General features: G+C 54.7%; 55 protein-coding genes and 3 pseudogenes. 40 read left to right on the forward strand and 18 right to left on the reverse strand.

Annotated elements, in window-relative coordinates; genetic code table 11:
* Positions 1–252 precede the first annotated feature (252 nt).
* From QF045_RS12490 to QF045_RS12500, 3 genes are read right to left on the reverse strand one after another with little or no spacing between them, the layout of a single operon-like run.
* Complete coding sequence (locus QF045_RS12490; protein WP_306492446.1) at positions 253–1,434, reverse strand: acetyl-CoA C-acetyltransferase; 1,182 nt, start codon at positions 1,432–1,434, stop codon at positions 253–255.
* A gap of 11 nt (positions 1,435–1,445) precedes the next feature.
* On the reverse strand, positions 1,446–2,105 hold the full coding sequence (locus tag QF045_RS12495; RefSeq protein WP_003211625.1) for a CoA transferase subunit B: 660 nt from the start codon (positions 2,103–2,105) through the stop codon (positions 1,446–1,448).
* A gap of 33 nt (positions 2,106–2,138) precedes the next feature.
* Entirely contained in the window at positions 2,139–2,837 is a 699-nt protein-coding gene (locus tag QF045_RS12500) for a CoA transferase subunit A (RefSeq protein WP_124362130.1), read from the reverse strand.
* Positions 2,838–3,026: 189 nt separating this feature from the next.
* On the opposite strand from QF045_RS12500, the gene QF045_RS12505 reads away from it, so the two are divergent.
* On the forward strand, positions 3,027–3,929 hold the full coding sequence (locus QF045_RS12505; protein ID WP_306492447.1) for a LysR family transcriptional regulator: 903 nt from the start codon (positions 3,027–3,029) through the stop codon (positions 3,927–3,929).
* 63 nt (positions 3,930–3,992) lie between these two features.
* Here QF045_RS12505 and QF045_RS12510 read toward each other — a convergent pair whose 3' ends face one another.
* The 6 genes from QF045_RS12510 to QF045_RS12535 form a co-directional block, all read right to left on the reverse strand.
* On the reverse strand, positions 3,993–4,322 hold the full coding sequence (locus tag QF045_RS12510; RefSeq protein WP_057725643.1) for a hypothetical protein: 330 nt from the start codon (positions 4,320–4,322) through the stop codon (positions 3,993–3,995).
* 529 nt (positions 4,323–4,851) lie between these two features.
* Complete coding sequence (locus QF045_RS12515; protein ID WP_306492448.1) at positions 4,852–5,694, reverse strand: NAD-dependent protein deacetylase; 843 nt, start codon at positions 5,692–5,694, stop codon at positions 4,852–4,854.
* An 8-nt stretch (positions 5,695–5,702) separates the two neighbouring features.
* On the reverse strand, positions 5,703–6,143 hold the full coding sequence (locus QF045_RS12520) for a CBS domain-containing protein (RefSeq protein ID WP_306492449.1): 441 nt from the start codon (positions 6,141–6,143) through the stop codon (positions 5,703–5,705).
* 134 nt (positions 6,144–6,277) lie between these two features.
* The gene (locus QF045_RS12525) at positions 6,278–8,230 is read right to left on the reverse strand and encodes a DNA topoisomerase III (RefSeq protein WP_306492450.1); all 1,953 of its coding nucleotides are present in this window, start codon (positions 8,228–8,230) and stop codon (positions 6,278–6,280) included.
* A gap of 225 nt (positions 8,231–8,455) precedes the next feature.
* Complete coding sequence (locus QF045_RS12530) at positions 8,456–10,078, reverse strand: MFS transporter (protein WP_306492451.1); 1,623 nt, start codon at positions 10,076–10,078, stop codon at positions 8,456–8,458.
* Between the two features lie 65 nt (positions 10,079–10,143).
* A complete protein-coding gene (locus QF045_RS12535) occupies positions 10,144–11,790 on the reverse strand; it encodes a GMC family oxidoreductase (RefSeq protein WP_306492452.1) in 1,647 nt (548 codons plus the stop codon).
* Between the two features lie 130 nt (positions 11,791–11,920).
* Here QF045_RS12535 and QF045_RS12540 point away from each other — a divergent pair, with 130 nt between their 5' ends.
* The gene (locus tag QF045_RS12540) at positions 11,921–12,814 is read left to right on the forward strand and encodes a LysR family transcriptional regulator (RefSeq protein WP_306492453.1); all 894 of its coding nucleotides are present in this window, start codon (positions 11,921–11,923) and stop codon (positions 12,812–12,814) included.
* 218 nt (positions 12,815–13,032) lie between these two features.
* On the opposite strand, the gene QF045_RS12545 is transcribed toward QF045_RS12540, so the two are convergent.
* The 3 genes from QF045_RS12545 to QF045_RS12555 all read right to left on the reverse strand — a co-directional run bounded on the left by QF045_RS12545 (position 13,033) and on the right by QF045_RS12555 (position 16,992).
* A complete protein-coding gene (locus tag QF045_RS12545) occupies positions 13,033–14,895 on the reverse strand; it encodes a DUF3857 domain-containing transglutaminase family protein (protein ID WP_306492454.1) in 1,863 nt (620 codons plus the stop codon).
* Between the two features lie 181 nt (positions 14,896–15,076).
* A complete protein-coding gene (locus QF045_RS12550; RefSeq protein WP_306492455.1) occupies positions 15,077–16,423 on the reverse strand; it encodes a glutamine synthetase family protein in 1,347 nt (448 codons plus the stop codon).
* 11 nt (positions 16,424–16,434) lie between these two features.
* Positions 16,435–16,992 carry a helix-turn-helix domain-containing protein gene (locus QF045_RS12555; protein WP_306492456.1) on the reverse strand — a complete coding sequence of 186 codons (558 nt, stop codon included), beginning with the start codon at positions 16,990–16,992 and terminating at the stop codon, positions 16,435–16,437.
* Between the two features lie 184 nt (positions 16,993–17,176).
* Here QF045_RS12555 and QF045_RS12560 point away from each other — a divergent pair, with 184 nt between their 5' ends.
* Together QF045_RS12560 and QF045_RS12565 are read left to right on the forward strand one after the other, a co-directional pair.
* Positions 17,177–17,485, forward strand: coding sequence for an RcnB family protein (locus QF045_RS12560; protein WP_306492457.1), 309 nt, complete (start codon positions 17,177–17,179; stop codon positions 17,483–17,485).
* Positions 17,486–17,573: 88 nt separating this feature from the next.
* On the forward strand, positions 17,574–18,767 hold the full coding sequence (locus tag QF045_RS12565; protein ID WP_306492458.1) for an MFS transporter: 1,194 nt from the start codon (positions 17,574–17,576) through the stop codon (positions 18,765–18,767).
* On the opposite strand, the gene QF045_RS12570 is transcribed toward QF045_RS12565, so the two are convergent.
* Positions 18,730–19,002, reverse strand: coding sequence for a DUF1652 domain-containing protein (locus QF045_RS12570; protein ID WP_306492459.1), 273 nt, complete (start codon positions 19,000–19,002; stop codon positions 18,730–18,732). The two genes, QF045_RS12565 and QF045_RS12570, sit on opposite strands and share 38 nt — an antisense overlap.
* A 102-nt stretch (positions 19,003–19,104) precedes the next feature.
* Positions 19,105–20,601 (reverse strand): helix-turn-helix transcriptional regulator, encoded by a 1,497-nt coding sequence (locus QF045_RS12575; protein ID WP_306492460.1) that lies wholly within the window; start codon positions 20,599–20,601, stop codon positions 19,105–19,107.
* A 197-nt stretch (positions 20,602–20,798) separates the two neighbouring features.
* Between QF045_RS12575 and QF045_RS12580 the strand changes: the two genes are divergently transcribed.
* From QF045_RS12580 to QF045_RS12695, 24 genes and pseudogenes are all read left to right on the forward strand, one after another.
* On the forward strand, positions 20,799–21,767 hold the full coding sequence (locus QF045_RS12580; protein ID WP_306492461.1) for a hypothetical protein: 969 nt from the start codon (positions 20,799–20,801) through the stop codon (positions 21,765–21,767).
* 78 nt (positions 21,768–21,845) lie between these two features.
* Complete coding sequence (locus QF045_RS12585; protein WP_306492462.1) at positions 21,846–22,466, forward strand: hypothetical protein; 621 nt, start codon at positions 21,846–21,848, stop codon at positions 22,464–22,466.
* A 201-nt stretch (positions 22,467–22,667) separates the two neighbouring features.
* Positions 22,668–22,859 (forward strand): annotated as a pseudogene (locus tag QF045_RS12590) (FKBP-type peptidyl-prolyl cis-trans isomerase); the annotation flags it as partial.
* Between the two features lie 61 nt (positions 22,860–22,920).
* Positions 22,921–24,516, forward strand: coding sequence for a recombinase family protein (locus QF045_RS12595; RefSeq protein WP_306492463.1), 1,596 nt, complete (start codon positions 22,921–22,923; stop codon positions 24,514–24,516).
* Positions 24,517–24,537: 21 nt separating this feature from the next.
* On the forward strand, positions 24,538–25,035 hold the full coding sequence (locus QF045_RS12600; RefSeq protein WP_306492464.1) for a hypothetical protein: 498 nt from the start codon (positions 24,538–24,540) through the stop codon (positions 25,033–25,035).
* Between the two features lie 390 nt (positions 25,036–25,425).
* Positions 25,426–26,355 carry a hypothetical protein gene (locus QF045_RS12605; RefSeq protein WP_306492465.1) on the forward strand — a complete coding sequence of 310 codons (930 nt, stop codon included), beginning with the start codon at positions 25,426–25,428 and terminating at the stop codon, positions 26,353–26,355.
* Between the two features lie 42 nt (positions 26,356–26,397).
* Entirely contained in the window at positions 26,398–27,225 is an 828-nt protein-coding gene (locus QF045_RS12610) for a hypothetical protein (protein ID WP_306492466.1), read from the forward strand.
* Between the two features lie 11 nt (positions 27,226–27,236).
* Positions 27,237–27,632, forward strand: coding sequence for a hypothetical protein (locus tag QF045_RS12615; protein WP_306492467.1), 396 nt, complete (start codon positions 27,237–27,239; stop codon positions 27,630–27,632).
* A 13-nt stretch (positions 27,633–27,645) separates the two neighbouring features.
* Positions 27,646–28,083: a hypothetical protein gene (locus QF045_RS12620; protein ID WP_306492468.1), complete on the forward strand. Its 438-nt coding sequence runs from the start codon at positions 27,646–27,648 to the stop codon at positions 28,081–28,083.
* A 34-nt stretch (positions 28,084–28,117) separates the two neighbouring features.
* Complete coding sequence (locus QF045_RS12625; protein WP_306492469.1) at positions 28,118–28,567, forward strand: hypothetical protein; 450 nt, start codon at positions 28,118–28,120, stop codon at positions 28,565–28,567.
* A 178-nt stretch (positions 28,568–28,745) separates the two neighbouring features.
* Positions 28,746–29,540 (forward strand): phage baseplate protein, encoded by a 795-nt coding sequence (locus QF045_RS12630; RefSeq protein ID WP_306492470.1) that lies wholly within the window; start codon positions 28,746–28,748, stop codon positions 29,538–29,540.
* Positions 29,541–29,964: 424 nt separating this feature from the next.
* Positions 29,965–31,272: a hypothetical protein gene (locus QF045_RS12635; protein WP_306492471.1), complete on the forward strand. Its 1,308-nt coding sequence runs from the start codon at positions 29,965–29,967 to the stop codon at positions 31,270–31,272.
* Between the two features lie 1,443 nt (positions 31,273–32,715).
* The gene (locus QF045_RS12640) at positions 32,716–33,021 is read left to right on the forward strand and encodes a hypothetical protein (protein WP_306492472.1); all 306 of its coding nucleotides are present in this window, start codon (positions 32,716–32,718) and stop codon (positions 33,019–33,021) included.
* A gap of 97 nt (positions 33,022–33,118) precedes the next feature.
* A complete protein-coding gene (locus QF045_RS12645) occupies positions 33,119–33,322 on the forward strand; it encodes a hypothetical protein (RefSeq protein WP_306492473.1) in 204 nt (67 codons plus the stop codon).
* Positions 33,322–33,591 carry a hypothetical protein gene (locus QF045_RS12650; protein ID WP_306492474.1) on the forward strand — a complete coding sequence of 90 codons (270 nt, stop codon included), beginning with the start codon at positions 33,322–33,324 and terminating at the stop codon, positions 33,589–33,591. Before QF045_RS12645 ends, QF045_RS12650 begins: the two co-directional genes overlap by 1 nt.
* A gap of 26 nt (positions 33,592–33,617) precedes the next feature.
* Complete coding sequence (locus QF045_RS12655; protein WP_306492475.1) at positions 33,618–34,148, forward strand: hypothetical protein; 531 nt, start codon at positions 33,618–33,620, stop codon at positions 34,146–34,148.
* Positions 34,148–34,453 (forward strand): hypothetical protein, encoded by a 306-nt coding sequence (locus QF045_RS12660; RefSeq protein WP_306492476.1) that lies wholly within the window; start codon positions 34,148–34,150, stop codon positions 34,451–34,453. The genes QF045_RS12655 and QF045_RS12660 overlap by 1 nt, the downstream gene beginning before the upstream one ends.
* 130 nt (positions 34,454–34,583) lie before the next feature.
* Complete coding sequence (locus QF045_RS12665) at positions 34,584–34,958, forward strand: hypothetical protein (RefSeq protein ID WP_306492477.1); 375 nt, start codon at positions 34,584–34,586, stop codon at positions 34,956–34,958.
* Between the two features lie 21 nt (positions 34,959–34,979).
* A complete protein-coding gene (locus QF045_RS12670) occupies positions 34,980–35,318 on the forward strand; it encodes a hypothetical protein (protein WP_306492478.1) in 339 nt (112 codons plus the stop codon).
* An 82-nt stretch (positions 35,319–35,400) separates the two neighbouring features.
* The gene (locus tag QF045_RS12675) at positions 35,401–35,817 is read left to right on the forward strand and encodes a hypothetical protein (protein ID WP_306492479.1); all 417 of its coding nucleotides are present in this window, start codon (positions 35,401–35,403) and stop codon (positions 35,815–35,817) included.
* Positions 35,818–35,820: 3 nt separating this feature from the next.
* Positions 35,821–38,133, forward strand: a complete 2,313-nt coding sequence (locus QF045_RS12680; RefSeq protein ID WP_306492480.1) for a hypothetical protein — start codon at positions 35,821–35,823, stop codon at positions 38,131–38,133.
* Positions 38,134–38,233: 100 nt separating this feature from the next.
* Complete coding sequence (locus QF045_RS12685) at positions 38,234–38,512, forward strand: hypothetical protein (RefSeq protein WP_306492481.1); 279 nt, start codon at positions 38,234–38,236, stop codon at positions 38,510–38,512.
* 23 nt (positions 38,513–38,535) lie between these two features.
* Positions 38,536–38,766, forward strand: a complete 231-nt coding sequence (locus QF045_RS12690) for a hypothetical protein (protein WP_306492482.1) — start codon at positions 38,536–38,538, stop codon at positions 38,764–38,766.
* The gene (locus tag QF045_RS12695; RefSeq protein ID WP_306492483.1) at positions 38,766–39,521 is read left to right on the forward strand and encodes a Gp138 family membrane-puncturing spike protein; all 756 of its coding nucleotides are present in this window, start codon (positions 38,766–38,768) and stop codon (positions 39,519–39,521) included. Before QF045_RS12690 ends, QF045_RS12695 begins: the two co-directional genes overlap by 1 nt.
* Positions 39,522–39,558: 37 nt before the next feature.
* Here QF045_RS12695 and QF045_RS12700 read toward each other — a convergent pair whose 3' ends face one another.
* Positions 39,559–39,873, reverse strand: coding sequence for a hypothetical protein (locus QF045_RS12700; protein ID WP_306492484.1), 315 nt, complete (start codon positions 39,871–39,873; stop codon positions 39,559–39,561).
* A gap of 175 nt (positions 39,874–40,048) precedes the next feature.
* Complete coding sequence (locus QF045_RS12705; RefSeq protein WP_306492485.1) at positions 40,049–40,975, reverse strand: FRG domain-containing protein; 927 nt, start codon at positions 40,973–40,975, stop codon at positions 40,049–40,051.
* Positions 40,976–42,384: 1,409 nt separating this feature from the next.
* Here QF045_RS12705 and QF045_RS12710 point away from each other — a divergent pair.
* The gene (locus QF045_RS12710) at positions 42,385–43,089 is read left to right on the forward strand and encodes a recombinase family protein (RefSeq protein ID WP_306492486.1); all 705 of its coding nucleotides are present in this window, start codon (positions 42,385–42,387) and stop codon (positions 43,087–43,089) included.
* A 30-nt stretch (positions 43,090–43,119) separates the two neighbouring features.
* On the opposite strand, the gene QF045_RS12715 is transcribed toward QF045_RS12710, so the two are convergent.
* The gene (locus QF045_RS12715; protein ID WP_306492487.1) at positions 43,120–43,326 is read right to left on the reverse strand and encodes a hypothetical protein; all 207 of its coding nucleotides are present in this window, start codon (positions 43,324–43,326) and stop codon (positions 43,120–43,122) included.
* A gap of 11 nt (positions 43,327–43,337) precedes the next feature.
* Between QF045_RS12715 and QF045_RS12720 the strand changes: the two genes are divergently transcribed.
* The 11 genes and pseudogenes from QF045_RS12720 (at position 43,338) to QF045_RS12770 (ending at position 56,166) form a co-directional block, all read left to right on the forward strand.
* Positions 43,338–43,553 carry a hypothetical protein gene (locus tag QF045_RS12720; RefSeq protein WP_306492488.1) on the forward strand — a complete coding sequence of 72 codons (216 nt, stop codon included), beginning with the start codon at positions 43,338–43,340 and terminating at the stop codon, positions 43,551–43,553.
* Between the two features lies 1 nt (position 43,554).
* Entirely contained in the window at positions 43,555–44,412 is an 858-nt protein-coding gene (locus tag QF045_RS12725) for a hypothetical protein (protein ID WP_306492489.1), read from the forward strand.
* 53 nt (positions 44,413–44,465) lie between these two features.
* Complete coding sequence (locus tag QF045_RS12730; RefSeq protein WP_306492490.1) at positions 44,466–45,212, forward strand: hypothetical protein; 747 nt, start codon at positions 44,466–44,468, stop codon at positions 45,210–45,212.
* An 87-nt stretch (positions 45,213–45,299) separates the two neighbouring features.
* Positions 45,300–45,695, forward strand: a complete 396-nt coding sequence (locus QF045_RS12735; protein ID WP_306492491.1) for a hypothetical protein — start codon at positions 45,300–45,302, stop codon at positions 45,693–45,695.
* A gap of 173 nt (positions 45,696–45,868) precedes the next feature.
* Positions 45,869–46,078, forward strand: a complete 210-nt coding sequence (locus QF045_RS12740) for a hypothetical protein (RefSeq protein ID WP_306492492.1) — start codon at positions 45,869–45,871, stop codon at positions 46,076–46,078.
* 702 nt (positions 46,079–46,780) lie between these two features.
* A pseudogene (locus QF045_RS12745) lies at positions 46,781–46,939 on the forward strand (FKBP-type peptidyl-prolyl cis-trans isomerase); the annotation flags it as partial.
* Positions 46,940–47,410: 471 nt separating this feature from the next.
* Positions 47,411–50,117, forward strand: a pseudogene (gene mgtA, locus QF045_RS12750) (magnesium-translocating P-type ATPase).
* A 242-nt stretch (positions 50,118–50,359) separates the two neighbouring features.
* Positions 50,360–51,076 (forward strand): MgtC/SapB family protein, encoded by a 717-nt coding sequence (locus QF045_RS12755; protein ID WP_306492493.1) that lies wholly within the window; start codon positions 50,360–50,362, stop codon positions 51,074–51,076.
* Between the two features lie 286 nt (positions 51,077–51,362).
* Positions 51,363–51,989: a response regulator transcription factor gene (locus QF045_RS12760; RefSeq protein WP_104502444.1), complete on the forward strand. Its 627-nt coding sequence runs from the start codon at positions 51,363–51,365 to the stop codon at positions 51,987–51,989.
* Between the two features lie 6 nt (positions 51,990–51,995).
* Complete coding sequence (locus tag QF045_RS12765) at positions 51,996–55,619, forward strand: transporter substrate-binding domain-containing protein (RefSeq protein ID WP_306492494.1); 3,624 nt, start codon at positions 51,996–51,998, stop codon at positions 55,617–55,619.
* Positions 55,620–55,743: 124 nt separating this feature from the next.
* Entirely contained in the window at positions 55,744–56,166 is a 423-nt protein-coding gene (locus tag QF045_RS12770) for a chemotaxis protein CheY (protein WP_306492495.1), read from the forward strand.
* On the opposite strand, the gene QF045_RS12775 is transcribed toward QF045_RS12770, so the two are convergent.
* A complete protein-coding gene (locus QF045_RS12775; RefSeq protein ID WP_306492496.1) occupies positions 56,163–57,254 on the reverse strand; it encodes a 3-deoxy-7-phosphoheptulonate synthase in 1,092 nt (363 codons plus the stop codon). The two genes, QF045_RS12770 and QF045_RS12775, sit on opposite strands and share 4 nt — an antisense overlap.
* Between the last annotated feature and the right edge of the window lie 417 nt (positions 57,255–57,671).

The raw sequence follows: 57,671 nt of genomic DNA on the forward strand, positions 1-57,671 counted from the left end.
CGCGAAAAACTCAGGGCTCCCGCGTTTATTCAGAATGAACGCGTTGCCTGGACGTTTTTCGCGAGCAAGCTCGCTCCTACAGTGGGCCACATTCGACCGGTTTACCTCCAAAACAATGTCGGATTACGGCCAGCGGGCCTTAACGGACACCTATGCCAGCTCGCACTTTTTGACCGAGTACTTACCGGGGGATCGATAAAAGAAAAGGCCCGATTTTCGTGGAACCGGGCCTTTTCCATGTTGCTCTTTGAATCAGCTGCGTTCGAGGGCCAGCGCCACGCCCTGGCCGCCACCGATGCACAGCGTTGCCAAACCCTTCTTGGCGTCGCGCTTGATCATTTCATGCAGTAGGGTCACCAACACACGGCAGCCTGAAGCACCAATCGGGTGGCCGATGGCGATGGCGCCGCCGTTGACGTTGACCTTGTCAGCGTCCCATTCCAGCTCTTTGCCCACCGCCAGGGATTGCGCGGCGAAGGCTTCGTTGGCTTCGATCAGGTCCAGATCGGCCAATTGCCAGCCGGCCTTGTCGAGGCAGCGGCGAGTGGCCGACACAGGACCAATGCCCATGATTGCCGGGTCGACCCCAGCGTTGGCGTAGCTGGCGATACGCGCCAGTACCGGCAGGCCGAGGGCCTTGGCTTTGGCGGCGCTCATCAGCAGCACCGCGGCGGCGCCGTCGTTGAGGCTGGAGGCGTTGCCTGCGGTGACGCTGCCGTCTTTTTTGAAGGCGGGCTTGAGCTTGGCCAGGGATTCGGCGGTGGTACCGGCACGCGGCTGTTCGTCTACCGTAAAGGCCACCGGGTCGCCTTTGCGCTGGGGAATCAGGATGGGTGTTATTTCATCGGCAAAACGCCCGGCTTCGATGGCGGCGGCGGCTTTCTGCTGGGAGGCGGCGGCAAAGGCATCCTGCGCCTCGCGGCTGATGCCGTACTTGTCCACCAGGTTCTCGGCGGTGATGCCCATGTGGTAGTCGTTGAAGGCATCCCACAGGCCATCGGTGATCATGCTGTCGATCATCTTGGCGTGGCCCATGCGCAAGCCAGTGCGCGCAGCAGGCAGCACGTACGGCGCGAGGCTCATGTTCTCCATGCCGCCGGCGATGATAACGTCGGCGTCGCCGCAACGGATCGCCTGCGCGCCCAGGTGCAGGGCCTTGAGGCCGGAGCCGCAGACCTTGTTCAGGGTCAGGCTCGGCACGGCATGGGGCAGGCCGGCGAGAATCGAGGCCTGGCGCGCAGGGTTCTGGCCGCTGCCGGCGGTGAGCACCTGGCCGAGGATCACTTCATCCACTTCGGCCGGGTTCAGGCCGGTCTGCTCCAGCAGGCGACGAATCACCGCAGCGCCCAGTTCAGGGGCCGGGATAGCCGCCAGCGAACCCTGAAAGCTGCCCACGGCGGTGCGGGTGGCAGCAACAATCACGACGTCTTGCATGGAATCTGTCCTCACTGGAAATGCATTTCTGGAACGTGGTCCGGAACGATCAGTTTACCGGCGGTCTTGCTCACAATCTCTTCAACGCTGACGCCAGGTGCGCGTTCCTTGAGGACAAAAGCGCCATTTTCGATTTCCAGGTAGGCCAGGTCCGTGAGCACACGCTTGATACAGTTGGCGCCGGTCAGCGGCAGGCTGCACTGGCTGAGCAGCTTCGACTCACCGTCCTTGGACGCATGGGTCATGATCACGATGATGTTTTCCGCTCCGGCCACCAGGTCCATCGCGCCGCCCATGCCCTTGACCAGCTTGCCGGGGATCATCCACGAGGCGATGTTGCCTTGTACGTCCACTTCGAACGCGCCGAGTACGGTGAGGTCCACGTGGCCGCCGCGAATCATCGCGAAGGACTCGGCGGAGGAAAAAATCGAGGCGCCGATGCGTGCGGTGACGGTTTGCTTGCCGGCGTTGATCATGTCGGCATCAATGGTTTCTTCCGTCGGAAACGGTCCCATGCCGAGCAAGCCGTTTTCCGATTGCAGCATCACTTCCATGCCTTCGGGAATGTAGTTGGCCACCAGGGTCGGAATGCCGATGCCGAGGTTGACGTAGAAACCGTCCTGCATTTCGCGGGCGACGCGTTGAGCCATTTGTTCGCGGGTAAGAGCCATTTTATGAGTCCTTATTGTTCGGGCTGGGGCGGATTATTTGCGGACGGTGCGCTGTTCGATGCGCTTCTCGAAGGTGCCGCAGATGATCCGGTCGACGTAGATGCCAGGGGTGTGGATCTGCGCGGGGTCCAGCTCGCCCGGTTCGACGATTTCCTCGACTTCGACCACGGTGATCTTGCCGGCGGTGGCGGCCAGCGGGTTGAAGTTCTGAGCGGTATGACGGTAGATGACGTTGCCGAAGTGGTCGGCTTTCCAGCCTTTGACGATGGCGAAGTCACCGGTGATGGACTCTTCCATCAGGTAGGGACGGCCTTTGAATTCGCGGGTTTCCTTGCCTTCGGCGACAGGGGTGCCGACGCCTGTGGCAGTGAAGAAGGCCGGAATGCCGGCACCGCCTGCGCGCATTTTTTCCGCCAGGGTGCCTTGGGGCGTGAGCACCACTTCGATTTCGCCGCTGAGCAGTTGCTTCTCGAACAGGGCGTTTTCACCGACGTAGGAGGCGATCACTTTGCTGATCTGCTTTTCTTCCAGCAGGATGCCCAGGCCGAAACCGTCGACGCCGCAGTTGTTGGAGACTACGGTGAGGTCGCGGGTGCCTTTGCGCTTGATCTCGGCGATGAGGTTTTCCGGGATGCCGCAGAGGCCAAAACCACCGGAGAGCACGGTCATGCCATCTTCCAGGCCTGCCAGCGCCTCTTCATAGGACGCCACGCGCTTATCGAAACCTGCCATATGCACCTCTTTTATTGTGAGTGGGCCAGCCAATGGACCGAGTGTTGCGCTGACGGATTGATTTGTTAAGTTGTTTTTTTAGGTTGATTGGTTTGAAAAACAGCATAATCAACCGCAAGCGCCGAGCTACAAGCGTCATTGACGGCCGCTTTTACTTGCAGCGTTCAACTTGCCGCTTGGAGCTTTCCTATGACCGTTAAACAGATACGTGCCTTTCTGGCCGTGGCCCAGAGCCTGAGTTTCGCCGCTGCGTGTGAGCGTCTGCACCTTTCCCAGTCGGCACTGAGCCTGACGATCAAGGGCCTTGAAGAAGGCTTGGGAGGGCGCCTGTTCAGTCGCAACACACGCAACGTGGCCCTCACGCCCGAAGGTGAATCGCTGTTGCCGCTGGCGCGCCGGTTGATTGCCGATTGGGACAATGCCGAGGATGAACTGCGTCAACGTTTCACCCTGCAGCGCGGACGCGTAACGGTAGCGGCGATGCCGTCATTTGCCGGTAACCTGTTGCCGCCGATTCTGAAGATCTTCCGCGCGCGCTATCCCCAGGTGAACGTGACGGTGCATGACCTGATCAACGAGCAGGTGCTGGAGATGGTGCGCGACCGCCAAGTGGAATTGGGCGTTGCGTTCGAACCTTCCGACGGTTCGTCATTGGCCTTCACGCCGCTGTACCTGGACCGGTTTATCGCAGTGGTGCCGGCAGATTCGGCCTTGGCACAACGGGCTGAAATCGACTGGAAAAGCCTGTTGGAACAGCCCTTCATTACCCTGCAGCGTCCATCGACGGTACGGGTAATGCTCGAAGAACACTTGGGCACCTTGCAGATGAAATTGCCGGTGGCGTTGGAAAGCCATCAATTGGCGACGGTGGGCAAGATGGTTGCCAGCGGCTTGGGCGTCAGCGCCGTGCCCGCGCTGTGTGCACGGCAGATGGAGGAGGCGGGCGCCCATTGCATCACCTTGACTGGCCCTGTGATCGAGCGGCCGATTGGCGTACTGACTAAACCAGGCCATGAACTATCGGCGGCGGCGCAGGTGTTGTTCGATATTTTCCGGGATGAAGCAGGAAAGGGGCGGTTTCCGACGTTCTGAGGTGCGCAAAACAAAAGTGGGAGCTGGTACGCCAGCTCCCACATTAGTTTAAATATTTTTTAGTCAGTAGTAACGGTCGATCACTTTAACTTGCGAGCTGTCTTTGAACGACGCCCAGGCATTGTTAAGTGTGTCGAACACCTGCTCGATAAAGTTGCGATCGGCTGCCGCTTTCTTACCGACATAACCCTGGCCGCGACGGTACATCTTCAGGCGCGCTGCCAGTTCACGATGGTTGCGGTCGAACTCGGCTTCTTCGGTGTGGGGCGCCAGGCAGTCAAGTTGAACTTCGCCCGATTTGCCAATCCACAGGATATGGTCGTCGAGTGTGTCTTTCTGCGCTGCGAACATCTCAGCCAATTCATCGATAGTTGGTTGGTTGTTCAGATTCATGTGTAAGCCCCTTGACCAGTTGGCGATCTATCAGTTGGTTCGTTAAAACTTGCTTAGTTGTCTCCGGTTACGAAAACCGGGCGTCAGTAACGGTCTGCCGAATACGGGCAGGGTCTTGAACCTGATGCATGTAGTCTTGCTGATGAACGGCTACGCAACGCTTTCGTAACGAAGACAAGCAGCGATTTAGCTCCTTGTACCGATCCCCTTCAGGACCTGTCAGCTTCATCAATCTGCCTTGTGGGCAGTGCACATCCGGAAAAACAGCTCGGCGGTCAGACGAGCCTGTTCAAAACGCGTGTTACCAACACTCCCGATCCGGGAGACGTCTCGATAATGCAAGGACAAAAAGGTTACGTCAACGATTATGTAGTGATTATTTTATGGCACTACATAAATCGCTGTGGGGGCGGGGAGATGCGCGAGAAACGTGACTTGAGCGTCATTTTTTGGGGCGGCGGGTCGCAGACTAACAGGTGTTTCCTGGATGCTCGTTGCGCCTGTGAGTTTTTCGCGAGCAAGCTCGCTCCTACAGTCGTCCGGCCAGCAAAGGTAATAATAGCTCGCAGGACGCTTTGATTTTTACCTGCAACAGCTCATCCCCGCGGGTCTTGCCCAGGTTGATGGCGATCACCGGCTTGCCCTGTTCCACCATCGCCTTACACAGGCGAAACGCCGAATACGCCATCAGCGATGACCCCACCACCAGCAAGCCCTCGGCGTGTTGTACGGCCGCCATCGCCCTGACCGCAGTGGCGGGCGCCACGTTCTCACCGAAGAACACGACGTCCGGCTTTAAACGCTCGCCATGGCAATGTGGGCAGTGGGGGACCTGGAAGTGTTCTTCGAAGGTGGGGTCGAGCAAGGTGTCGCCGTCCGGTGCCTGCACGGCATGGACCTGCGCCAGGTAGGGATTGTCGATGTCCATTTGCCGCTGGATCACATCGCGCGAGCTGCGCAACTGGCAATCCAGGCACAGCACCCGGTGCAGGCTGCCATGTAACTCGATCACATCATGGCTCCCGGCTTGATCGTGCAGGGTGTCGACGTTTTGGGTGATCAGCCCGCTGATGCACCCTTGCGACTGCAGCGTCGCCAACGCCAGGTGCGCCTTGTTCGGTTGCGCAACACGTACCCTCGGCCATCCGAGCATGGCTCGCGCCCAGTAACGACGCCGCGCCTGTGCGGTAGCGAGGAACTCCTGATACATCATCGGCGCCTTGCCACGCCTTACGCCTTCGCTGTCGCGGTAATCGGGAATGCCCGACGAAGTGCTGATGCCGGCGCCGGTCAGTACCACAAAGCGCCGTTCAGCCATTGCCCGATGCAAGGTGTCGAGGTGATCCTCGTGATGTTCCAGCGTGTCGAGCATGGGGTCTCCTATTCGCCTCGGATGTACTGCTCCAGCTGTTGGATCAAGGCGGCTTGTTCAGCAATGGCTTCCTTGACCAGGTCGCCGATGGACAGCAGGCCGAGCAGCTTGCCGTCTTCCACCACCGGGAGGTGGCGCAGGTGACTGTCGGTCATGATGTTCATGCACGCTTCAACCGTCTTGTGGGTATCGACGGTGATGACCGGGGAACTCATCACCTCATCGACCCGGGTAGTCACCGACGATAAACCTTTGAGGATGAGTTTGCGTGCGTAATCGCGCTCGCTGATGATGCCTACCACGGTGCCGTCCTTGACTACCGGCAAGGCCCCGACGTTTTTCTCGGACATCCGCACCAGTGCTTCGAACACGGTATGGTCCCACTGGATGGTGTGGACGTCCTGATTCTTCTGATCCTTGGCTTTGAGTAATTCTGCGACGGTTTTCATGGCGGCCACTCCGGTGTTGTTGTTAGGTAGTCAGCGATTGCCCCTACAGAATCCTAGACGGCCTACGTTGCAGCAAGGTCCAAAGCGGCGTTAAACCCGTCGAAAAGCGTCATTCACCGGTTTTTTTTGCTGTTTTACCCGGCACTTGCCGGTTTTTTCGCCCGTTTGGGGCTGGCCGTGGTCTTGCGTGGCGCGCTATTGCGTTTGTTTTTCCAGGCCGCTGCGCCTTTTTTCGCTGCGGGGCTGGCCGGGCCGGTGATGGTCATGCGCATGCCGTTGCAGCGAGCCACCTGCTTGCTCATCCAGGCGGCTTGTTTGGCGACGAACTCTTCCAGGCTCATTTCGCCGCTTTGTACCATGTCCAGCGCCTGCTCCCAGATAGCGGTGGTACCGGGATCGGCGATGGCCCGAGGCACTGCGTCAATCAGGCTGAACGCCGCCGGGGTGGCCGACAGCGCCTTGCCGTTTTTCACCAGGTAGCCTCGGTCCAGCAGGCCCTGGATAATCCCGGCGCGAGTGGCTTCGGTGCCTATGCCCGTGGTGTCCTTGAGCTTCTGCTTGAGCAATGGATCCTCCACCAGCTTGGCGACGTTTTTCATCGCTTTGATCAGGTCGCCTTCGGTAAAGGGCTTGGGCGGTTGGGTCCACAGGTCCTTGAGGTTGACCTTGGCCACGGCGCAGTCCTGGCCCTGCACCAGCATCGGCAAGGCCTGAGGTGCGGGCGCTTCCCTGCCTTTGGCGGGTGCGAGGGCTTCGGGCAGTGCGCGTTTCCAGCCCGGTTCGATGACGACTTTGCCCACCGCGCGCAGCGCCTGGCGGGCACAGTCGAAATCCGCCTGGGTCCGGTCGTATTCATGGTTGGGCAAAAATTGCGCAAGGTAGCGCGCGCGTATCAGCGTGTAGACCGCGCGAGGCTTGCCGGTGAGTTGGGCGACGTCCTTGCCGGCTCCGGTGGGAATAATACCGTGGTGGGCGCTGACCTTGGCGTCGTTCCAGGCGCGTGAGCGACGAGCAGGGTCGATGTAGTTCATCAGCTCGCCCACGGCTGCATCCGCGCGGCCGAGTGCGGCGAGAATCTTCGGCGCTTCGCTGTGCTGGCTCAACGGCAGATAGCCGCAATCGCTGCGCGGGTAGGTGATGACCTTGTGGGTTTCGTAGAGGGATTGGGCAATATCCAGGGTTTCCTGGGCGCCGAGGCCGAGCTTCTTGGAGCAGATTTCCTGCAGGGTGCCGAGGTCGAAGGGCAGGGGGGCGACCTCACGCATGCGCTCGGTGCGCAGCTTCACCAGGCGCGCGCTGGCTGCGTGGGCCATGGCATCGGCGGCGTCCCGGGCCAGTTGCGGATTCAGGCAGCGGCCCTGGTCATCGCAGGCATCGGCGGCGGCGCGCCATTGGGCGGTGAAGGTCATGCGCTCGTGGAGCAGGTCTACATCGATGGCCCAATACGCCACGGGTACGAAATCGGCGATGCTGCGGTCACGGTCGACCACCAGCCGCAAGGTGGGGGTTTGCACGCGGCCTACCGGCAATACGCCCTGATAGCCGGATTGGCGCCCGAGCAAGGTGAACAGGCGGCTCATGTTCATGCCGATCAGCCAGTCGGCGCGGGAGCGGCCCAGGGCCGAGTGATACAGGCTGAAGGTCTGCGCACCGGGCTTGAGCGCGGCCAGGGCCTTGCGGATGGAGGCATCGTCCAGCGCCGACAACCATAACCGCTGGATCGGCCCGCGATAACGGCAATGTTCTACCAGTTCGCGGGCGATCATCTCGCCCTCACGGTCGGCGTCGGTCGCGATCACCAGTTCCCTGGCTTCCCCCAGCAGGCGCTTGACCGCCTTGAACTGGCTGGCGGTCTTGGGTTTGACCTGCATCTTCCATTTTTCCGGGACGATCGGCAGGTCGGCGAGCACCCAGCGTTTGTATTTGGCGTCATACGCGTCAGGCGGGGCGGTTTCCAGCAGGTGGCCGATGCACCAGGTGACTGTGACTCCGTTGCCCAGCCAGCATCCATCGCCCCGGCGATTGGCGCCGAGCACGGCCGCGATGTCCTTGGCCTGGGAGGGTTTTTCACAGAGGTACAGCTGCATGGTCGTCACATCAGATCAGGTTGATGCCTGGAAGGATGCTTAGTCAGAGAGATTTGAGCAACCATTATCTGTATGGATGTACAGCAATTTGTGTGGGCACTGCAAAGCAAATGTGGGAGGGGGCTTGCTCCCGATAGCGGTGGGCCAGTCAGCGTTGCGTTGACTGAGCGACTGCTATCGGGAGCAAGCCCCCTCCCACAGGGGATTTGCGGTGTTTAAACGAAATCAGTTGTTGTCGATGTCTACATGCCGGGTTTCTTTGAGGCAGAACAAGCCGACCACCAGGCTGACGCCGGTCACCACCACCGGGTACCACAAGCCGTAGAAGATATCGCCGGTGTACACCACCAAGGCAAACGACACGGTCGGCAGGAACCCGCCAAACCAGCCGTTACCGATGTGGTAGGGCAGCGACATCGAGGTGTAGCGGATACGGGTCGGGAACAGCTCCACCATCAGCGCCGCCAAGGGGCCGTAGCACATGGCGGCGATCAGGATCAGTGCGACGATCAGCACCACCACCATCACCTTGTTGACCTGCGCCATGTCCGCCGAACTCGGATAACCGGCCAGGGCCACCGCGCCGCGCAGTGCCGCTTCATCAAAGCCATCGATACGCACGTCACCGACGCTGACTTGCACCGGCGCGCCGGCCGGGGCTGCAACGCTGCTGTACGGCAGGCCCTGTTTGACCAGGAAGGTCTTGACCTTGTCGCACGGGCTGTCAAAGCGCGCCTTGCCCACCGGGTCGAACTGGAAGGTGCAGGTGGCCGGGTCGGCCTGCACGGTAATCGGTGCCTGCTGGCTGGCCTGGTCCATCGCCGGGTTGGTGTAGTGCGCCAGGCTCTTGAAAATCGGGAAATACAGGAAGGTCGCCAGCAGCAGGCCCAGCATCAGCACCGGCTTGCGCCCAACCTTGTCCGACAGCCAACCAAACAGGATGAAGAACGGCGCGCCGATCACCACGCTGATAATCAGCAGCATGTTGGCCAGGGCCGGGTCCATCTTCAGGAACTGGGTGAGGAAGAACAGCACATAAAACTGCGCCGCATAAAAGGTCACCGCCTGCCCGCCGTTGATGCTGAACAGCGCGATCAGGACAACTTTGAGGTTTTCCCATTTACCGAACGACTCGCGGATCGGTGCCTTGCTGGCCTTGCCTTCCTCTTTCATTTTCAGGAATGCCGGCGATTCGTGCAGGCTCATGCGAATCCAGGTGGAGATACCCAGCAACACGATGGAAAACAGGAACGGAATGCGCCAGCCCCACACCTCGAACTGGTCGCCGGTGAAGTAACGGCAGGCCAGCACCACCAGCAACGACAGCAACAGGCCGAGGGTGGCGGTGGATTGAATCCAGCTGGTGTGCAAGCCACGTTTGTCAGCGGGGGCATGCTCGGCAACATAGGTGGCGGCGCCGCCGTATTCGCCGCCGAGGGCCAGGCCCTGCAGCATGCGCAGCAGGATCAGGATGATCGGCGCAGCGATGCCGATGCTGGCATAGGTCGGCAACAGACCCACGCAAAAGGTGGCCACGCCCATCAGAATGATGGTGACGAGGAAAGTGTACTTACGCCCGATCATGTCGCCCAGGCGGCCGAATACCAACGCGCCGAAGGGCCGCACCACAAAGCCTGCGGCGAACGCCATCAGCGCGAAGATGAAGGCCGTGGTGTCGTTGACCCCGGCGAAGAACTGCTTGCTGATCACCGCCGCGAGGGCGCCGTAGAGGAAAAAGTCATACCACTCGAACACCGTCCCGAGGGACGAGGCGAAAATGACTTTCTTCGAGTCGTTGCTGGTGCTCGCATCCATCGCCGAGCCCAGGGGTTGAGCATGTTCTGACATCGGGTAGCCCTCACAGTGATTATTTATTGTTGTTCCACTGTCGGCGCCAGGTGCGGCGCCGCTATTCAGATTGCGTGAACCATTTCTCTCTCCGGGGCGAGGCTCCTTGTGTTCGGTGAAAGGATCAGTTGCGCGGCTTTCTCGGCGATCATCAGCGTCGGCGAGCAAGTGTTGCCCGAGGTGATGCTTGGCATGATCGAGGCATCGGCAATGCGCAGGCCCGGTACGCCGTGCACGCGCAGCTGTGCGTCGACCACCGCGTCCTTGTCTGCGCCCATGCGGCAGGTGCCCACCGGATGGAAGATGGTCGTGCCGATGCGCGCCGCAGCCTCGTGAAGCTGTTCTTCGGTTTGCAGGGCGTCACCGGGCAAATATTCAACCGGCTTGAACTGGCTCAGGGCGGGGGCGGCCACGATCCGTCGCGTCAGGCGGATGGCGTCGGCGGCCACGCGCAGGTCCTGCGGGTGGCTGAGGTAGTTGGGCTGGATCAGCGGCGCATCCGCCGGGTTGGCCGAGCGGATATCGATGCGCCCGCGGCTCTGCGGTCGCAGGTCGCAGACCGACGCGGTAAAGGCCGGGAACGCATGCAGCGGTTCGCCAAAACGCTCCAGGGACAGTGGCTGCACATGGTATTCAAGGTTGGCCGAGGTCTGCTCCGGCCCGGAGCGGGCAAACGCGCCAAGCTGGCTGGGCGCCATCGACAACGGCCCGCTGCGGTCGTACAGGTAGCGCAGGCCCATGCCCATCTTGCCCCAGACGGTGCCGGCGATCTGGTTCAGGGTGCGGGCGTTTTCCAACTTGTAGATCAGGCGCAGTTGCAGGTGGTCTTGCAGGTTGCCACCGACGCCCGGCAGTTCATGGACCACATCGATGCCCAGGGGCTTGAGCACATGGGCGGGGCCGATACCCGAGCGTTGCAGAATGCCCGGCGAGCCAACGGCACCGGCGCACAACACGATTTCCTTGCGCGCTTTCCAGCTCAGTTGCTGGCCGTGCTGACGTCCGACGACCTGAGACGCGCGGCCGTTTTCCAGCACCACGCGGTCGACCTCTACCTCAGTCAGTACGGTCAGGTTGGGCCGCTGGCGCACCGGTTTGAGAAACGCCTTGGCCGCATTCCAGCGCACCCCGGCCTTCTGGTTGACCTGGAAATAACCGCAGCCTTCGTTATCGCCCTGGTTGAAGTCGCTGGTGTTAGCGATGCCGCTTTGTTTGGCTGCCTCGCGAAACGCGTCCAGGATCGGCCACGACAGACGCTGCTGCTCGACGCGCCATTCGCCGCCGTCGCTGTGGAACGGCGACGTGCCGGCGAAATGGTTTTCGCTGTGCTTGAACAGCGGTAAGACGTCATCCCAGGCCCATCCGGGGTTACCCTGCGCCGCCCAGCCGTCATAGTCGCGGGCCTGGCCGCGCATGTAGATCATGCCGTTGATGGAGGAGCAACCCCCCAGTACCTTGCCGCGCGGGTAACTCAGGGCGCGGCCTTGCAGGCCTGCCTGGGCTTCGGTCTTGAAGCACCAGTCGGTGCGCGGGTTGCCGATGCAGAACAGGTAGCCGACGGGAATATGAATCCAGGGGTAGTTATCGCGACCACCGGCCTCCAGCAGCAGGACGCGATGGGCCGGGTTGGCGGACAGACGATTGGCCAGCAAGCAGCCAGCGGGGCCGGCGCCGACGATTACATAATCGTATTCAGCAGTTGCAATGGGCATCTGTGGGTCTCGCTTGTTTTTCTTATTGGCTCCATCCTAGTTGTTAGTTTTCGTCTTAAAAATGTTAGTTTTTGCCCAGCTGCTGTGCGTTTTTAAACAGCATGGCCCATGGGTTGGCGATGGAGGCGGTATGTTCGACTGGAATGACCTGCGGTTTTTTCTCGAGTTGCAGCGCAGCGGCCGCTTGCTCACCGCCGCGCAACGTCTGAAAACCACGCATGCCACCGTGGCCCGGCATATCGAAGCCATCGAAAAAAGCCTCGGTACTGCGCTGTTTGTGCAGCATGCCCAGGGCTATGAGTTGACGCCGTCTGGTGAAGCCCTGCTCAAGCATGCCGAAGCCATGGAAAACGTGGCGCTGCTGGCGGAAGACGAACTCACCCATTCTGCGGCGCCCCTGGGCAAGATTCGTCTCGGTGTGGCGGAGGGCCTGGGGGTGATGTTCCTTGCCGGTCGCATGGGTGGGCTGTTTGAGCGCTATCCGGGGTTGGAAGTGGAACTGGTCGCGGTGCCGCGCTTTGTCAGCATCCTTAATCGCGAAGCGGAAATCAGCATTCACCTGGAACGCCCCAGCGTCGATCAACTGGTCACCCGCAAACTCACCGATTACCGCCTGGCGCTGTATGCCAGCCGCGCTTACCTTGAGCGCCATCCACCGATTGAAAAACGCGAAGACCTCGCGGCCCATTCATGGATCGATTACGTCGACGACTTGCTGTTCAGCCAGGAATTGAAGTTCCTCAGCAGTTTCTGCCGCAACCCCAAAGTGGTGTTCCACAGCACCAGCGTGATTGCCCAGCACCAGGCTGCGCGGTCGGGTTTGGGCATCGCGGTATTGCCGTGTTTCATGGCGGCGGGCGATGCGGACTTGGTGCCGTTGTTGCCGGCGGAGAGCATCCAGCGTAGCTACTGGATCAGTTCGCGTCGGGAGTTGCACAAGTCGGTGCGGTTGCGGGTGTTGTGGGATTACCTGGTGGAGATGTGCGCGCGGGAGCAGAAACTATTGCTCGGTGAAGCTGACTGACCAAACCGAATCGAAAAGGTGGGAAGGGCTTGCCATTCAGTTGAGCGAAATTGGCCACTTGTAGGAGCGTGCTCGCGAAAAACGTCCAGGCAACGCGTTCATTCTGAATAAGCGCAGGGGCCCTGAGTTCTTCGCGAGCAAGCTCGCTCCTACAAAAAGCCTGACCGGTATCAGGGCTTGCCCCTCCCACATCTGAAGCCCGTTGTGTCAGGCAGCGCTTAGAGTTTCACCACCTGATGCACCTGCTCGGCACAGGCGCGGGCTTCGTCAATCATCTGGCCGAATGCATCGCTGACCACTTCATCATGGGTCAACCAACGCTTTTTCTGGGTCAGGCGAAAGCGATAACGCAAGGTGCCATCCTCCCGTTTTTTACCGTCCAGGTCCAGGTCGTACCAAGGCGAGCGCAGCTGGCAACCGGGGATGGCTTTTTCCATCTGCCCGCCAGTGAGGGTGTAGCGGTATTCATAGATTTCGGGGTTGTCCAGATACAGGTCGGCCTGTTGTCCCAGGCGCCGGTAATTGATGAAGACTTCCCAGCGATCGTTCAAGAACGGGTCGGTGTACACGTAGTCATTGCCCAGTTTTTCCAGGGCGCGTTGATCGTTCATCCGCGCGTTGACGCTGTAGCCGTCGTGCACCACAAATGCAGTAGGTTGGCGCGTGATCCGGCAGTCGGTGATGTCGCTGCCGAAGTTGGCGCAGATGTTTTGGTCGGTTGCGGTGCTGCCTTGCTGACGGTCGGCGACGCTGAGTTGCATCAGCTGCAGGCGATTGAAGGTGATGGTGGCCTCGACCGCGCCATCACCTTGCTCACCCAACTGCACGTGTTTGTCCAGGCGCAGTGCGACGTGGGGGCGTTCCAGTGGAATGTGTTCCTCGCGCACCTGGCCCTTGGCATCGTTGACCAGCACCCAGCGGTCCTGAATGTCGGGCATGGTTTGACCGGGCGCGAAGACCGGGTTGGTCGGATCGAGCCACCACACCTGGCCGTTCACTTCGGCACGCACGATGACGTGATTCGGTGCCAGGGGGCCCGGAATCAGCAGGTCGTCCACCACATCGCCGCGACTGACCCACGCCGTCTCGGCCTTGATGCCCGCGGCCTTGAGCATGGCCGTCAGCAGGGTAGCCAGATCCTTGCAGTCGCCATAGCCATGCTGCTCGATTTCCTCCAGCTCGAACGGCACATAGCCGCGCACGGTGGCGCGCCAGTCGCCCAGGTAACGGTAGTGATCGTTGATGTACTGCATCAGCGCGGCGACTTGTTCTGCCGGGGCCAACGTGCTCGCCGTGGCGACGGCCGCAGCGGCGTGTGGCGGCAGGTTGGCGCCGAGAATCTGGTTGTAGCGCTGGGCGAAATCGCCGAAATAGGCCTGGCGCTCAAGCGCGCTGCCCAGTTCCAGGCGTGGGATGCGCAGCACTGCCGAGCCGGACGGTTCATTCACGTAGTTGAGATAGACCGGTTTTTTTTGCACCACGTCCAGCGTCTTGCTATCGGCCGACGGCTTCACCTCGAAGTTATCGAACAGTTCACTGCGCCACTGGATTGGCCGCTCGGCAGTGAAGCGCGCCTTGAAGCGGTCATGACGGGCCGGGCTGGGGTCTAACTTGAGCACATAGTGGAACTGGGTCACCAGTGGCTTGGCGGCGAAATGCTCGCGCACGGTGTAACGGATTTGCGTGCCTACACGCAGGTTCGGGAAGGCCAGGGAGGTTTGCTGGTCGCGGCCGAAACCCTTGTCCGGGTTGGGCGCTGTGCGTGTGTCGATCTGCGTGGCGGCCAGGGCGATTGGTTTGGCTCCGGGTTGGGTGGTTTGCGCGCTGATCACTTCAAACCTGTCACCTTCGGAATAATCGAAGTCGATGCGCGAAAGCATTTCGCGGCCGTTGGGTTTGAGGATCGTGTACTGGTAAGTGGTGGTGCAGTCGGTGCTGGCGTCGAGGTTGAAGTGACAATGCAATTCAGTGTCGCTGGCCAGCGGGGCCTCAGCGATGGGTTGCAGGGCAGCGCAGACGGAATGGGAAACCAGCCCCAGACTGATGGCAATCAGTGGGCGATGAAACGAAAAACGGTACATGGGCGCCTCGGATGACACAGTGGAACAACTACCCGACGGGCAGTGAGAAGGTGCCGGATGATAATTGCTCTCAACGGCGAAATCCAGGATTGTTCGACAATTTATCCGCCTGAAAGGCCCGTGCTAGAGCCTTTTCCTGGATTTCAGTCAGATATTTCTGACTTGGGGCGCGGTGTTTGTTCTAGAGAAACCAGCGATATTCTCGCGCATGAATCTCTTGCTGAAAGGCCAGATGATCCTGGCGTTTGTTCTCGCAGTACACGTCGACAAATTCTGCGCCCAGCGTGTCGCGCACAACCTGCTGATGTTGCATGGCGCGCACGGCGTCGAGCATGTCCACGGGGAAATCGGTGCCGCTGTTGCGATCCTCGTTCAACGGCGCGATAGGTTCCTGACGGGCTTCAAGGCCATGCTCCAAACCGGCGAGAATTGCCGCCAGCACCAGGTATGGATTGGCGTCGGCGCTGGCCAGGCGATGCTCGATACGCAGGTTGCGTGGGTCGGACTCGGGGATGCGCACGCACGCATCGCGGTCTTCAAAGCCCCAGCTGGCGCGGGTGGCAGCATTGACCGTACCGCCCAGGCGGCGGAAAGCGTTGTGGTTGGGCGAAAAGATCGGCATGCAGTGGGGGAGCAGCGCTAGGCAACCGGCCACGGCGTGGCGCAGCGGTTGCTGCTGGTGCGCCGCCAGGATGTTGTTGCCGGCACCGTCATACAGGCTGACGTGCACGTGCATGCCGCTGCCGGGAAATTGCAGGTATGGCTTGGCCATGAAGCTGGCGCGGTAACCGTGTTTGAGTGCCACGCCCCGCGTGCTGCGGCAGAACAGGGCGGCCCAGTCGGCGGCGCGCAGAGCGTCGTCCGAGTGCCCGAAATTGATTTCGAATTGGCCTGGGCCGATTTCGGCGGTGATCACCGTGATATCAACGCCTTGGGCCTTGGCGCTTTGAGCCATGTCGTCCAGTACTTCGCTGAAGCGCGACAGCCGCTCGATATGCAGGGTGGGCTGATCGTCGGCATCGTCGCTCAGCGGGTCGCGGGCGAATTGCGGCAGGCCGTTGTCGAGCTTTTTGTCGAACAGGTAGAACTCCAGCTCGAACGCCACCACGGGGTGAATGCCTTTGTGATGCAGGCGCTCCAGCACCTTGGCCAAGACTTCACGGGGTTCGAATTCGATGGGCGCATCGGTGCCGTCGGAGGTGATCAGCATCTGCCCCAGCGGCTGCGATTCCCAGCTCACCGGTTTGAGCGTACCCGGCACCAGTCGCCGATTGGCATCCGGGTCACCGTCGTTGAAGCAGTAGTCGCCAATCTTGAACAAGCCGCCCTGGGCGCCCAGCAATACGGCGTTCTGCGGCAGCTTCAACGGGCTGCCGGCGGCGACTTTCTCCAGCATCTCCACCGGGTAGCGCTTGCCGTAGAAATGCCCCGCAATGTCCAGGGCGATCAGGTCGACGTAGCGCACGTCGGGGTGGTGCTGGCGGAAGGTCCGTACTTCGGCCAGCAACGTTGCAGATTGGCTTTTCACGGGTGCAGCTCCTAGTTGTAAACCCACAGCACGCGGGTGGGCAGGTCGGTCAGGTTGGCGTAGCGACAGCGGGCGAAACTGGCGAGATGGAAGCTGTCGCCAGAGCTCAGGGTGACTGCATCGGCCTCACCTTCAACCCACAGCGTCAGCTCGCCCTCCAGCACAAAACCGGCCTGTTCGGCACGGTCGCTCATGGTGTGCTCGCCACTGTTGGCGCCGGGTGCCAACAGGCTGTCGAGCATCGAAAACGCACCGTTCATGCTGGGCGAGACGAGGATGTCGGTGATGCCATTGGCGTAGTACACCGTGCGCCGCTCGTTGGGCCGCGTGACCCAGTCCACCGCCTTGGGTTTGGGCAGGCTGTAGAAGTAGGTGGTCGGCACGTCGAGGGCGTGGCTGATGGCGGTCAAGTCGGCCACGGTCGGGCGCGACAGGCCACGTTCTACCTGAGACAGGAAGCCCACTGAACGCTCGATCTTCTGCGCCAATTGCGCCAGGGTCAGTTTCTTGTGCTTGCGCAAGTCGTGGATCAGGGCGGCGAGGGTGGCGAGTTCATCTTGGGGTGTCATGAAATTTAATTCGAATAATTTCATGAAAAATTACAGGATTAATTTCATGAGAGCAATGGGAGGCGAAGTTTCGCCGCGCCGGCAGCGATAGTTTGAACCCCCCTTGTGGCATGGGGTTGATGTGAATGATCCTGCGCCGCTGCGGTCCGAATCTGGGTACGCATCCAAAATTGAAGGAGCACCCATGAAATCCAAATCTCTCGTTGCCTGTGTTCTCGTTGCTGCAAGCCTGTCTACCGCCAGTTTTATGGTGCAGGCCGGTGATACGCCGCAGGAAACCGTGCAGCCTTCCAACATCAATAGCCGTGACTTGAAAGAAGGCGACCGCGCCCCGGATATCCTGATGCGCAAGGAATCGGCGCTCGGCGACTGGAAAAAACGCGGCCTCAAGCAGCCTGAAGAAGAAAGCCAGTGGGCGCGGGTCGGTGACAAGTACGTACTGCTCAAGACCACCAATGGCACCATCCTTGAGATCACGCCGGTCAAGAAATAATCCCGCCGTACCACCTGCTCGTAATACCTTTCTTACGTTAAGGTAACCGACCGCAACGGTCGCGTTACCTTCAAGGAAAGAGAGCAGGATGCTTGCCGCACTCAGAAACTACCCCCGCACGGTCAACCTTTTGCTGTCCGCTACGTTGCTGCTGACGTTGGCCAAGGCGATCACGTTTCCATACTTGGTCATCTACCTCACCAGCCACTTCGCCCTCGACATCAGCCAGGTCGGCCTGGTGATCGGCAGTTCGCTGATTGTCGGCTCGCTGCTCAGCGTTTATGGCGGTTTCCTCGTCGACCGCGTCAACAGCTACCGCTTGCTGCTCGGTTTGAGCCTGGTATTTGTGCTGGGCTTTATCGGTACGGTGCTGGCGCAGAACATCTGGGCGTTCTATAGCTGCCTGATCCTGATCAACCTGGCCTATGCGGTTATCGATATCGCGATCAAGGCCGGTTTCGCCAGTCTGTTGCCCGAAGATGGGCGCAGCGAAGTGTTCTCCATCAAGTACACGCTGACCAATATCGGCTACGCCGTGGGGCCGTTTTTCGGTGCGATGGTGGCGAAGGCGGACATCAGTCTGCCGTTTATTCTGTCGGCGTTGTTGGGCATGGGATTTTTGCTGCTGTATTGGCGCTTGGGCGACCGCGCGCTGACCACTGTCCAAGCTACGCAAAAACCGTTGCCATTCCTCGCCGTGGGCCGGGTGCTGGTCAAGGATCATCGCTTGGTGTGCTTCACCCTCGGCGGCCTGCTCAGTGCGGTGGTGTTCGGTCAATTCACGGCCTACCTGTCGCAGTACCTGGTGACTACTACTACCGCCGAATACACCTACACCGTCATCAGCGCTGTGCTCACCACCAACGCCGTGCTGGTGATTGCCTTGCAGTACCTGATTGGCCGGCGCATCTCACACCGCTACCTGAGCCAGTGGCTCATCGCCGGCTTGGGCATGTTCATGCTGGGGCTGATTGGCTTTGCGTTATCCACCAGCGTGGTGTGGTGGGTGGTGGCGATGGCGGTGTTTACCGTGGGGGAGATCATCGTGTTTCCGGCCGAGTACATGTTTATCGACCGAATCGCGCCTGATGCGCTGCGAGGGATGTATTACGGCGCGCAGAACCTGTCCAATCTCGGCGCCGCATTGGGGCCGGTGTTATGCGGGCTGGTGCTGGCCAGCCTGCCGGCGCATTACATGTTTTATATGCTCGGGTTGTTTATTGTCGGTGGCGGGGTGTTCTATTTCATCGGGGCGAGGCTGAAGGCAAGTCATCCAGCGTGAGCTTGCCGACATTGTTGCTCTGCAACTCATAGCGCAACTCATCGACCATTTTCGCCACTTCCTGCGGGGTTTGCAGCCGGTTGGTGCTGATCCCGGTGACCACCAGATCCACCCGACCGGTTTCGGCGTCGAATACTTTCAGGGTCAGGGACGCATCCCGGCACAGGGTGAATTCGCAGGTCAGCGGCGATAGGCCTTCTTCGATGCAATTTCGCAGTTGGGAGAGGGTAAGCATGCAGGTTCCTTCAAGGCACAGAGGCGATGCCTAGAAGGTTATTGATTGCGCTGCTGCCCCATAAGGCGAATTCGCACTAGTCGCATTAGTGCATTTGCACTCTCAACGCTTGTTTTTCACGCGCAACTCGCCAGCGAACAGCCCGCGTTCACGGGCCCAGACGATGGCTGCACTACGGCTATGCACCCCTAGCTTGGAGTACACGGTGGCCACATGGTTGCGCACGGTATTGGGTGCCAGCTTCAGGCGCGAGGCGATCTCCTTGTCGGCCAGGCCTTCGCAGATCAACCCCAGCACGTCGCGCTCACGGGCTGTGAGGTCGGTGAAGGACACGTTCGGCAGGTTCGGGCTGTTGACGCTCTTGGCATTGGCCAGTTTTTCGATCAGGGTCTGGCTGAACCAGGAGGCGTCCTGCATGACTTCCTCGATGGCCGCCACCAGTTCCAGTTCCGAGCGTTTGCGCTCGGTGATGTTCATGAACACCAGCAGATAGCACGGGATGTCCTGGATGATCACGGTGTCGGCGGACACCACGCAGTCGATCACTTCATTGCCTTTCTTGCGCACCTTGAGGTCATGGCCTTCCAGATTTCCGGCTTTTTCCAGGGTGGCGAACAGTTGAGCGCCGGCCTGGGGGCTGTCGATGAAGTCGATGTCTTCAATGGATTTGCCTATCAGTTCCTCACTGATATAGCCGGTGATGCTCATGAAGGCTTCGTTGATATCTACGACCTGGCGATTGCCGGCGTTGCACACCAGGGTCGGCACCGGCGTCAGGCGGAAGGACTTGGCGAAGCGCTCTTCGCTCTGGCGCAGGGCGATTTCCGCTTTGCGTCGCGGCTCAAGGTCCATGAACGAAAACAACATGCAGTCTTCTTCATTCATGTCCAGGGGCTGACCGGCGACAACCACCAGCTTGCTGCCGCCTTCGGGCAACCTCAGTTCTGCCTGCATCTGCGGAATGGTCGAGCCTTGCCCCAGCCGCTCGATGGCCAGGTCCTTGCGATCGGCGTGTTCGAGCACATCGAGTTCATACACGGATTTACCGATGACCTGGTCGCGGTTGTAGCCGGTCATCTCCAGAAAGCCCTGGTTGACCTTGATGTAGCGCAGGTCGCTGAGGCGGCAGATTACCGCGGGCGCGGGGTTGGCGTTGAAGGTTTTCTCGAAGCGCTGCTCGGCGCTGGCCCATTCGGTGGCGTCGCTGAGGATCAGCACCAGCAGTTCCGGTTCGCCCTGTGAGTCGGTGATCACCAGGCTGCGCAGGCGATGCACCCAGGTCTTGTCTTCATCGGCCGTGGGCATGACTTCCACGATCACGTCACTGAACTCATCACCCGCCGCAGCGCGGGCCAGGGGGTAGCTGTCCAACTGCAGCGGGTGGTTGTTGCGATAACGCAAGGTGAAGCGCTCGGCGTATTCCTGACCATTGGCTCCCAGGCCCATGACGTCATGGACGCCGTGCATGGTCAGCGCTGCTTCGTTGGCCCAGAGAATGGTCTGGTCGACCTCGGCCAGGATCACACCATCTGATAACCCGGAGATGATCTGCTGCAGTTGGCGACGGTTGGTTTCTTTGGCAAGAACATCCTGTGTCATAGGTTCTCCAAGGTATGGACGCATGGTTTTACGACATCCCGGGTTCAGGATAGTGCAGAGAAATTGTGCGGGTGGGAGTGCGAATGCACTAGGCAGGGTGGTGCATATGCGCCACGACTGAACGTATGTCGTTTCGCCACACTCACACCCATCAAGGCACTTTGCCTTGCTCCCATAATCTGGAAAGGGCTCTTTGTATGACGACTGTCTATGAAACCAATCGATCGCTGTTTCGCGTGTCCTGGAGCTCGGTATTGGCCGGTAGTGCAATTGCACTGGTCACCTACCTGGTCTTGAGTGTGCTGGGTACGGCCATTGGCGCCAGCGCTGTGGACCCGATGGAAGCGGGCAACCCCCTGAGTGGTTTCGGCACCGGTGCCGGGATCTGGCTGTTTGTATCGACGCTGGTCGCCGTCGCCCTCGGCGCGTTCGTGGCCGGGCGTACCGCACCGGATCGCGGTGGCCTGCACGGCGTGCTGACCTGGACGCTGACCACCTTGCTCACCACCTGGCTGCTGGCAGGGCTAGCGTCGAGTGTGGTGGGCACCGCTGGCAACGTCGTGGGTAAAGGCCTGTCCGCCGCCGGCAGTGGCATCGCCGCCGCCGCACCGGGCATTGGCAACAGTATCAAACAGCAGTTGAACGAGCAGGGCATCCAACTGGACTGGAACAGCCTGCAAGGCCAACTCGATACGTTGCTCAAGCAAACCGGCAAGCCTGAGCTGAACCCGGCCACCGTCGAGCAGAAAACCGACCAGGCGGCCGCTGATGGCAAGCAATCGGCCACTGATGCAGCGACCCATCCTGCCCAGGCCGGTGATGAGCTCAAGCAGTGGTTCGAGCGTGTGAAAGCGTCCGGCGAGCCGGCACTGAATGCAGCGGACAAAGAGGCACTGGTCAACATCGTTGCGGCGCGTACCGGCAAGAGCAAGGAAGAAGCCACGCAGATCGTTGATAACTATGCCCAGGCCTATCAGCAAGCCATGCAGAAAGTCGACGAACTGAAGCAGCAAGCTGAACAGAAAGCCCGCGAAGCCGGTGAAGTAGCGGCCAAGCAATTGTCCCGCGCAGCCTGGGGTACCTTGGCCATGCTGCTGTTGGGTGCCGCGTTGAGCTTCTTCGTCGGCCGTATCGCGCTGACGACTCGTCGCGTGCCTTTGGCTTAATACCGCCTGCGGCAAGGACGCCGCGCCTGTGAACGCGTAAAATGCCGGCATTTTACGCGTTTCACGCAAAGGTGCCCTTTGAGCGCAAGCAAAACCGTCGGACTGTTATTACTCACTTCTCTGTTGGCGGCGTGCGGCACCTCGCCGCCACGCGCGCCCAACGACCTCTGCGCCATCTTCCGCGAAAAAGATGACTGGTACGACGCGGCCAAGGTCACGCAAAAACGCTGGGGCGTGCCGATCCAGGTGCCGTTCGCGATCATGTATCAGGAGTCGGGCTTTCGCTACGACGCCAAGACGCCGCGTAAATACCTGTTGTGGATCATCCCTTGGGGGCGCGTGTCCACCGCTTCCGGCTATGCCCAGGCCAAGGATGAAGTGTGGAATGACTACCGTAAAAGCACCGGCCGCAGCGGCGCCGACCGCGAAGATTTCGACGATGCCATCGACTTCATCGGTTGGTACATGGACAAGACCTACACCATCAACGGCGTCTACAAATACGACGCCTACGGCCAATACCTGAACTATCACGAAGGCTGGGGCGGCTATCGTCAGCGCACCTATGCCAGCAAAGCCTGGCTACTGCCGGTGGCGAGCAAGGTGCAGGCGCGTTCGCAGCTGTACGCGCGGCAATATGCCGGGTGCAAGGACGAGTTGGGGCGTGGGTTCTGGAGCCGATTCTGGCATTGGTTGTAAACGCCGACCGCTGGATGCATGCCAATCAGAGTGTGGGAGGGGGCTTGCTCCCGATAGCAGGTTGGCAGTCAGCTTATTCTTGACTGGACCATCGCCATCGGGGGCAAGCCCCCTCCCACATTGGATCGCGTCGTCATGGCGCTTGCCAAACCTACCCGTTTCTGGGAAAACCCCGACCTTTACGCCTTCAACGAGAACCCCATGAGCAACGACGAGCTGCAGATCACCGACATCCGCCTGGGCGACGGCAAAGCCGTGGTCAAGGGCGCGCTGATCACCACCCAATACACCGGCACCCTGGAAGACGGCACGGTGTTCGATTCGTCCTGGGCACGGGGCAAGCCGTTTCAGTGCGTAATCGGCACCGGCCGAGTGATCAAGGGCTGGGAACAGCTTTTTCGCATGTAACACTGAGTCCCTGTTATCCTTTCATCCAGTGATTACGGGGCTTTTCATGAAACAAGCAATATCTTACGTTCGATTTTCCAGTGACCGCCAGAAGCATGGCAGCAGCGTTGAGCGCCAAGAAGGCATGATCGCGGAATGGATCAAAGCTCATCCAGATTACGGTACTTCAGAGCTTAAATTTTCCGACCTAGGCAAGAGCGGGTTCCATGGTGAGCACATCAAGGAGGCCGGTGGTTTTGGCAAGCTGCTGGTTGCTGTAGAGGAAGGGTTGATCAAGCAAGGTGATGTGGTGTTGGTTGAAGCTATCGACCGCACAGGCCGTCTGGAACCAATGGATATGCTGACGTTAGTCATCAATCCGATTCTGAAAGCTGGCGTGTCCATCATCACGCTGGACGACAACATCACGTATTCCAAAGAGTCTGTAAACACCGCACAGATATTCTTGCTGGTGGCAAAGATTCAGGCTGCTCATGGCTATTCAGCCGCACTCTCAACCCGAGTGGCCGACTCGTACAAGAAGCGTAGAAAAGACGCTGCAAAGTACGGGACCGTCCCTAGACGTATCACCCCTGTGTGGTTGAACCCTGACGGCACGCCACGTGATGAGGTCGTGCCTTGGATCAAGACGGCGTTTGAGCTGTACGTCTCTGGTGTTGGCAAATCGACGATTGCCAAGCGTATGCGTGAGAGTGGCGTTGAGCGTTTGGCTAAGGCGTCCGGCCCCGGTGTTGAGGGTTGGCTACGCAACAAGGCTGTGATTGGCAAATGGGAGACGCTTGAGGGCACTCCAGACCATCAAGTGATTGATGACATATATCCGGCGATCATTGAGCCATCGTTGTTCTACAAGGCTCAGGTTCACGCTGAGAAGATGAAGACACAACGCCCTATCAAGACAGCAAACCATTTCCTTGTCGGGCTTGTGAGATGTGGCGAGTGTGAGAAGAACTACATTGTGCAAAACCTGCATGGCAAGCCTCACAGCATGCGTTGCCGCACACGACAGAGCCAGAACGATTGCACAAACTCACACTGTGTGCCTAAGCCCGTCTTGGATGCTATCTACAGGTATACGTCTGTCACAGCGGCTGTAGAGGCTGTACAGCAGCAACAGATGGGTGTGAATGAAAAAGAGATTGTGACCCGTGAAGCTGAGCTGTTGACCCTTGCCAAACGTGTTGAGGGGCTCGCTGAAGCGGTTAAACAGGCTGGCCCTATGCCTGAGCTGATAGAAGCGTTGAAACAGTCCAGAATCGAGCGTGAAGCCGCTGAGAATGCGTTGGTGATATTGCGGTCAACTGTTGTGTCTCCTGCTGGCATTGGCTGGAATGAAATGGGAAAGGTATGGACGCTGGAGGCTGACGATGCACAGCGCCTAGCAGCAATGCTTAGGATGGCTGGTTATCACATCATCGTGCAAAATACAGGAGAGATAACATCGTCTCATTCTGATGTGCTGTACAGATACATTGGTGTAGATCGGGCTCTTGATAAGTACAAGCTTCTAGTTAACGGTAAGCTGACCCTCATTCCCAAGGGCTACGTTGATGACTACCCTTACCACGAACCGTTCCAAGGAGTTGAGGAAACAACGTGGGACGACGCCGACTACGAAAATCTTAGGCTACAGTACGAGTAAAAAAAAAGGAGCACTATTACGATGGCGTTAGAGAATATTACGGTACTTGTGAGTGTGCTAAGTGGTGCTATAGGTTTAATTGCTCTGACAGTAACGTATTCGCAAATGAGGATTGCTAGCGCAAAGACAAAGCTTGATCTATATAATAGAAGGTTTGATATATACACTGCGGCGTTAAACTATCATCGTGCTGCGTGGCACGGAAACTATGATGAAATTGAAGAGTCCGGTCAGTTGGCAGTAAGATTTTTTCGAGAGTCGAGATTTCTCTTCAGTCCAAAAGATGAAATATTTCCGATGCTACAACGATTTATGCAGGAAGGTGCCTTCGTGAGAAAACACGCCAAGTTTGAGAAGGAAGTAAGAGATGGTGATCGAGTCGTAGACGAATCGTTTAGGATGTCCCACGAAAAAAGTACAGCATCACTGCTTGAATTAGGAAATATACTAATTGAGATCGAAGATAAATTGTTGAGCTACCTTAGTTTCCATAATGTAAGGGGATGGACCTTTTTTTAATTTTTTAGCAATTAACTGATACTATGGTATTGTAATATATCAGAAGTGTGGTATATTATCAGTGTACTGATTAAGATTAATTTGTTTGATTGTTTTGCATTGGGCAATCACAGAACAAAGGGCCGCCGTCACGCGTGGCCCTTTTTATTGCCCATCATTTAGTATCGTTAACCTAAGTGTCACAACTATCTATTTCAAAGGAACATTCAGAATGACTATCACCGAACGTAAGTGCAAACACTGTGGGTGCACCATGCCATGCAAGACAGCCCGTAAGGTGTTCTGCACTGGTAAGTCCTGCCGCACCAATCACCACAACCATAAGGCTCTGATTATGTCCGTTCAAACAATCGTGCAAGCCCTACGCCGACAACAACAAGGAACCCAACTATGGCGAAAATTACAAACACCGATCCCCAGCTAACCCGCAAGTCTGACAGGCTCTACACCCTAACCGTAGGTGACTACAACAAAGGTCAGGGAATCCAGATTGAAGACTCTCTCCGCATCACCTTTGAAGTAAACAAGACTTCAGATCACAAGAACAACAATGGCAACTCTGCCTCTATCGAAATTTACAACCTAAATCCCGAGCAAGAAAGACTTCTTGATAGTCACTACCTAGAAGTGTCTCTGGCTGTCGGCTACAGGAATGAAGAAGGCCGCAAGCTTCTTGTCAGTGGCAACGTCACGCAACAATCCACTATCAAGCGTGGCACAGACACCATCACACAACTGATTGTTGGTGACGGATATGTCAATCTCACTAAAGCCCGCCTGAGTGCAATGGCTAGCCCCGGCCAAACAGTTGAAGACGTTCTCCGCATTATCACAGACAACATGCCCGGTGTAAGTCGTGGTGCAATCGTTGGGACAAACCTTAATAATCCAGTAGTGCAAGGTTGGCGTTTGTCTGGCACTCCCAAGGATATGTTGGACAAGTTAACTAAGGCTTACGGCCTTGAGTATCACGTCTCTAACAATGTCCTTACTGTCACAGACATTAACGGGCCGTCTACAAAGTCTACAGTGCTATGTCCTGTTATCTCTTCTGAAACAGGAATGATTGAAACCCCGTTCCGCACGCAGAAACAAACCAAGCTACCTAAGAAGGACAAGCGTATTCGATACGGCTTGCAGTTTAAGGTGCTGCTAGACGCTGCTCTTCTACCAAGCACAGTTGTTAAGCTGGAATCCACTAACATCAACGGTTTCTTCAGAATCGATAGTGTGCGCTTCAACGGAGATAGTCGCGGGAATGATTGGTATGCAGAGTGCCAATGTTCTGAAATGACAGAAACAGATATCACCATCAACTAATAACCTAATCAGCTTGCCCGAGCTACTAACACAGGAGGTTCTATGCCAATCGCTACAAAGAAATTCGTCGTTGACGACAAAACATATAAGATCAAACATCACCCAGCCACAGAAGGTTGTGAGTTGATTGAAGTCTACGCAACAGCAATCAGTGCATTCATTATCGTAATGCGTGAGGGCACATACGCCTTTATGAACAATCAGATTGTGCCGTTGGCTGGATTTGCTAACAGCCAGTTTCTAGCATTGCTTATGTTCATGGATCGTGTTGCAAGCCCTAACGCACCATACGAAGTGTTTGAACGCCCAAGCTCATGTAAAAGAGGAAGCAAGCTCACGGTTAGAGAGGTGTTAGCAGGCAAGACTCTGGAAGACAGAGAAGAAGTTGTAGAAGCTCACCTGCAAGCACCAATGAGCTATGTCATTGACTACAAAGCTACGGACAAACAAGAAGCGTCTACAAATTTTGATTCTATCTTTGGTGAGTTCTTCAAGTACATCACCCTAGATGATGAGCCGATTGATGTTGGCACCCTGACAATGTCTCAGATTGCCCAGCTGCTTTACGCATTCATAGAGTACAACGTAGCACAAGTGTGGAACAAAATTCGCTTTGCACTTCCTGAGAACTACGACAGCGGCGGCATTACCCCGCCAAAGTCTCTGGAGAGGTCTGCTGCTGGATTTAGCCAGGCTGGAATCATCTACAGCGTTTTGCGTAGTGAAACGGCCCTTGCCACGTATTCAGACCTTGCAACCAAGCTAAACATTGCAGACGCCTATGATGCTAACGAGATTGCGGTTAAGCAATACTTTGACTCTTGTGAGATGCACAAAGAGTCTATGAGACAGGCTAAGCACAACCAATAACAGGAGGCTCAGTGCCAAATATCAAAAAACACATTGAGACTCTTCAAAGAGAAGGGTTTCACTCTGTAGTCTATGAGTTGAAAGGTCGTGTTGATTTAAAGCGTCTTGGACGCCACTTCAATATGATGCTCAAGCGTAGACACCCTGATGTAACAAACTACCACTTCTTTTGGTTTCGCACCAAAGACAGTGTGATTGTTTCTTACGTCGGTAATATGTTCCTAGCTGACGCTGTGGAGGACTTCATGAACAAAGCTGTTCAAATCGGTATTGCTGGCGCTGCTGATGAAGTCTTCTCTGGACGTGACAAGGGACTTTTCATGGGCAGACTTAAACAATGCCTTACCCACTTCAGTCCTAAACCCTCCACACGTTCCTACGGAGGCAGCCAGTTAGGGCCAAGCTAACAGGAATACATAGATGGATGATAAACAATCCCCGCTTCAACGTTCAATGACGTATCTACATGGCCTTCTTATGGCAACACTCCTTGTTCTCGGGATTGTCTTCATTCCCCAGTTCATAACTACTGGAAGAGTCGAGCGATACCAGTTTGATAACGTCAGGGTGCAAAAGGAGTTGGTAGATAGAGGCTTAGTGCCAATCAATGAAGATATTGGAAAACTCGAAACTAGAGTTTGGGAGTCTGAATCCCGCATCAACATTCAGCTCCAAGAAACTGACAGGGTTACGCGCAAGCTAGAAGACTTAATGTTCAGAGCCGACTCGAAAAAGATGATGCAGTTGGTACGAGATAGGGCTGCTGAGTCTCACAAAAACGTTGGGGTTAATGTTCACCAGACCGCTAGCCCCGTTATCAATGTGTCCCCAACATACAACAACAATCAAATAAAGTGACACAGCAACATCCCCACAACAAAGAGAAAGATTAATGATTACGACAACGCTTAATCTCAAGGGATTCGACAATCTAGCCAGACGCCTAAGAACTCTGGCTGCAACAAAAGTGAAAGTAGGATTCTTTGAGGAAGATAGATATGACGATAGTATGCCAGTTGCTCAAGTGGCGGCATACAACGAGTTTGGAACACGCTTTCACCCTGAACGCCCCTTCATGCGTGAAACACTTGAAGATAAGCAGACACGCAAAAAACTGCTCAAAGGACTCATGGCAGCAGCTAAGGCCACGATCCACAATGCAGGCAATGCACGCCGCATCCTCGCCACCCTAGGTAAGATCGTTGCTGAAGAAATCAAGATTACGATTGCCAACTATCCGGGTAGCAACAGTGTAAGAACGATTGCAGCTAAAGGCTTCGACCGTCCGTTGTACGAGACAGGCAAAATGCTTGAGAGCGTCAAGTTTAAGTTTGCAGCCTAACGCATGGAAGCAATTACGCACGCCGAGGACCAGCACACCCCGCCAAGCCTACTTGAAAGCGTTCTGAGCCTTCTTGAGCAACACACCCCAGCATTGACACTCCCAACATACCACCGAGCCTACAAAGCCTCTGAACAGGCTTGTGGCCCTCTGCACACCCAATATAAGGAAGCACATTATGGACGCTACATTCTCTGGATTCGTTATTGTTACTAAAACTTTTGACGTAATCTACTTCGACGCGATCACCCGGATTTCAGAGTCTTACAGCTCTGTGGTCTCCAAGCACCCACTCTCTAATGGTAGTTTAATTACAGACCATACAATGAGAGAGAACCCAAAGTACTCTATCAGTGCCGTTCTGTCTGATGCTGACTTCAATATCAGCCGACCATCTACCCTAGGTGCAATGCCTGCATTCGCTTTCAATACAGGCGACGATGTATCTGTTGATGCAAATGGTTCGTACAAGCCGCGTGATAAGCAGTACAAGAACAGCACGCAGGTTGTGACGCCCGTACAGATCAGCACTGTAGGTTCAATCAATAAACTGCTACCCGAAGTGATTGCCCAATTTACAAAGGACACAATTCCAACGGTAGTGGTCACGCCTCAAGAAAAGTCTAAAACTTCTAGAGCAGTAAAGCGGCAGCTCATCAGCATGTGGGAAAATGCTGAACAGTTCCAAGTTATCGAATTGCTCGACGGTTTGCCTATTGGTTCTTATGGGCCTTGTGTCTTCACTAGCATCGTCTTTGAAGAAAACGAACAGACCGGAGAAGGAATCTTTCCGGAGATGACTTTCGAGAAAGTTGCTTATGCAAATACGAAAAACGTTTCTGTGTCAGTCGGGGTCAACAAAGGTCGTCAAAACGGAAAGTCTAAGACCAAGGCTGGTAAAGACGATGTTGCAAATGCTCCTTCCAGCTACGCCGGTAAGAGTGTGCTGGACTACGAAAAGACCGCTAAATAACAGGAGCCCGCTTGGTGTAATGCTGAAGCGGGTTTTGTTTGTCTGTCGCTTGTAGAGAAATGTGAAAATAGTTGTTGATTTTATACTAATTATCTGTGTTTGGGGTTGACAGGGGTAGTTTCCGTGGTATTATATACATGTAGGCGAGGTTTATTTAACGCAATGTTAAAGCTCGCCGCAGCAACACCATCAGTTACACACAAGCCCAAATCAAACACAGCCATTTTGGCCACCTTTACAGGAGCTATTCCTATGTCCGTTAAAACTACGCGTGCCGGTACTACCAAGATTTGCACCTGCCGTGTCTGTGGTCATGTCTTCAACCGTAAGAAGTTGACCGCGACATGTTCCAGCGCCTGCAAGGCGATCTACACCCAAGCAACAAACCTAACCTTCCAAGCCATCCATCAAGGAGCTAGCAACAATGAAAGCACAATCGAACACCCAAACAGCCGTTAAACCAAAACCAGTTAAACTTGCCGATGGTCGCCATCGCTGCATTCTTGATACATGCCGCAAAGCATTCACTCCAAAGCGTTCTGATCAGTGCTACTGCAAGACTGACAAACGAGACTGCAAACTTCTCTCCCACAAAGCCCTGAAAGCTGCTACGACAACCCGCAAGAGAAAGGTTTACACAATCCCAGCCGACGCACACCAACGCTACCGTATTCTTGATGCTGTTAGAGCTGCTGGTACTGTGCAAGTCTTGCAAACGTGGATTGGTGATGTAAATGAAGCGGCTACAACAATCGTCGTCTTGACTGCTACTAACACAGCCAACCTCAAGAACGGAAAGAACACATTCCACACTTGCCACGTTGACGCTGTTAAGCACTCCCACCGTATGGGTTTGCTCTCTTCTCAAAATCTCTTTGTTGGCCTTGGAACTCGTAACCGTGCAGCTAAGGCTGTCAGCACCGGCATGGGCCAGTCTATGAGTCGCCTAGATTTGAAAGCGAAGTGGTCTGTTGATGCCAGCATGAGCAACGCTGATGTTTGGACAATGATTGAAGAGTTTGTTGGGATTGAAACCCTAACTGAAGCTTGCCGCAAAGCTGGGCTTAAACCATCCGCCAAAGCTCAAGCAATCGCCAACCTTGAAGAAGTGATTGATCTAACCAACCCTGACCACGCACCATTCGTTAAAGTCTTGAACAACCCAAAGAGTACAGCCGTGGAACTACAGATGGCCTGTGCTGAGATTCAAGGTAAGCGTGTATTCAGCATGAAGCTCAAAGCCACTACCGAACAAGAGATTCTGTTCTCTGAGATTCGCCGTCACTCTGCTTTCCGTCCTGAGCTGCACTTCCTCCTGACTCCAATCAACAAGATGTACACCACATACACTGATGAAGATGGCAAAGGCCATCAGCATTTGATTGGTGTGTTGTCTGAAGATCACTTGCAAACTCTGTTCAACTTGCTGCAAGGCCATGATGCAGAACATATGGTTGAAGAAGTAGAAGAGCTGATGTTCGGGTTTAACTTCGCATCCCGTAAGATGGTTGATGACAAGGCTGTTAGTGACGCTCGCCAAGCCAGTATGGACGCTCATAACGCTTACTACGCACTTAGCCGTGAGGAACGTGCAGAGTTTGACGCACAACGTCAGGAACAGGCTGATATCCTGTCTGGCTTGATCTATGAAGAGGGTGATGATGTGTTCCGTGGTTCTGTTAACACAATTGTTTTCTGTGAGTCTTACATTCCGGGTTGGACACCGTTCTAACCATTCGTGCAAAAAACAGCCTCTGGCTGCTGTAGTGTTATAACCTTTTAAGAGTAACCTCCCCAAGCTGAAGCCCTTTAAATACGTGGCCTCCAGACGAGTTGACCCCCTCAGAAAGTGCGTCCTACAGCGTTGTACTACACTCCAAGTAGTAACCCGTGAACATCGTTCACATTGGTATTCCCTGACAACCCGCGTTGTCGTCTGTACTACCTCAAGCAACAAACAATACAAACCACCATCACTAGGCACAAGGCCAAAGGGTACACTGTGAACATCGTTCACGGCAGACAACCCTTTGAGGCTTACTCTCTTTTGAATGCTGTGTTGTTTTGTTGTTTGAAAGGGTAGTCAGCTTTGAAGTAGGGTCACATTCAAATGCGAGAAGCCTTGAGGCTGCACACGGCTACGTGTGAGCAGTTCTAAGCTGTGAGTAGTCCAAGTCATAAGGCGGACAACCACCCACCCTGTGGTGGCAGTAAGAAGCCTCACAGCGTGGAATCTTGTCTGGAGTAGTGGATTAACAACACCACATAAAACGTTCACTCTCCACAGCACTCAAGAGTAAGCCTGTCAGAACACTTTAAGTTCTGGTAATAGAGTCAAGCTAGTTGAAAATAAATGTCAAATAAGTTGCATTAAATGACACTTTGGGGTTGACGTATTACACATTTCGCGATATAATTAGTAAACAGGAAAAAGAAACTTTCTAGTTGTTCTTCTCCTACCAAATTCCCCATCTTCTCTGAACATGCTCATTGCCATTGAGGTCTTTGGAAAGTATAGCCTTGTGACGTAATGCACCACAAAGGTTAGCGGCTATCTCTGGGTTAAGTCGCTGAGTTTACGGTTCATCTCCAAACCGTACATCTTCCTAATTCGCCAACCGTCTCAGTTCCTCCTTTCTCTGAGCCTGTGGTGTCTGCTGGCCTCACTCCAGCATTTGAGCAAGCGTGTCCTCCCACGCTTCGTTGTTAGAGCCTCGCCGGGGTTGCTCACACCGGCACTAATTAAAAGATTCGCAAGGGCTTCGATTCCCTCCAAATAGCTTTAACAGGTGGCTAGCGATTAAACCCTGTCCGCTAGGCTGTTCTCCATCAGCCGCCCTCAATGCTTCATCAAGTAGCTCGCGGAACACTTGAACACACATCACAGCGGCCTTGGTGGTTCTTGGCCTAGTGATGAAAGAGCCGTCTTAGCAGTACGGTGTGGGATACTGCTCCTAGTTCAGATTCCTGTTGATTCGCAATGAGTCAGCTAGGTAGCACACGGCAAACTTATAAACAGTGAGCAGCGACTTTTTCACAGCTTCAGGGTAGCTGGTGCGAAACCCTAACTAATTCCTTGTACAGAGCGAAGCAGCCAAAGTGCTGCTTTTCTTTGTGCTCGTATCTTTTACCGTTCCACTCCCGTTCACACCACAGACATACAAGGAAAATCTACATGGCCCACACTTTAGTAGTGTGCGGATGGTGTGGTGAGCTTTACCCTGCACAACGTTCAACATCTCGTTTTTGCAGTAGCTCTTGCCGCTCCCATTCGTACAGACACAACCAAGACCCTGATAAAAAGATTGAGCAAGCCAAGACTTCAATCTTCGAATTCTACAAGCAACAAATCTCCAAACTCTCTGATTCTGAAATCTTAGGAGCAGTAGCTGCATTGGTTCTAGAAACTCCAGAGGACAGCAAGAACAGAAAACAATCCATGCTCTACAAACTGCTTAGTAAGGAATCTCAACATGTTTGACCCAATCACAGTAGGTGCTTTCTGCTTTGCCTTTTTGGCTATTGGCAACTCCCTGGGTGTTCTGCAATTCCGCTACCTAAACAAGAAGGCTTGAACAATGGAGAACACTTTTTCAATCGGAACACCAACACAGCTTTCTAGCGAGATGTGGCGTAAAGAGTTTCTTGCCACGCTGGATGAAGGCAACCTGACACATGAGTCTTTCATGTTTATCAAATCGAACCGCTACGCTGGTGACTCTGAAGACGAAATGCTTGAAGAGTATTCGCAGTGGTGCAAAGAACAAGGATACGAATTCTAATGACCGACACACAAACACCAAAGACTGAAGCCCTTGCCAAGTATGAAGCCCAAGGCAAATACGAAATCATCTACACCAACTTTCATGTTGATATGTTTCGTCAGTATGACGACCTAGTGAGCAAAGGCTACAAGCGTGCTCCTGATCCTTTCATTACAGCCAGTAACATGAATTGGTCTGTTGTGCAAGTGGTTCATATGGAAAAGCCAGCCAAGGTACAAGCAACAGAACTCAAAGCAATTTATGCAGCCATTGACGCTGCCCAATAACCGATCGAATACAAGGAAAACAAATAATGACACTGACAATCAAGAAGCACGATAAAGAAGAGCTACAAACTCTCATTGGCTTTGAAATGCAAGCCTACGCAATGGCCGTACAAGGGCGGGATGGTTTTGTAGATGGTCATGGCCGTCTGCAAGCTGGTGAATTCAACCAGTATGGTGCAGTTGAAGTTGTACAGGCTTCTTTCCCTCAAGCAGCCATGAAAGAAGTGCAAGACAAGATTGATCAAGGATACAAGCTCTACACAGGCAGCATCTATCAACCAAGTATGGGCAACAACATTGTGAAAATCTACGTTGTGAAGCCTGAAGAGCTTCAGGCTGAAGATGCTAAAGCTATCGCCGCTGACGTGGCAGCCAATTACACAGCAGACATTGACGCTCATAACGAACGCGTCTTTGCACAAGTAGCTGAAGCAGTGAAAGCTGAAGAAGCTGCTATTGCTGCTCAACTACGTACAGAAGACGAACAACGTGCACAGGCTGATTTTGATAAGCGTGTACGTGACCGCATGCGTGGAAGCAGAGTAGGGGCTAAGTAATGACTGAGCAAGAATACCGCAAGATGCTTATTGCTAAGCTGTTTGACGCTGATGTTACTGAAATGCTTGCCACTTCAGCCATCAATCTAGATGACGCTGGATTCTTTCAGTTCTACAAAGTGCTTGTTGAAGAGCAAGACTATCTTAAAGAGACAGTGCAGAAGGCCAAAGCTTCTAAGGCCAAGGCAGTCGCTAAGTCTGTAGCCAAGACAACTGTACATACAGTAAGGCTCACACAGGTAGCACCACAGCTAACATCTGCTGAGCTGACAATGCAGATGCTTAGAGAGAGATACAAGAAGTAATGAGCACTGCCCAATACGACAACGGTGAATGGGGCGCTGCTCCTTCTAAGTCCAAAACAAAACACAAAGACAAGCACCGCTCTCAACGTAGGGACGGTAAACGTCGTTACGAACAAGAGGAAACAGAATAATGTCCAACGCTATGACGGCAGAGCAGCTTCTAAAGTTTGCTGCTCGCATCTACAAACAAACAATCGCTCCGCTTGAGAAAGCCCTAACACGTGCTAAAGCTTGTGGCTTTCCAGAAGACCATATCCAACGCCTAGAACACATGATTGAAGAAGCTAGAACAATCGCTGGCTTTGAAGTAATCACCCTCCCAATCAAGAAGAAGAAAGCAGGGCGCCCAGCCAAAGGCACACCAACTGTTCAAGATGTTTGCCATCAAATCTTTTCTCAATACTGCCTTAAGTTCATTCCACTCAAAGTGCAAGAGAAGAAAGGTGTTGATGCAGCGGGCAACGTGAAACCCCAAGAAGGATTGGTATTCAACTTCAGCAAATAAGAAACACAGGAGATTAAGACAATGACAGACGGGCAACATGCACTGATTCTCAAACACCAAGCTACAACACCATCCAGTTATCACCACATCATCAATCATCTTGTTCTAACCGATCAACTGTACGCTGTGCAAATGTTGGTTGCCACACTCGAACAAGAAGAAGCAAAGAAAGCTGTATGTAGTGAGGCAGCACGTAAGGTTGCTTATGATCGTAAGTTGATTGTTGACCAACTGGAAACTCTTTCTCGCCAAGCTGACAAGCTGGAACGTGAATTGTTCTACGGCAACATGCAAGCTGAAGGCTTTCGCATCCGCATGGAACAACTACTAGAAGAGAATGTAAAGCTGAAGGCTGTTTGATTACAGCTTTGAGCGTTCCTTTCTTACCCAATTCCAAGAGCTGACATTCCGTGTCGGCTCTTTCCTATAAGGACACAAAATAATGACAATGACACGTACACATCAAGCCTACTTCTCTGATCTTGTAGAGAAGCTTTTCCGCCAAGCCTTGGAAGCTGCAAACCAACACACTGACGTTGACTACATCCTGTCTCTGATTGACTTTAAAGAATACGGCAAACGCTTTGGTGAAGAAGTGCTGAAGCACGCTTCTTACACTGACTTGAAGTATGCAGACAAGGTGCTGAGTGACGAACGTGTAATCCGTTCCACTCACGCTATTGAACAGGCTCTAGCCTTCATTGCACCAACAACCGAAGATGCTAAAAACATTGAAGTGATGGCCCAGTATCTAACATCTGGTGTTCTCGACACTGAGACAGCTTTGAATGGTATTGCTGAAGCTGGTAATGCTGTACAGAACCGTGCACTTCAATTGATTCAACAACGTAAGGTGTAATCCATGATTGATGAAAATCTAGGAGAACTGTCGGCCAAGATTAGTTTTAAGATCGACCAAAAGGGAATTCTCCAAGCTCGCGCTTTGTTGAAGCAGTTGGAAGCTCAAGCTAAGGCTACAGGGAAGGCTATCAACGCTGCTTTCAAGAATGCTGGTGCTGGTAGTGCAGGGCAGGCAGCTAAGAACATGGCTGTTGCCCAGAAGGCACAGACACAGGCTCAATTTCAAGCACAGCTACAGAATGCCAAGTTTACTAAGATCAACAACGCCAACCAAGTGAGCGGCTTGAAGACACAGCAACAACAAGTTGCTCTTCAAATCAAGCAAGCCCAACTGGCAGCAGCAACACAACGTACACAGGCAGCAGCCGCTAAAGCTCAACTCCAGCAACACGCTCAAGCCTTGGGACACCAGATTCAAAACTCCCGTCTAGCCAACCTCCAACAACAACACCAAATCCGTGCAGCCCGTGCAGCAGCACAACAACATGCAGCGGCAAGACGTGCAGCAGGACAGGCTAACACTCCTGGGCACGGTGGCCCACGATCCGCTCACGGCGGTGGCTTGCTTGGTGTAGGTGGTAACGCTATTCACCGCTTTGGTGGTGTTGGTCGTTTCGCTGGTGGCATCACTGGTGGTGCTGATGGCGCTTTGGGAGGCTTGGAAGGTCTTGCAGGTGGTCTTGGTAGGGCGGCAATGGGATTGGGCGCTGTAGCTGGTGCCGCTGCTCTGGTAGTGGCTGCATTCGTTGCTGTGGTTGCCGCTTCTACAGGGTTTGCCCGAGCTGCTGAAAGAGCCGCTAATACTCGAAACCAACGCCTAGGCCAGTTCCAAGCTGTGGGTGACAAAACCCCAGAAAATGCCCAACGTATGAACAACCGTTTTGAGAACTTCGCACAAACAGAAGGACTTTCCACAAGAGAGCTTGGGGCAGATTACTCTAAAATCGTTGGTGCGTTGTCGTCTAAAGTCGGAGTTGATAAAGCTGCTGATACTGCTGAAGGAATCTTCAGGTATGGTAAGGCTCAACACTTGTCTAACGAAAACATGTCAAAGATTAGTCTTGGTATGCGTCAAGCTCTTGGTAAAGGTCAACTCTTCTCTGAAGAATGGACAGGCCAAATTGCAGAACACCTTGGGGCACACGCCAACGAGTTTGGTGCTGAAGCTTGGCAGAAAGCATCCGGTGGCAAACTAACTGGTGATGAAGCCTTGAAAGCTTTTGGTAAGGATCGTCAAGACAGAAAGATTAGTGGTGACGCACTTACAAGGTTCATGATGGAACTTGGTAAGACACTGGATCAACATTCCAATGACGGTGGCTTGTTGGATAAAGCCCGCAACACCCAAGACTCTTGGGATAACCGTATCGGCAACCAATACCAAGCAAACATGGCTTCCGCATTTGACAACACTGGCTTGCAATCCACAATGCCAGCACTGTACAGCAGCCTTGTTGAGTTCCTAAAAGCCATTGAGCCACAGTTTGAAGCCCTTGGGCGTTCTTCTGACTCCGTTTTGAATGGTGTCATTGGGCTGGTTAAAGGTCTAACCGACCTAGCCAATTGGTTCAACAGCGGTAAGAGCTACCTTGATCCTAAGTTTATGCAAGACCTTAGCTCTGCAATGAATGAGCTAGGAACAAGCTTCACTACCTATTACCACACTATCAAGCAAGCATTTGGTATTGTTGATGATGTTGATTTGTTCAAAACTGTAGGTGAAACTCTGATTGGAGTGATTACGGCTGTTGTCGATGCAATCGCTGCATTTGCGGATGTGATGACATTCCTACTTCGCAAGGTTCAAGATGGTTTGCACTTTGTTGGTAAGGTCGATGATGACCAATACGACAAGATTCTTAAACAGCGTGAAGTTGATGACAAAGAACGTGCAGACATTGTTGCAAGACGAGAGCTAGACCGTCAGGGCGGTGGCCCTATGCCTAACCCTGCTGGCAATGTTGACCCAACAGCCCCTTGGCGTCTAACTGATGGTAGCGACATTCCAAAACTAGTAGTTGCTCCTGACGCTGGCCCTAAAGCCTTCCCTAGTATGGTTGGTGCAGCACCTAAAACTCCACTCATTCAACCGGCTGTAAACGGACAAGCCGCAGCTTCTGCTGTGAATAATAACGTCACTAACACAATCACACTAAACCAAGCGCCAATCACCCTTAATGGTGTTGCTCCTGAAGAAATGAAAGGAGTGCTTGAGGATCATCGTCGAGCAACTGAAAGAACGATGCAGGACATTGTTAACAGATTGAGTCCAGCAACAGCCGCTGCTACACAGTCTCAAGCAAGGGGTAACTAATATGAATATATTAGTTTCGATCTAAATGTCACAAGTCCTAGGTAATAAAGTTTGGGGTTGGCTTCTAGCATCTTGTTTCGTTGTCCTGATTGGGTGCTGCATGTTAACAGTGAATGCCCACATCACGCTGAATGAATACCAAGCCACAAGAAGCCAAGACATTGCCATGATCAGGCAGGAGATAGTCAGAACGTCTCTTGCTCAATCTGATTCTTTTAGGATGCAGATTAACAACAGCAACGAACAACTCAAGCAGTACATTGATATTCAAGTCCCATTGAAGGCCAGAGATGCTATCTACAGCATTTCGCCTATCAACATCAATCAAACTGCAAACCCAGCTATCACAGCGAGCCCAAATGCAAACATTCGCCGCTAAGGCAACATAACAGGAGAAACAACATGTTCCCAGTAACAATTGGTGGCATCACATACCCATGCCATTTTAAGTCCCAATCCAAAGCGATGGCCGCTGCGTATGAGTTCTTTGAAGGTAAGAGCCGTGCTCTTTTCAAGATCATTCGTGCAAAGACGAGCAATGATAGCGTCTACTTCGTTCTGCAAGATAACAAAGGAAACGCTCTTCAAATCCCTGAAGTCTCACTCCCAGCACGTCCCAGTAAGGCTGCTTAATGTACGATATCACTTACCCAGACGCCTCCCACATTGATGTTATCAAGACGGAGATTCATAACCACAACGATAACGCTAGGACATCTTTCCCGGCTGTTGTGGTGGGAGTCAATAACACCGCTGTTCCATCCGTGACAGTTAAGATTCTCAACCCAAGATACACAGACGATGGGGAAAACATGGATGACTTGCATATCCTCAATGTTCCCATTGCCTATACTCGCACAAGCAACAGCATTATCCTCTTCCCAGTTAAAGCGGGTGACACAGGAATGTGCATTGTTGCTGACAACAGCCTTGATAACTTCAAGATTGCCTCTAACTCCAATCCCACAAAAGTGGCTAACAATAGAATGAAGGATGAGATGGATGCTGTTTTCTATCCGGGGCTAACCCCACCGGGTGTGATGGCTCAGCAACTTCAGGGCTTAAGGCTACCAAGAGATGCGAATGATCTAACCATCATCCACAACACAGGGACTGGTGCAGAAGTAAACTTCACTCTGAAGGCAGACGGCAACGTTGAAATCAACTCACAGTTCACCGTGAAAGTTATTGCTAAAGACATTGAGCTTAACGCTAGCAACAGTGTCTCTATCAACGCCTCTTCTCTGAAAGTTAACGTGCCTAACACCACATGGACAGGCAACACCAAAATCAGCGGAACATGGACATTCAACGGGATTCCATTCGATACCCACAAACACGCCGGGGTTACAACGGGTAATGGTGTGTCTGGGTTGCCAGCGGATTAAAATCCGGTGGTGTTTAGTCACCGGATTCTGACGTGTATCATTTTTCAGGGTAAAGTTTACGCCTGAATTGTTTATATTCGTTACCATCCTTTTTGATTGAGCGAGCAATAAACTCTTTGTTGCCAATCTGGGCTACATAGTAAATCTTCTTAAGCTTGAACTCAGTTGCCGCTTCAACAAGAACTGATGCGAGCCTTTTCTTGATGGCTTTGTAAGCCTCATCCTTTTCAGGGTCAGCTTTCCCGTAGTTAATGGTCCAGACAGTGTCAACATCCTTCGTTTTAAACCATTTCTTGCTTTTCAGGAAATCATAGAAATCATCTCTTTGATCTTCTGAGTCGATCAAGTCCAAGGACAGTAACACCCTAATCATCTGCCGCTTCCTTTCGTTGTACATCGTTAACCGTGAAGTTCGGTGTGACCCTTATATGGGGGCGGATGCTGGCTTTTCAATTGCTCGCATGTAAAAATTTAAGAGTATGAAGCCGCCATGATCGTCGTGTTGTGTGCGGGCTTTTTTGTTTTAATCAGTGGAAGTCAGGGTCATAACCATCAGCGTGGTATTCGTACATTGCTGACCGAGAGTGCCTAACACCAATCTCGACATTACCCCAATCTTTAACCATCTTTGCCACACCGTGGAATCCAGGGAAGAGTGTTGAGCCATCAATCCCCATCTTTGAACACAACTCCAACAAGTCCGGTGCTTCACTTAATGGTAGCGTCATTTTGATAAGTGGAGCATATCCATTCGTTATCTCGTATATCTCTTGAACGTCCTCAAGTGCTTCAGCCTTGTATATATCGTCTACGCTGTAATCCTTCGCATGGTGAGCAGTGAACAAACCAGATTGAGCCGCTTGATTCTGGCTTGTGCCTCCCGGTGGTCGAATGATCTTCACCGTTTTCCAGAAAGGAGCAGAAGTTGTTTCCAGCGCCCACACAGCAATCTTTGGCATCCCCATAAAGTCAATCTCAAAGCTAGCTGATGCTGCTGCAAAGTAACATGCAACAAAGCTTCGATCAGTCCAGTCTAGAAGGCGGGTTGGCACTTCATAGTGCTGAGCTATCGCCATGATTTGGTGCATTTCTGGCTGGGGCCAAGGTCTGTGTCCACTCATGAACGAGTGTTGAGCTGTCAACAACCTGTCCCTGATCTGCTCTGTATATCCGGGCACTATCAATCCCGACCGATCACAGCCATCTAAAAACTTCTTCAGAATGTCTAACTCAAAGCTGACTTGATCCGCACTTGATTTTTTGAGCAATCTTCTGGGAGAGCCGTACCCAAATGAACCTTCGCCATTACGGCACACAGAAGGGGTTAGCTTGTATTCGTCGCTTGGCTGGCCCCTAAAGACGTATTGCCCATGCTTCCAAACATCGTTAAGAGGTGAAACGTAGTCAAGCAACTGACGTGCAGTCTCAAAGGCTATTTCAGTTGGGCTTCCCATCGCTGCTTGATCCTTATCCGTTGGTTGTATCCAAGTGTACTGGCGGCCAGTCGAGAGCCGCAAGAGAGCACCTGTTGTACAGCCCTGAACGTCAGTTCAGAGTGGTATATCACTTCAAGTGTTCTCGCCTGATGTGGTTCCCACATACAACCAATAGTAGAAACAAGAAACCTAAAGAGATAGTAACTCTGTGTCGTACCGACACGTGTTTACCCTTTGTCATTCTGACAAGGCTTCCTGCACCAACACAAGAGCGGTTAGCTCGTTTAATAGTTGGTTGTTATGTTTCTTGTTTGACTGGTTCATCACTGTGTCTCACTACACAGTGTTTCTAAGCTGCTGAACGTCCGTTCAGAGAGTAACACCACTGTTAAATCATCCATCAGGAGTAGGGTAGCGATGCTGTTAGCTTGCTATCTATTATCTTTTTGAGTACTCCTTCCTATGGATACCACTTTGTTAGTGTGAATATTCTGATGGGAGTGTGTTTGATAGGTTTGTTAGCTTGATGTCGTACTACCAGTGGTGGTGACACTTGAGGGTAGTTTCATTATGAGTGTATTGTTAAGCAAAACCATTTTGCACATGCAAGAGGTTTTTGCACAAAAGTGAAGAATAAACGAATAAATCACCACGAATTCACATCCAAGCCCACCTGTCAACCATCTGAGTGCGCATCTGTGCAATCTTTACACTTCTCATTTGGTGAGAGTTATTCCCATCAAGGGATTTCAAACGGTTTGCCGAATGTCTTCAATTTGTAGATGATAGAAGTTCTCATCTGTGCCGTGTAATGAATAACAGTTGACAGAAGGGATATCACGCTGGCGGACGTGGCACACACTCAAGTGCGAACACACACAATCCAAGCTTCATAGACCGTGCAGAGCGTCAACAACATTGGTGCAAGAAACAGCCTCTGGCTGCTCTAGTGTTGTAACCTTTTTTAAGTAGTATTTCCCTCTACAAGCCACGTCCTGTAAGGGTTTCAGCCTAGAGCGTCTGCGTCCATTTGTAGTGATAAACCCCCTGAACGGACGTTCAGAGAGTGGCCCCCATGCCCCGAGGCATGAGCAGTACAACTCTTCATTTCCAATGAGCAGATAAGCCATTGAGCCTAGACCGGCTCCAGCGGGTACGCTGATTCGTATTGTTGGATATGTTGGTTGGTTGATATGGAATCCACTTGAGGTGGTAATCCTTTTGATGCGAGAGCATCGAAGGCAGGAACCCTAGAAACCCGAATGAGCCTAAGCGAAAACTAAACCGGTTAACACACACCGTTAGGTGTGAGCTGGCACACGCCTGCAAAGTGTTTTGACATTCTCTATACGCCCATACAGAAATTGTAATATGTCACAATCACCTGTAGAATAAAGTCACACAGAAAATGACAAAGGCGGTGTGTGATGGATGTCGTTGGTTACGTTCGTGTGAGTACAGGCAAACAAGAAGCATCGGGACTTGGCCTAGAAGCTCAGGTTGATTACATCCAGACAGCAGCTCGCCAGCAGGGTTGGAACGTCACACACATATACAGTGAAGCAATCTCAGGCTCTGTAGCCCCTACAGCACGCCCAGAGTTCTCCAAGGCCATTGCAACAGGGCTTCCAATCATCGTTGCCAAGATCGACCGGTTATCAAGGGACGTTGAGCACATTGCTGGTCTGATGAAGCGGGTAGCCTTCAAGGTTGCCACCATGCCCAACGCTGACACCATGCAACTCCACCTATTCGCTGTGCTGGCTGAACAGGAGCGTGCATTCATTAGCCAGCGTACAAAGGATGCCTTGAAGGCTCTACAGCAACGTGCTGATGATGGCTGTGTGTTGTCTCTGGCAAAGGTGAAGCGTCGTTCAGATAACGCCTCGGTGGCTAGAGCAGCCAAGAAGGAGAGGGCAGAACAGGCTTGTGACGTGGTCAAGATCAATCCGCACCACACCGAGATAGCCCCTCACGTCATGGCGTGTCTCTACCAAGGATGCAACACACTTCAGTCTCTCGCTGACTGCCTCAATGCCAAGGGTAAGCACACCTCACGTGGCGGCCTGTGGTCGCCTACGACAGTACGTCGCTTGATGCTGGCTCTGGGAGTCGAGTTCAAGAAAGGTTAAGCGTGGGCAGGCTCTCAGGAGGTCATAGGGTTACTTTGAGATTAGGAACGATTCCTGTTTGGACGCTGGCGTGTTGCTTAATAGCTCTGGCTTTAACACCATTTCCCAAACATCCATTCCCATTATTTTTCCAGTGACAAAACCAAACGCATAAAGCATCAGGCCGTCCTCCACGGCGGGGAATTGGTAATCACGTGTAAATTCGTTCAGGGCGACTACAATCGCAATCCCAACCAAGGATGGACTCCATGACCACGACCAACGAAACTATGGCCGACGCACTGGAACTGCTTCTTCTCAACCAACATGCAATCGCTGCCGGCCTTGAGGAAGTGGCCTTGTGGATCAAGGCACGTGGCGCCGTCGAAACGCACCAAAACGTCGTAGGCGCATTGGAGCGAATTGATGTAAACGCCGAAAGCATCACTGGTGCAATCGAGAAGCTACGTCAGGGAATCCTGTAGCGTGCTGAATGTCGCCAGCTTATTTTCTGGAAAGACATTTCAACTCGTCCCCTTGAAGAGTATTTCCAGTCTGGCGGCGGGGCAGGATTTTGTATGGAGAAAGGTCTGCGCTCCAGTTGCGTTATGCTCTGGTAGAATGGCGTTTTCAATAGGAATAGCTAAATTGAAGGGATTACGAGCGACCATCATTGGCTGTGCGATAGCTGTTGTAGGTGCTGTTGGTGTTGCCTTGATTAACTATGTTGTCGAGCATGGAGAATTGCCACCTTGGTCGTCAGGCGCTCTTAGTTGGCTATCTAGCCTGATGTTGATACAGACACCTTGGGCTTTCTGGGAAATCTTAGCGACGTTTCTAACGCCCTGTTTGGTTTTTGGTTTTCTGGTTTATTATCTGTGGCGTTCACACTCTGTCCTTGTGGATGAATTTAATGAGCAAAATGATGTATTGGTAGACGCTCGGACTTGTAAGAATAGGCTAGACAAAGAGCATTCCCAGTTAAAGATTGCTCATGCAGAGCTGCTGGCATCCGTTGAATTGCTGGAGGTTGCCAATTCTGACTTAGTGACACAGAACTCAGAATTGAGAGAGGCCGCTGCACTCGCTATCCAACCTGACAACAAACAGATCGAAATCAACGAAACATGTTTGAATGTGCTCAAAGCTATTGCTGCTTTGACTGAGCGTGATTTAAGGGCTGATTTGGATAATGTTGACTCTATAGTTAAGCTAGGGAAAATACAGACCCATGCCGCCTTAGACGTGCTGACAGAAAGACAGTTAATTTCTATGTCTGGCAACATTGGCGGAATCCGTTATCGCCTGACAGCTCAAGGTCGAGTGTACTATTTGGAACATTAAGATAAATAAGCAGGGGTGGCCTGATGCCCGAGATTTTCACATGGAAGAACTGCATGGCTGATGTTTATAACTATCGCTATGGTGCAATCGCCAAAGAGTTCTTGACTCTCGTTGTAAACCCTTCGTTAGATGCTCTTGATGCTCAGGTAGACGAGTGGGAGAAGTCAGATGACCCTGCTTCCGGATTTATCATTTCTGACCTCCGTGAGTTGATTTACAAGACACGTATGGCGTTCTGTTTGTCTATCCAATCTCTTTGGGAGCAACAGATACGCACCTACTTATCGGGCTGCCAACAGGAATTGGGCATCAATCCTTTCCCTGTATCCAATCGCCGGGGTGCGAACTCTGTTCAGGCTGTGTATTGGGGTGATGAACTGAACACGGTGTTTGAGAGATTGCGGAGTATCACCCTACCTTCATTCGCATCATTTAAGTCACTTGATCTTCTTATGCTGGTAGGCAATGTGTGTCGTCACGGTGATGGAAGCTCAAGTGCAAGACTGTGGAGTATTCGCCCTGATCTTTGGCCTGATTACCACGGACCTGATAACGAGTTCCTACGATCCACGCTGACTGACCAAGCCCCCCCAGTGCAATCACTGGAAATCCCTAGGGAAATGCTAGAAGACTTCGTGGATAGGATTTGTCTCTTCTGGAAAGACACTAATTATATCTATGAAGAAAGTATAGAGCGAAAGCACCCGTCCCTAGAGGCTAGATTGGTGCTCAAACGTGCTGAGCGCTCACCGGGCATTCGTCATGAAGGGGTCATCACTCCCACAACGCTGGAAGGTTGATGTCAGTGTGACGAGAAGGATTTCGATTTGTGTGTGAAATTTTGTGTGTTACAGTCTTCACACACAGAATTCACAGGAGCTTTCACAATGGCACAGGCAAAATCCCCAGAGGTAAAGGCAAAGATCATTGCTGCATGGCGTGACGCTGAAGCCAAAGGCGAGACGCGCAAGAGCTTTCACGAACGTGTCAAAGGTACAGAACTCGAAATTACCTATGGCGGGCTTGAGCGGTGGTTGAACCCGGCTAAGGCAAAGAGTTCTGGTGCTTCTGGAGCAACAACACAAGCGCTAGCAGCAATGCACACAGACTCACCTAACTTCATTGCTGCTGCCACGCTGGATGACGTAGAAGCAGCGTACAAGAAAAGCATTGAAACTCTGATTGCCAACCTTGAAGAGCAAGAGCAGCACCTACAGGCTGAGCTTGAACGTGTTGTGAGTGACCTTGGACGAGCACGTGAAAAATTAACTAAATTTGATTAACAAACGTCAGCCACTCGCCCAAGGGCCGCCATGTGCGGCCTTTTTTCATGCCTATGATTTTTTTTGTGTGTGATGTGTGTAATAGGTGTTGACTTTGTGTGTTGTTGTGTAATACATTTGCATCGGTCGCAAGGTGCTACACAACGTAGTGCCAGACCTTAGAAGGAGTGTTTATGAAGCAGTCGCCAAACCAAGCAAAGATGGAAGCCACAGTTCAAACCGTGCTGAAGGAGTTTTACACCAACACTATCGTTCCTCTTGCTGAAGCTGAGCAGCTTGACCCGGTGGAGCTATTCGACGCCACTATAAAGAGCGCCGTGCACCTGAAGGAGCAGGATGTGATAGACGATCGCCGTAGCTCGTTTTTCACACTGAAGAGCTGATACACAGCCTACATGCGGAGAGGGAGCTGTTATGGATACACTCCAGCAGGCGCACACCGTGTACATCCAGAAGGGATATGATTCAAAGGTTTATGAGATGTATAGTTTTAAGGCGCTGAGCACAGCCTCAACGCTGAAAGATTGTGCGTCTAGGTTTGGGTTGGCCGCTTTCATCATCACCGTTGAAGGTGGTCAGCCACTAACACACTACGTGCAACGATGTGGATGCTGTGAATCTGTTTTCTAGGATACCAAGGAGTGGTGTAGATGGGATTCTTTTATGTTGTGTACAGTTTTTGTGTTTCAGCGACAGGGTATGAAAACCATTGTCAGCAAGAAAAATTGATAGACACACAGTATTTTGGGTTGGTTAGCTGTTACACAGGCGCCAGTTCGATTGAAAGGAAGACCACAGAGCAAATCTTGCAGGAGGCAACGAAGAATAACGTGAAAGACCCGAAGATAGAGGTTAAGACTCGGTGCATAACCAGTGCAGAGACTGAAACCTTCTTGAAGCAGTGGGGGCCATCAGCATTGGTCATCACTGGTAAGAAATACGAGTAAGGCTAACCTGCAATCGGCTGAAAGCTTAGCAAGTTCCCGCTATACCGCCCCATAGGCGTTCCCCAGCACAGCTATGTGCTCCTCAAACCCGCCACAGCTAGTGGTGTCTTTTCTCAGTGTTATATGCAAAATACTTGCGATCAGGGTTTGATGGGCATGCAGGTCGGTGGCGTGCGCACGTTGTTCGTGCCGGCGCATCTGGCCTACGGCGAGCGCTCGATGGGGGCGCATATCAAGCCCAACAGCGATCTGCGCTTTGAGATTGAGTTGCTGGAAGTGCTGACGCGGGATGATTGAAGAGGTTGGACGTATAGGTTGAGGACGGGGCCAGTAAGCGTATTCCTGAACCCATCCTGAAGAACTTTCTTATTCATCATGCGGAAACTTTCCTACGGTTTACTCTGCATAAATCGCGGCGTAAGCTTCGCGCGTTTTCATCAATAGCGGAGACCCTCAGTGGGTACTTGTTCGAGTGACAGTAGTCGGCCGGTGTTAGTCACCGGCACATACTTGGCAAGGTAACGCGCATTTTCCAGATGCCGTTGTCTCGCCAGAAAAAGCGAGAAACGGCATCCCGGCAGTGGCCATTCCTGGCGCCTGTCTGATTCCCTCTCATCGACGCTGACCAGCACCTGAGTTGCCTCGGGAGGCTACGGACGCGCCTGCCTTTTACGGTGGGCGGGCCAGGTTCGGTTGCGCCTGTTTCACGGGTGCGGCACGGACGGGCAGTACCTGCACGACGGTTTTTCCTCGCGCAGGAGTAACACCATGAACTTCACGCTGCTTAAAGAGTTCTTCGCCGGTTTCCTGCGGACCCGGCATATCGCCCGGCATTTTCGGCGCCTGGCGATGCTCGAAACCGTGACCGACGCCAGTGTCAGCCGCGAAGTGCCGCCCAGCCTGGCGCAAACCCTGGTGGCCGCGGCCAACGGCAGTGCCGTGCAACTGCTGGGCATGCTGGGCAGCCACGCCGAGGGCCTGAACGCTCAGGAGGCCGACGCATTGCGTGGGCAATACGGGCTCAATGAGGTCGAGCATGAGCAGCCACTGCCTTGGTGGGTGCACCTGTGGCACTGCTATAAAAACCCGTTCAACCTGCTGCTGACCTTGCTGGCGGTGATTTCCTGGCTGACCGAGGACATGAAGGCCGCCACGGTGATTTTCTCCATGGTGGTGCTGTCGACTTTGCTGCGTTTCTGGCAGGAGGCCAAGTCGAACAAGGCCGCTGACGCCTTGAAAGCCATGGTCAGCAACACGGCCACAGTATTGCGCCGAGACGCGGCCAAGCGCCTCGAACTGCCGATCAAACAACTGGTACCGGGTGACCTGATCGTGTTGTCGGCCGGTGACATGATTCCCGCCGATTGTCGCGTACTCAGCGCCAAGGATTTGTTCGTCAGCCAGGCGGCAATGACCGGTGAGTCGATGCCGGTGGAGAAGTTCGTGCAGCAGCAGGATGCCCATACGCGCAACCCGCTGGACCTGGAAAACATCCTGTTCATGGGCACCAACGTAGTGTCGGGCGCCGCCACCGCGGTGATTCTGGCCACTGGCAACAGCACCTACTTCGGTGCGTTGGCGCAACGCGTCACGGCGACCGACCGCGCCACCACGTCGTTCCAGAATGGCGTCAACAAGGTCAGCTGGTTGCTGATCCGCTTCATGTTCGTGATGGCGCCGCTGGTGTTGTTCATCAATGGGTTCACCAAGGGCGACTGGACCGAAGCGCTGTTGTTCGCGCTTTCGATTGCCGTGGGCCTTACCCCCGAAATGCTGCCGATGATTGTCACCTCGACGTTGGCCAAGGGCGCGGTGTTCCTGTCGCGCAAGAAAGTCATCGTCAAGCGCCTGGACGCGATCCAGAACTTCGGCGCCATGGATGTATTGTGCACGGACAAGACCGGCACGCTGACCCAGGACCGGATTTTCCTCGCGCGCCATGTGGATGTGTGGGGCCAGGAGTCCGAGGATGTGCTGGAAATGGCCTACCTCAACAGCTACTACCAGACCGGCTTGAAAAACCTGCTGGACGTGGCGGTACTCGAGCACGTCGAAATACACCGTGACTTGAAAGTCGGTACCGCGTTTCACAAGGTCGATGAGATTCCATTCGACTTCAATCGTCGCCGCATGTCGGTGGTGGTCGCCGAAAAGGACCAACCACATCTGTTGATCTGCAAGGGCGCGGTGGAAGAGATTCTGTCGGTGTGCAGCACCGTACGCCACGGCGAGGTCAACGAGGCGTTGACGGACGATCTGCTGGCGCGCATTCGCCAGGTGACCGCAGCGTTCAACGAAGAAGGCCTGCGCGTGGTGGCCGTGGCCGCGCAACCGATGGCATCGGGCCGCGACACTTACAGCCTGGCGGATGAAAACAACCTGACCCTGATCGGCTATGTGGCGTTCCTCGACCCACCCAAGGAAAGTACCGCGCCTGCGCTCAAGGCCCTGAAGGCCCATGGCGTGGCGGTCAAGGTGCTGACGGGTGACAACGAGCTGGTCACCGCGAAAATCTGCCGTGAAGTGGGCCTTGAGCAGCAAGGGCTGCTGATGGGCAGCGCTATCGAAGACATGACCGACGCCGAGCTGGCCCTGGCCGTGGAAACCACCAACGTGTTCGCCAAGCTCACGCCCAGCCACAAGGAGCGCATTGTGCGCCTGCTCAAGGCCAACGGGCATGTGGTCGGGTTCATGGGCGACGGCATCAACGACGCGCCGGCATTGCGTACGGCCGATATCGGTATCTCGGTGGACAGCGCGGTGGACATCGCCAAGGAAGCCGCCGACATCATCCTGCTGGAAAAGAGCCTGATGATCCTGGAGGAGGGCGTGCTGGAAGGCCGGCGCACCTTTGCCAACATGCTCAAGTACATCAAGATGACCGCCAGTTCCAACTTCGGCAACGTGTTCTCGGTGCTGGGTGGCGAGTGCGTTTATTCCGTTTCTGCCCATGCTGCCGATGCACCTGCTGGTGCAGAACCTGCTGTATGACATCTCGCAGATCGCCATTCCCTTCGACAATGTCGACGAGGAGATGCTCGCCCAGCCGCAACGCTGGCAGCCGGGGGATGTGGGGCGCTTCATGCTGTTCTTCGGGCCGATCAGCTCGATCTTCGACATCACCACGTTCGCACTCATGTGGTATGTCTTCGATGCCAACACCCCGGACCACCAGACCCTGTTCCAGTCAGGCTGGTTCGTGGTGGGGCTGCTCACCCAGACGTTGATCGTGCACATGATCCGCACCCCGAAAATCCCGTTCCTGCAAAGCCGTGCGGCGTTGCCGTTGATGGTGATGACGGGCGTGATCATGGCCGTTGGCATCTTCCTGCCGATGGGGCCGCTGGCGCATTACTTCAAATTACAGGCCCTGCCGTCGCTGTACTTCGTGTTCCTGCCAGTGATTCTGCTGGCCTACATGGCACTGACCCAGGCGGTGAAGGGCTATTACATCCGCAAGTTTGGCTGGCAGTAACACGCTTTCTGCCTGGGCCGGGCTCGCCCTGATGACAATTAGCCAAGCGAAAGTGGTTCTTGTAGGAGCGAGCTTGCTCGCGAAAAACCCTCAGGCAACGCGTTCATTCTGGATAAACACGGTGGGCCCTAAGTTCTTCGCGAGCAAGCTCGCTCCTACAAAAAAGCATTAAAGCTTGCCCGCGATGGGCTCGCACGGATTCGCGGCATTTCCAGTTGCCGCAGCACTCATGGAGTTTTTTTATGCAGGCAATCAACAACATCAACCTCGACTCGCTGGTCGACACTGTCGTCAGCCTGACCGCGGCGTTCATTCTCGGCGGCCTGATCGGCTTCGAACGCCAGTACCGCCAGCGCACCGCCGGCTTGCGCACCAATGTGCTGGTGGCGGTCGGCGCGGCGATCTTTGTCGACATGGCCAATCGCCTCGGCGGTGCTGAAGGCGCGGTGCGCGTGGTCGCGTATGTGGTCTCGGGCATCGGCTTTCTGGGCGCGGGGGTGATCATGCGCGAAGAAGGCAATGTGCGCGGGCTCAACACGGCCGCCACCCTCTGGGCATCGGCCGCGGTCGGCGCCTGTGCGGGCGCCGACCTGATCCTTGAGGCGCTGCTGGGTACGCTGTTCGTATTGGCGGCCAATACCTTGCTGCGGCCGATCGTCAATAACATCAACCGCCAGCCGTTGGACGTAGTATCGGCCGAAGTCACCAACATCCTCTATGTCATCGCGCGGCGCAGTCAGCAACAGGCGGTCATGGTGCTGCTGGAAGCCGAGCTGGCGCGGTGCAACTACCCGGCCAGTGACGTCGATGTACGGCCGTTCGGCAGCGAAGAAGTTGAAATCGAGGCCACCCTGGCCGCCACGTCGGTCGACGGTGATGAGCTGGATGCATTGGTGACGCGTATATCTACCTCCAGTCTGGTGGTGCAGGCGTTCTGGAGCCCAAGTACCACCGACTGACTCGCCTGCATGACCCCCGTCGAGCCAACATCGGCTACGCTTTATCGAGGAAAAATCCTACAGCCAGTCAGGACTATCCCTTCAATCAAAACGTCATTGCATTGCTAAGGTTGCGCACTTACGGCTGGCAGCTCGTTTGGTCTGGCTGTCATTGCTCGTGATGTTTCAATGCAAGGGGCCGGGCCCGTGTTGAGAATAAGCAGTACCGTTTGTCGGAACTGTCATTTCTCACAGGTACCGAGTCCCTATTTGATATGTAGGGTACTTTGACCGCCTAGGGGTATGTATGAGCAAAGCATTAATCGTGGATGACCATCCGTTTATACGTGCGACGGTCAAACATCTGCTGAAGTTGGAAGGCTTCGATGAAATTTATCAGGCGGGTGATGGAGCGGATGCGATGCAATTGGCGCGGGAGCAACGTCCCGAGCTGATCATCCTTGACCTGGCGATGCCCAAGCTGGGTGGGCTGGAGGTTATCAGTCGGATCAAGGCCCTGGGTCTGCCGTGCAGGATCCTGGTGCTGACGTCGTACCTGGCAGTGTTTTTTTCCACCCGTTGCATGCGAGCCGGGGCCATGGGGTTTGTAGCCAAGACCGGCGAACTGGACGAGCTGCAAAAGGCTATCAGGGCGATCCAGTCAGGCTACAGCTGCTTCCCGAGCCTGCCTACCAGCTCGGTACGCCGTGACGATCTGCAAGAAACAGAGCGGCAGATGATCGAGTGTTTGTCAGACCGTGAACTGACCGTATTGCAGAAGCTGGCCTTGGGGCTGGGCAACAAGGAAATTGCCGAGGACATGCTGCTGAGCCACAAGACTATCAGCACCTACAAGACACGCCTCAAGGAGAAGTTACGTATGTCCTCAGTGGTGCACCTGTCCAAGTTTGCCCAGCGCAATCATCTGATCTGATGTGAAATGACCGCCGTCGCGTTCAAGCGGTTCGCCACGATCCTCTGGTTGAGCCTATTGCCCATGGTCGCGATGGCCTTTGACGAGCCCACTGTGTTGCGGCTGTTGGGCCACTCTCGTATCGACCCTCCCATCGTCACGCTGCACGAGGACGACTGGCGCTGGTTGCGCGAACGGCGCACGTTGTTGATGGGGGTGTCCGCGCCCGATTACGCCCCCTTCGACCTGACCAACAACCGTGATGAGCTTGAAGGCATCACCGCCGATTTCGCAGCATTGGTCAGCCAGGCGCTGAATATCTCCATTGAAGTTCGCTGTTACGAAACCCGCGATGAAGTGATCGAAGCCCTCAAGCGAGGCGACGTGGATTTCCTTGGTTCGGCCAATGGCTATGAAGCCGCTGATCCGCAACTGGTCTTGTCCCGCTCCTACGCCAATGACCAACCCACCCTGGTCACCCGTATCAACGATAGCCAGGCGCTGAGTGCCGACTTGGCGGGCAAGCGCGTGGCAATGCTTTATCACTATCTGCAACCTGAAGTGGTAAGGGCCTTTTACCCCCGTGCCCAGGTGGAGCTGTTTTCCTCGGCCTTCGAGGCTATCGGCGCGGTGGCATTTGGGCGGGCCGATGTGTATCTGGGCGATGCCATCAGCGCCAATTACCTGATCAACCGAAACCAGCTCAATATCGTGCGCATGGCGGATTTTTCTACCCTTGAAGTCAACCCGTTTGCCTTTGCGTTCACCCGGCAGAATACGCGGCTGCCGCCGATCATCAATGCGGCGCTGGAGGCGATTCCCGCCAGTGAGCAGATGGAAATATTGCGCCGCTGGAGCAGCGGCAACCTTGGCATTGTCGGCACCGGTCGGTTGCACCTGAGTGCCAGTGAACAACGCTGGCTCCTCAAGCATCCACGGGCCAAGGTCGCGGTACTGGACAACCTCCTGCCGCTGTCAGTCGTTGATGACCAGGGGCGATTCGAGGGGCTGAGCGCCGAGGTGCTGTCACGTATCAGCCTGCGCACCGGCTTGAAGTTCGACGTGGTGCGGGGCAGCTCGATACCGCGCCAGATCGAACAGGTCAGCGTCGGCGCGGCGGATATGCTGGCGGTCGTGACACCCAGTGCCGAACGCGCCGAGAAGGTGCGGTTTACCCGGCCTTACCTGACCAACGCCTTGGTGCTGATAACCCGAGGGGACGAACACAGCCCGATCACGCTGGAGGATATGGTGGGTAAACGCCTGGCGATGATCGGCGGCAACGGGCTGCGCGACAAGATCGCGCGGGACTTTCCGGGCATCTTGTTCATCGATGTAGAGAGCGCGGAACAGGCGATGGCGATGGTGGCCAGGGGCGAGGCGGAGGGGGCAGTCAATTCGCTGATCAGTGCGCGCTATATGATCGCCCGGTATTACCGCGACCGGTTGCGCATCACTAGCACGGTCGGCTCCGATCCCGCGCGCATCACGTTCGGGGTCAATCGCAGTCAATTGGAGCTTTATTCGATCCTCGACAAGGCGCTGCTAAGCATCACTCCGCAGGAAATGGACGAGATGATTGCCCAATGGCGCAGCGAGGTGATTATCGAAGACAGTTACTGGCTGCGGCACCGCAATGTGATCATTCAGGGGTTCGGGCTGGCCGCGCTGTTGCTGATCGTCACGCTGAGTTGGGCTATCTATTTGCGTAGCCTGATCCGCAAGCGCGTCCAGGCCGAACGCGCCTTGAGCGACCAGATGCGCTTTATGAGCGTGTTGATCGACGGCACGCCTCACCCCATTTATGTGCGTGACCGGCAGGGCCGATTGATGGCCTGCAACAACGCTTATCTGGACGTCTTTGGCTATAAGCTCGAAGACGTGATTGGCAAAACCGTGGTGCAAGCCGACGCCGACAACTTGCCCCAGGCTCAGTCGTTTCATCAGGACTATCTGCGCTTGATGGCAGACGGCGAGCCGCAGATTCACGACCGTATACTCAAGTTGCCCACTGGGGAGGCCCTGACTATCTACCAGTGGATGCTGCCGTACCGCGATGGTGATGAGAAAGTGGTGGGCATGATTGCCGGCTGGGTTGACGTAAGCGAGCGCCAACAGCTGTTGGGTCAGTTGCAGGAAGCCAAGGACGAGGCCGACGCCGCCAACCGGGCCAAGACTACGTTTCTGGCGACCATGAGCCACGAAATCCGCACGCCGATGAACGCGGTGATCGGCATGATCGAGCTGGCCCTGAGGAATGCCGAGCAGGGCGTGGCCGACCGGGATGCCCTGGAGGTGGCTTCGGAGGCCTCGCGCGGCATGCTTGAGTTGATCGGCGATATTCTCGACATCGCGCGGATCGAATCCGGGCATTTATCGTTGACCTTGGAACCCGCCAATCCGCACGAGCTACTGACGTCGGTGGCACGCGTGTTCGAAGGACTGGCGCGGGCCAAGGGGTTGGTGCTGCAGGTGGAACTGGATCCTTTGGTCGACCGCATGGTGCTGGTTGATCCACTGCGTTTCAAGCAGGTGGTGTCGAATCTGCTGAGCAATGCCATTAAGTTCACCCACAAGGGCCGGGTCGAGCTCGGCGCTCATGCGGCCTGCGAAGGGGATCACCTTGGGCTGAAATTATGGGTGCAGGACACCGGAATTGGCATCAGCGCCCAAGACCAGCTGCGCCTGTTCAGCCCCTTCATCCAGGGCAGCAATGGCGAGCAGTCTGCGCGCAGTGGCTCAGGCCTGGGATTGGTGATCAGCCGCAACTTGTGCGAAATGATGGGCGGCCGGTTGCACTTGAGCAGTGTGCTGGGGCAGGGCACGCGAGTAGACGTCACGTTGGCCCTGACTATGACGGATTTACTGCCGCAGGAGGGCGCGTCGGCGAATGCTGCGGTATCTGCCGCCCACGCCCTGAGTATCCTGGTGGTGGACGACTACCCGGCCAACCGGTTGCTGCTGGCCAGGCAGTTGAGCTTCCTGGGCCACCGTATCACCACGGCTGAGGATGGGGTTCAAGGGCTCGAGCTGTGGCGGGCCGGGCAGTTCGACGGCGTCATTACCGACTGCAACATGCCGTTCAAAAATGGTTACCAGTTGGCACAGGACATCCGTGCATTGGAGCATGAACGCGGCCTGGCGCCTTGCCTGCTGCTGGGGTTTACCGCCAATGCCCAGCCCGAAGAGGCCGAGCGCTGCCGGCAAGCCGGTATGGATGGATGCCTGTTCAAACCCACCGGGCTTGACGATTTGCGCGTGGCGCTGGCATCGCGCTCCACCTGCGTGCTCAGCGTTGAAGCAACGACGTTTGATTTGAGCACCCTGATCGTATTGGTCGGTGAGGATCATCACGCGCTTACCGAACTGTTGGTACCGCTGCTCGACAGCCTGGAGGAGGACCGGGCGCTGTTGCCGGCGCTGCAGCACAAAGCTGACTTCGCCAGGCTGCACGACCTTGCACATCGCGCCAAGGGCGGTGCGCGAATGGTCAAGGCGCAGGTGTTGATCGCTCGCTGTGAAGCCCTCGAGGCTGTCTGTGAGAGACAGGACCGCACCGCGCTGGAGACGGCGATCGACGGTGTGGGGGAAGCAATCATCGCTCTGCATGAGGGGTTGAGTACGCATTGCAATCAGACGGCATCCCGATGAATGCCATTCAGGGCTTTTGGGAGAAGTCCTACATGACAGGGGAACATGCCTGATTTTGTCGTCGAGATTTGTCTGGAGAATGGGCGACGCTCACTGACGAGCGCTGCCTGCCCAGGGGTTTGCCATGCCGAACAAAGCACTGACCATCCTGATTGCCGATGATCTGCACTTGCAACGGCTGTACATCGAAAAAATGCTCAACCAGTTGGGGTATTACCGGATTGTGCCGGTGCAAACCTTCGAAGAAGTCCAGATCCTCACCGACATTCCGGCCAGACCCTTCGATGTGCTGATCATCAATGCGGGGCTGGCGGCCCATGCGAGTGGGCCCCATCCTCAGGTTCGCCATGTACTGGTCTACGACAACCTTGACCTGGGTAACCCCGCCGGTGCAATGCCGGCGGTAGCGGTACGCCTGCCCGGCGTGCCAGACAACGTCAACCTCGAACACTTCATGGACATCATCGACCCACCCAAGGCCAGGACCGGCTTGCGGGTGCTGCCGTGGCTGAGGGCGTTGTCCCGCCAGCCGGTGGCCGGAGTCTAGGCCAGCGCTGGCGCCCTGTTGCTGTGTCCACGAAGGCGCTCGGCGGCACTGCGCAGCAACTGCTCGGTGCCCGCCCAACCCAGGCAACCGTCGGTCACCGACACGCCGTACTTCATTGACGGGCTCAGAGGTTGGCAACCCTCGAACAGGTGGCTTTCGAGCATCATGCCGATCAACGACGTATCGCCCTGCAAGCGTTGCTCCAGCACCTCGCTGAATACCGCCGGCTGGCGCAGTGGGTCTTTACCACTGTTGGCGTGGCTGCAATCGACCATGATGCGTGCCGCTACCTTGGACTTGGCCAGGTCTTGCTTCACTTGGGACACACTTTGCGCATCGTAGTTTGGCCCACGGTGACCACCGCGCAGCACCAGGTGAGTGTCGGGGTTGCCAGGCGTCTGGATGATCGCCGGATGCCCCTGGCTGTCGACGCCGAAGTGGCGGTGCGGGTGCGAGGCCGAGCGCATTGCGTCACAAGCAATCGCGACGCCGCCGTCGGTACCGTTTTTGAAGCCTACGGGCATGCCCAGGCCGCTGGCCATTTCGCGGTGGATCTGCGATTCGGTGGTGCGTGCGCCAATCGCAACCCAACTGAGCAGGTCATCGAAGTAGCCGGCGGCCATGGGTTGCAACAGCTCGGTGGCGACCGGCAAGCCCAGGCGCAGCATTTCGCGCATCAGTTCCCGCGACAGGGTCAAGCCCGCGGCCATGTCATCGCTGCCATCAAGGTGCGGATCGTAAGCCAGGCCTTTCCAGCCAATGGTGGTACGGGGCTTTTCGACGTAGGCGCGGACGACCAGCAGCATCTGGTCGCTGACTTCAAGCGCGAGCTTCTTCAGATTGCGCGCGTATTCCATGGCCGATTGCGGATCGTGTATCGAGCATGGGCCGACAATCACCAGCAAGCGTGAATCCTGGCCATTGAGAATGGCGCGTACGGCTTGGCGGTGGGCGTGCACCTGTTCATTGAGGAACGGGCTGAGGGGCAGTTGATGCTTGAGCTCCAGGGCGCTTGGCAGGCGCTGGGTCAAGGCTTCATTGGCACTGTCGAGCGTAGAGACGGGCAAAGCGGCGATAGAGGCGTTCATATTCAAGGTTTCCTGGGCAAGCGGCGGGCGATTCCCGCGCCTGGCCTACTGGGGTGTTCGACAATTGGCCGTATTGGCCAGCGTTGGCTTGCCACCAAGAGGTGACCGATCGGAGGCGGCAGGCTGTCCCGAACGGGGCTGGCTAAATCGCCATGCAGCGCACGTGTCGTAGCGGTAATAGGTGGCGTAGTTCATGTCGTGATTCCTTTAAGTGCTTGATCGAACAAAATTGTCAGGGCCTGAAAAAACAAAACCCCCGGTCGGGGAGCCGACCGGGGGTTAGATTTCTCTGGCAGGCGACCCCTTGAGTAGTGGGCGCCGATTTCAGGTATCAGGCGCGCCAGTGGCTAAACCAATACCCAAAATAAAAGCTGACCAGTGCGCTCGAACCGTTCACACGGGTAGCCGACACCGAGC

Source organism: Pseudomonas sp. W4I3 (genome assembly GCF_030816195.1).
Taxonomy (GTDB): Bacteria; Pseudomonadota; Gammaproteobacteria; order Pseudomonadales; family Pseudomonadaceae; genus Aquipseudomonas.

Coding starts and splice junctions, on each gene's coding strand:
- QF045_RS12540 (WP_306492453.1), top strand. CDS start 11,921: ATGTTCGACTGGAATGACCTGCGGTTTTTTCTCGAGTTGCAGCGCAGC.
- QF045_RS12530 (WP_306492451.1), bottom strand. CDS start 10,078: ATGTCAGAACATGCTCAACCCCTGGGCTCGGCGATGGATGCGAGCACC.
- QF045_RS12610 (WP_306492466.1), top strand. CDS start 26,398: ATGCCAATCGCTACAAAGAAATTCGTCGTTGACGACAAAACATATAAG.
- QF045_RS12640 (WP_306492472.1), top strand. CDS start 32,716: ATGGCCCACACTTTAGTAGTGTGCGGATGGTGTGGTGAGCTTTACCCT.
- QF045_RS12720 (WP_306492488.1), top strand. CDS start 43,338: ATGACCACGACCAACGAAACTATGGCCGACGCACTGGAACTGCTTCTT.
- QF045_RS12535 (WP_306492452.1), bottom strand. CDS start 11,790: ATGCCCATTGCAACTGCTGAATACGATTATGTAATCGTCGGCGCCGGC.
- QF045_RS12580 (WP_306492461.1), top strand. CDS start 20,799: ATGACGACTGTCTATGAAACCAATCGATCGCTGTTTCGCGTGTCCTGG.
- QF045_RS12635 (WP_306492471.1), top strand. CDS start 29,965: ATGAAAGCACAATCGAACACCCAAACAGCCGTTAAACCAAAACCAGTT.
- QF045_RS12680 (WP_306492480.1), top strand. CDS start 35,821: ATGATTGATGAAAATCTAGGAGAACTGTCGGCCAAGATTAGTTTTAAG.
- QF045_RS12595 (WP_306492463.1), top strand. CDS start 22,921: ATGAAACAAGCAATATCTTACGTTCGATTTTCCAGTGACCGCCAGAAG.
- QF045_RS12575 (WP_306492460.1), bottom strand. CDS start 20,601: ATGACACAGGATGTTCTTGCCAAAGAAACCAACCGTCGCCAACTGCAG.
- QF045_RS12570 (WP_306492459.1), bottom strand. CDS start 19,002: ATGCTTACCCTCTCCCAACTGCGAAATTGCATCGAAGAAGGCCTATCG.
- QF045_RS12650 (WP_306492474.1), top strand. CDS start 33,322: ATGACCGACACACAAACACCAAAGACTGAAGCCCTTGCCAAGTATGAA.
- QF045_RS12625 (WP_306492469.1), top strand. CDS start 28,118: ATGATTACGACAACGCTTAATCTCAAGGGATTCGACAATCTAGCCAGA.
- QF045_RS12565 (WP_306492458.1), top strand. CDS start 17,574: ATGCTTGCCGCACTCAGAAACTACCCCCGCACGGTCAACCTTTTGCTG.
- QF045_RS12765 (WP_306492494.1), top strand. CDS start 51,996: ATGACCGCCGTCGCGTTCAAGCGGTTCGCCACGATCCTCTGGTTGAGC.
- QF045_RS12675 (WP_306492479.1), top strand. CDS start 35,401: ATGACAATGACACGTACACATCAAGCCTACTTCTCTGATCTTGTAGAG.
- QF045_RS12770 (WP_306492495.1), top strand. CDS start 55,744: ATGCCGAACAAAGCACTGACCATCCTGATTGCCGATGATCTGCACTTG.
- QF045_RS12740 (WP_306492492.1), top strand. CDS start 45,869: ATGAAGCAGTCGCCAAACCAAGCAAAGATGGAAGCCACAGTTCAAACC.
- QF045_RS12735 (WP_306492491.1), top strand. CDS start 45,300: ATGGCACAGGCAAAATCCCCAGAGGTAAAGGCAAAGATCATTGCTGCA.
- QF045_RS12645 (WP_306492473.1), top strand. CDS start 33,119: ATGGAGAACACTTTTTCAATCGGAACACCAACACAGCTTTCTAGCGAG.
- QF045_RS12560 (WP_306492457.1), top strand. CDS start 17,177: ATGAAATCCAAATCTCTCGTTGCCTGTGTTCTCGTTGCTGCAAGCCTG.
- QF045_RS12600 (WP_306492464.1), top strand. CDS start 24,538: ATGGCGTTAGAGAATATTACGGTACTTGTGAGTGTGCTAAGTGGTGCT.
- QF045_RS12655 (WP_306492475.1), top strand. CDS start 33,618: ATGACACTGACAATCAAGAAGCACGATAAAGAAGAGCTACAAACTCTC.
- QF045_RS12760 (WP_104502444.1), top strand. CDS start 51,363: ATGAGCAAAGCATTAATCGTGGATGACCATCCGTTTATACGTGCGACG.
- QF045_RS12520 (WP_306492449.1), bottom strand. CDS start 6,143: ATGAAAACCGTCGCAGAATTACTCAAAGCCAAGGATCAGAAGAATCAG.
- QF045_RS12710 (WP_306492486.1), top strand. CDS start 42,385: ATGGATGTCGTTGGTTACGTTCGTGTGAGTACAGGCAAACAAGAAGCA.
- QF045_RS12630 (WP_306492470.1), top strand. CDS start 28,746: ATGGACGCTACATTCTCTGGATTCGTTATTGTTACTAAAACTTTTGAC.
- QF045_RS12555 (WP_306492456.1), bottom strand. CDS start 16,992: ATGACACCCCAAGATGAACTCGCCACCCTCGCCGCCCTGATCCACGAC.
- QF045_RS12490 (WP_306492446.1), bottom strand. CDS start 1,434: ATGCAAGACGTCGTGATTGTTGCTGCCACCCGCACCGCCGTGGGCAGC.
- QF045_RS12515 (WP_306492448.1), bottom strand. CDS start 5,694: ATGCTCGACACGCTGGAACATCACGAGGATCACCTCGACACCTTGCAT.
- QF045_RS12695 (WP_306492483.1), top strand. CDS start 38,766: ATGTACGATATCACTTACCCAGACGCCTCCCACATTGATGTTATCAAG.
- QF045_RS12690 (WP_306492482.1), top strand. CDS start 38,536: ATGTTCCCAGTAACAATTGGTGGCATCACATACCCATGCCATTTTAAG.
- QF045_RS12500 (WP_124362130.1), bottom strand. CDS start 2,837: ATGGCAGGTTTCGATAAGCGCGTGGCGTCCTATGAAGAGGCGCTGGCA.
- QF045_RS12755 (WP_306492493.1), top strand. CDS start 50,360: ATGCAGGCAATCAACAACATCAACCTCGACTCGCTGGTCGACACTGTC.
- QF045_RS12660 (WP_306492476.1), top strand. CDS start 34,148: ATGACTGAGCAAGAATACCGCAAGATGCTTATTGCTAAGCTGTTTGAC.
- QF045_RS12505 (WP_306492447.1), top strand. CDS start 3,027: ATGACCGTTAAACAGATACGTGCCTTTCTGGCCGTGGCCCAGAGCCTG.
- QF045_RS12510 (WP_057725643.1), bottom strand. CDS start 4,322: ATGAATCTGAACAACCAACCAACTATCGATGAATTGGCTGAGATGTTC.
- QF045_RS12685 (WP_306492481.1), top strand. CDS start 38,234: ATGTTAACAGTGAATGCCCACATCACGCTGAATGAATACCAAGCCACA.
- QF045_RS12605 (WP_306492465.1), top strand. CDS start 25,426: ATGGCGAAAATTACAAACACCGATCCCCAGCTAACCCGCAAGTCTGAC.
- QF045_RS12525 (WP_306492450.1), bottom strand. CDS start 8,230: ATGCAGCTGTACCTCTGTGAAAAACCCTCCCAGGCCAAGGACATCGCG.
- QF045_RS12620 (WP_306492468.1), top strand. CDS start 27,646: ATGGATGATAAACAATCCCCGCTTCAACGTTCAATGACGTATCTACAT.
- QF045_RS12775 (WP_306492496.1), bottom strand. CDS start 57,254: ATGAACGCCTCTATCGCCGCTTTGCCCGTCTCTACGCTCGACAGTGCC.
- QF045_RS12665 (WP_306492477.1), top strand. CDS start 34,584: ATGTCCAACGCTATGACGGCAGAGCAGCTTCTAAAGTTTGCTGCTCGC.
- QF045_RS12670 (WP_306492478.1), top strand. CDS start 34,980: ATGACAGACGGGCAACATGCACTGATTCTCAAACACCAAGCTACAACA.
- QF045_RS12495 (WP_003211625.1), bottom strand. CDS start 2,105: ATGGCTCTTACCCGCGAACAAATGGCTCAACGCGTCGCCCGCGAAATG.
- QF045_RS12705 (WP_306492485.1), bottom strand. CDS start 40,975: ATGGGAAGCCCAACTGAAATAGCCTTTGAGACTGCACGTCAGTTGCTT.
- QF045_RS12545 (WP_306492454.1), bottom strand. CDS start 14,895: ATGTACCGTTTTTCGTTTCATCGCCCACTGATTGCCATCAGTCTGGGG.
- QF045_RS12730 (WP_306492490.1), top strand. CDS start 44,466: ATGGCTGATGTTTATAACTATCGCTATGGTGCAATCGCCAAAGAGTTC.